We start from the raw sequence: 57671 nt of genomic DNA, 5'->3' as shown, positions 1-57671 counted from the left end.
CCAACGGGGTCGCTGCCCGGGCTTTCTACAAGCGGCTGGGCTTTTGTGAGGGCAGACTGACGGAGGAGTTTGGCTGTCCGGTCCAGGAATTCATCCTGAACCACTGACCGGCCGGACAAAAATGGACACGGAAAATCGGGCAGAGGCCGCCTGGTTCCGATATGCTGGAGGACAGAAGGACGGTGTGACCAATGGATTGGGTGACAAGCATTCATCAGGCGATCCAGTATATCGAACAGCATCTCCGGGAGGCGCTGACCATCCGGGACATCGCGCAGCAGGCGTCTTTATCCCCCTTTTACTTTCAGAAGGGCTTCGCCATGCTGTGCGGCATGACGGTGGGCGACTACATCCGCCAGCGCCGGCTCTCCGCCGCCGGGCTGGAGGTCCTCACGACGGACCGGAAAATCATCGACATCGCGCTGGAGTTCGGCTACGACTCGCCGGACAGTTTCACCAAGGCTTTTGCCCGCTTCCACGGCCTCACACCTGCCGCACTGCGAAAAAGCGGAGGCGCGGTCCGTTCCTTTGCTCCGCTTCGGATCAAAGTGACATTGGAAGGTGGTCAAAACATGGATTGCAAGATTATGAAAAAAGAAGCGTTCACGGTGCTCTGTCGGGCAAAGACCTTCAAGTATGAGGATGCGGTGGCCCAGGTCCCCCAGTTCTGGGCGGAGCACTTCGGTACAGGCGGCGGCAAGGTGGTGTGCGGCATATACGGCATCAACCTGGACGAGAGCATGGGCGGAAATGAGTTTGAATATCTCATCGCCGACAACTACGATCCCGCCAGGGAGATCCCGGAGGGCTTCACCACCCGCACCATCCCGGCCCACACCTGGGCGGTGTTCCCCTGCACCGGCCGGATGCCCCATGCGCTCCAGGGACTGAATCAGCAGATCTTTTCCCAGTGGCTGCCCACGAACCCTGATTACAAGATTGCCGCGGGCATCAACGTGGAGCTTTACAGCGACGCCAGCAGGTTTGAAAATGGGACCCAGGATCAGGATTACTACTGCGAGATCTGGATCCCGGTGGAAAAGAAGTAAATCGAGGAGGCGGCTGTTGTGCCTGAGATCGTGCCAAGCGCGGAGCAGATGACAAGGTTAGTGGGGAAACCCTTATATGAGATCTGGACGCAGCTATGTGCCCTGATTGACGAAAAATATGACATGGATCGCCTGTGGGGCAGCGGCGGGAAGGCATGGACCTATGAATATAAATATCGCCGGGGCGGCAAGACCCTGTGCGCGCTGTATGCCAGAGAAAACTGTATCGGGTTTATGGTCATCTTAGGCAAGGATGAGCGCTTGAAATTCGAGGACGACAAAGAGCATTATTCTCCGGAAGTACAAAACATTTATGACGGAACGCCAACCTACCACGATGGGAAATGGCTGATGTTTGAGCCGGTGGATACCTCATTGTTTGAGAATTTCCTTCGGCTGCTGGCCATCAAACGGAAACCGAATCGGAAATAGAAGCAGGCCCCCGGTGAATCGCCAGGGGCCTGCTTCATTCTTATTTTACCCAGTGGACGACCGCATCCCGCAGGAAGCGGGCGCAGCCGGGTACTTGTTTGTCGTAGTAGGCGGTGAACCGCTCATCCATCACATAGAGTTCCGCGATCCCCCGGTGCTTGGCCGGGTCGTACTGCTTCCCGGTAATGGTGAGCCACCGGCGGTGGAGGGCGGTGATCTCCTTGCCCTCTTGATCCTCCGGGGGTAGCCCGGCCCGGACGGCGGCCTCCAGCCGCTCCTGGATCTCCCGGCCCAGATCCGTCCATTCCTGATACTGCGCCTGGGTCAGACCCATCACTGCGGCGTTGGCCTCGTCCACCTCCTGGTCGCCATACTTGGCCCGGATCTCCGCTCCGTAGACTTCCTCATTATGGGCTACCGTGCGCTGCTTGAACGCCTCAAATTTCTGTTCGTCGCTCATAATCTCGTTCCTTTCTTCCGCTCCGATGGTGTCTTTCACCGACCGGATCAACTTTTCCAGCCGCTCCCGCTCCGCCTCCAACGCGGTCAGGTGGTTTCGCAAAGCGGCCAGACGGTCAAAGGAGGGATCGTCCAGACATTCCTTGATCTGGGCCAGCTCCACCCCGAGGGCCCGGTAATAGAGAATGTCCTGCAATCGGTCCACCTCCGCCCCGCCGTAGTAGCGGTAACCGCTCTCCGCCACCCGGCTGGGCTTGAGCAGGCCGATCTGGTCGTACCAGCGCAGGGTGCGGGTGGTCACCCCGGACAGGCGCGACAGCTCCTGAATGGAATACTCCATGAAACATCCCTCCTTACGGATACTATACCAGTTGACGGAGCGTCAAAGTCAAGGGAAGCTTTCTAATTTGACGACTCTTTTTCTTTCGGCAACCGAACAATACCACAGAAAGAGAGAAATGGCCACTGAAAAACTGATTTTCTTTTAATCGCAGCGCGAACGGAAGCCGCTCGGTTGCTTTCAAATCAAACATGACACACAGTTGTCCTGTTTCTATGGTATAATGCAGATAAAAGCAGGAAAGGCGGTGGTCTCCTTGAAGATGGAGCAGCTCATTGGCATCCTGTCCATCCTGCTCCAGCGGGAGAGGGTCACCGCCCCGGAGCTGGCGGAGCAGTTCGAGGTGTCCCGGCGAACCATCCAGCGGGACATCGAATCCCTGTGCCGGGCGGGCATCCCTATCGCCACCGCTCAGGGTGCGGGCGGCGGCATCTCCATCATGGAGGGCTACCGGGTGGACCGGACGGTGCTCACCGCCCCGGAGATGCAGGCCATCCTGGCGGGGCTGCGGAGCCTGGACAGCGTCAGCGGCACCCGGCGCTATGCCCAGCTGATGGAGAAGCTGTCCGCCGGGACGGGCGCTTTGGTGTCCGGCGGGGCCCACATGCTCATCGACCTCTCCTCCTGGTACAAGACCAGCCTGCCGCCCAAGATCGAGCTCATCCAGAGTGCCATCGAGCAGCACCGCACCATCCGCTTCACCTACTTCTCCCCCAAAGGGGAGTCGGTGCGCACGGTGGAGCCCTGCTATCTGGTGTTCCACTGGTCGGCCTGGTATGTGTGGGGCTGGTGCCGGAGCCGGGAGGATTTCCGGCTGTTCAAACTAAACCGCATGACGGATCTTACCACCGGGGAGGACTTTCCGCCCCGGGCTGCGTCCCTGCCGGAGCTGGAGCCAGAGCGGCTCTTTCCGGCAAAGTATCAGATCACCGTGCTCTTTGATCCCAGCTGCCGCTGGCGGCTGGTGGAGGAATACGGGGCGGACCGCTTCACTACGGAGCCGGACGGTCGGCTGTGCTTTACCGGAGGCTTTCCCGACGCGGACAGCGTCCTCAGCTGGGTGCTCACCTTTGGGGATAAGGCGGAACTGGTGGAGCCGGAGGAGCTGCGGGAGCAGCTGGGACAGCTGGCCGAAACACTGGCCCATCGTTACAGGAGGGATTGAAATGGCCTCTCATCAGGACTTTGTGGACTATGTGGCCGAACAGCTGCGGGAGGCCGGGACCATCCGCAGCCGGAAGATGTTCGGGGAGTATGGTCTCTACTGCGACGGCGTGTTCTTCGCCGTCATCTGCGGCGACCAGTTCTTTGTCAAAATTACCCCGGCGGGCGAGGCGGCCTTTCCCAATCTGCCCAAGGCTCCGCCCTATGAGGGGGCCAGAGACTATATCTGGGTGGAGGATGTGGATGACCGGGACACCATGACCACCCTCACCCGTCTGACCTGTCTGGCCCTTCAGGAGCAGCCGAAAAAACGGAGGAAATAACCATGGCCTTTGATTACAAGAAAGAGTACAAGGAGTTCTATCTACCGCCCAGAACGCCGGGCATCGTCACAGTGCCTGCCATGAACTTTCTGGCGGTGCGTGGGCAGGGCGATCCCAACGAGGAACAGGGCGCCTACAAGCAGGCCCTGGAACAGCTCTACGCGGTTGCTTACACCATCAAGATGAACAAGCGGAACCCGCCGGAGGGTTATTTCGAGTATGTGGTGCCGCCGCTGGAGGGCCTTTGGTGGCAGGAGGGCGTCCACGGGGTGGACTATTCCCGCAAGGCGGATTTTCGGTGGATCTCCCTCATCCGCCTGCCGGAGTTTGCGACCAAGGCGGTCTTTGACCGGGCCGTCCGGGAGGCCACGGAGAAAAAACAGCGGGACTTCTCCCAGGTGGAGTTTTCCTCCTGGGCGGAGGGGCTGTGTGTCCAGTGTATGCACATCGGCCCCTATGACGATGAGCCCGCCACCGTGGCGGCCATGGAGGAATATGCCAGGGCGCAGGGCTATGAGCTGGATTTCAGCCAGGGCCGGTTCCACCATGAGATCTACCTGAGCGATGTGCGGCGGTGCCAGCCGGAAAAGCTGAAAACTGTCATCCGACAGCCCATCAAACGGACGGAGTGATGGAAGAGATGAACACGATCATTCGCGAAATACGCCCGGAGGAATATACCCTTTTGCGGGAATTTCTCTATCAGGCCATCTATCTCCCGAAAGGCGTGGAGCCGCCGCCCCGGTCCGTGGTGGATCGGCCGGAGCTGCAGGTCTATATTGAGGGCTTCGGCACACGTCCCGGCGACTATTGTCTGGTTGCTGAGGTTGGAGGAAAAGTGGTAGGGGCGGCGTGGTGCCGCATCATGGAGGACTACGGCCACATCGACAACGACACCCCCTCCCTGGCCATCTCATTGCTGCCGGAGTATCGCGGAAAAGGCATCGGGACACGGCTGTTGAACGATCTTTTGCTCCTTCTCCAGGAGAATGGATACCGGCGGGCATCCCTCTCCGTCCAGAAGGAAAACCCGGCCCTGTGCCTCTACCAGCGAGCGGGCTTCCGAATCGCGGCAGAAAAGGGTACGGAATATCTGATGCTTTGGGATGCTGCCCAGGCGATGGAGCAGGAGAATATGGATATGGACGCAGAAAAACAGCGGGAAAGTAAGATCCAGCAGTGGTTTTCCCTGTGGCTGGACAAGCAGAATACGGGCATTGAGGAGCTCTTTGCCCCCAATGCCGTCTACATCGAGAGCTGGGGACCGGAGTACCACGGCAGGGTGAAGATCAAGCTGTGGTTTGACGAGTGGAACACCCGTGGCACCGTGGAGTGGTGGGACATCCGGCAGTATTTCCACAAAGGCGACCAGACTGTGGTGGAGTGGGCTTTCCGGTGTGCCATGACGGACGGCACTGTCCAGAGCTTTGACGGGCTCTCCCTCATCCGCTGGAACGAAGCGGGGCAAATCTGCTTTTTGCAGGAATTCGGGTGCAACGAAAACCGCTACGACCCCTACGCCCAGGGGGACACCCCGGTGTTCCGGGAGGAACCAGCACTGTGGTTTTAACGGAGGGAGTGACTGAAGGGCTTTACCAGAGAAGAGACCCGCTTCTCCCTGTGCGGTCTCAACTGCGCTCTCTGCTCCATGTGTCTGGGCGGGTACTGTCCCGGCTGCGGCAGCGGGGCAGGCAACCAGAGCTGCGCCATCGCCAAGTGCTCCCTGGCCCACGGCGGGGTATCGTTTTGCTGGGAGTGTTCGGAGTACCCCTGCTCCCGCTATGATGGCTTTGACGATGGGGACTCCTTCGTCCCCCATCGGAACCGGCAGCAGGATATCGCCCGGGCCCAGGAACTGGGGCTGGATGCCTACCTCACGCAGTTAGCGGAAAAGCGCGCCATATTGGACGCACTTCTGGTGGGCTACAACGACGGTCGCCGCAAGACGCTCTTCCACACGGCGGTCTATCTTCTGCCGCTGGGGGAATTACAGTCCGTGATGGCTGACTTGGACAGCCGGCCGGAACTGGCCGGACAACCCATCAAGGAGCGGGCCTTTGCCACCGTGGAACTGCTTCAACAGGCAGCGGACCGCCGGAGCATCAGCCTGAAGCTGAATAAGAAAGCGAAGAAGGGGTGAGTTTATGCCAACTTCCAAGGTGACCGTCCACTTTTCCTGCCCGGTGGAGCGGGTGTGGCAGGTGGTAACTGACCTTTCCAACACCGCCTGGCGCAGCGACCTCAAACGGGTAGAGGTGCTGGACCGAGGCCCACTTCGTAGAACACACCAAGAGCGGCTACGCCACGAACTTCACCGTCACGGCCTGTGAGCCGCTCCGCCGCTGGGCCTTCACCATGGAGAACGGCAATATGTCCGGCTCCTGGGAGGGGATCTTTGAGATAGCAGAGGACGGTATCCGGCTCCATTGCACCGAAACCGTCAGCGCCAAACGCTGGTGGATGCGCCCCTTTGTACCCGGTTATCTGAGGCGGCAGCAGAGGCTGTACCTGGACGATCTGCGGCGGGAACTGCAAAAATAGGGGCTGTTAGTTTGCGTTGCTTGCGGCAACGGGCCGCTTTGCCTACAATGGGGGCGAAAGGAGTTGAATCCCGATGCTCAATGAAAACATCAAAGCCATCCGGAGATCCAAGGGGCTCTCCCAACAGGAGCTGGCCGTCAAGCTGAACGTGGTGCGGCAGACCGTTTCCAAATGGGAGCAAGGCTTATCTGTTCCAGATTCCGATCTGCTCATCGCCTTGTCGGAGGCGTTGGAGACGCCTGTCAGCACGTTGCTGGGTGAAACAGTTGCAGAGTCGGAGGCGGATGAGGTGAAGGCTCTCGCGGAAAAGCTGGAGGTCATCAATCTGCAGTTTGCCCGGAGAAAGGCCCTGCGGCGCTCGGCCCTCCACTGGGGGCTCATTGCGGTGTGCGTGGGTATCCTGGCCGTGGCCGTCATTCTGGCGATGGCGGGCAGCCCTTACCTGGGCTGGGATTACAGCGCCCCAGAGACCGCTGTCATGGGGGTAGCCATCCACGCATTTGAATGGGGCTTTGTCCGCCTGGCCCCCTTCATCCTTATCGCGGCGGCGGCAGGCGTTTTCCTGACGCGGAAAAGAGGATAGAGGCTACGAAGGCCCCTGGCAGAAAGCCAGGGGCCTTCGTAGGAACGACAGTATGGGAGTCACCCTTTTGTCATTCTCCGAGAAACAGTTCGTTCTTCTTGGGTGCGCCGCAGATCTTCTTCATCTTACCCGCGGCAACCGTTGTTAGGATAGGATTGATGCTTCGTGCATGAGCCGGACAGATGCTGACGCAGCGCATACAGATGATGCACGTTTTATGATCGGTTTTGGAGGGCTCTGCCGCTGGAATCGCCTGAACGGGACATTGCTTAGCGCACAGCCCGCAGTTCGTACAGTTCTTCTTGGCGGAAGGCTTGATGGGAATCCCGGAATACTCCCTGAATGGATCATTGCCGGGAACGGCCAGGTCATCCGGGATTCGCCCCTCCTCCAGACACCGGCGGATCTCTTTGGCAAATCGAGACAGTTCCGCCAGATCACCGGGATCGGGGCGGCCCGTGGCAAACTGGCGCATGATGGAATGTTCCGCCACGGCTGCCACCGCCGCGGCGCAGCGGAAACCAGCACGCTTCAGGCAGGTTTTCAGTTCCAACAGCGTGTCATCATAGGCCCGGTTTCCATAGACCACCACCAGAATGGCCATTGCGCCGTTGGCGCGGATGCGCTCCAGCCGTTCCGCCGCGATGGCCGGGACCCGGCCGCCAAAGGAGGGGACGGCCACGACACAGATGTCCTCTTTGTCCAGAGAGATCCGGGAAAAATCCATGCTGGCATCAGTCAGGTCAATGGTGCTGACCTCCCGCCCGAATACCTCCGCAAAGGGAGCGGCAGCCTTTTTTGTGCCTCCCGTGGGGCTGAATAGGATTTGATAGACCCTCATTTGTGTTCTCCTTCGTTCTCCTGATAGGTCGGGCAGTGTTTCATCTGCCGGACGGCATCCTGCAGCAGCTCCGATACAGCCAGCAGGCTGCTGCTTGCAGAATCCAGATAATAGTAATTTTTCGTTCCTTCCCGCCGGAATGTGATGATCCCCGCATCCTTCAAAACTTTCAGATGGTGGGACACCGCCGCGCGGGAGAGATTCGTGCTTGCTTGGAGTTCTCCCACCCGCAGGCCCCCTGTTCCGCAATTCTCAATGAACACCCGGAGAATAAGCTGGCGGGTCTCGTCTCCAATCGCGCAGAACGCTGGGCGGCAGGCCTGGAATTGCAGCGCCAGCTGATTGCCGCTCGTTGGTTCAGCCATTTGGTCACCTCCGTCCTCCTTGATCGACGCGCATGAACCATTATAGCATAAACTACAGCGCGCGGATGATTGGTCAAGAAAATCGAGTTCATTGGGACACTGACCGCTCAACCATCAAGCCAGGGGGCAACAGCCAGTTGCTTTGCTTTTTGTTCCCCGTGTGGTATGCTTCGGGTAAGGTGGTGATCAATATGGAACCCAAAGAAATCCTCCTGGAGCTGCGCGCCAGGCGCGGCTTTTCCCAGGAGCAGCTGGCAGAAAAGGTCCACGTGACCCGGCAGGCGGTTTCCCGCTGGGAGACCGGCGAAACGGTGCCCAATACGGAGACGCTAAAGCTGCTCTCCAAACTGTTTGACGTCTCCATCAACACCCTGCTGGGCTCGCCCCGGCAGCTGATCTGCCAGTGCTGCGGCATGCCCCTGGAGGACGCCAATATCAGCCGGGAGCCGGACGGCGCTTTCAACGAGGCGTACTGCAAGTGGTGCTATACCGACGGGAAATTTGTCTACACCAGCCTGGAGGAGCTGCTGGACTTTCTGGAGGGCCACATGGCCAATGAAACCTGGCCCCCGGAACAGGTCAGAGCCTACTTTGCAGCCCAGCTACCGAAACTGGAGCACTGGAAGCAGAGATAAGCAAGGCTCCCGCCCTCGGAATTTCAGAGGGTGGGAGCCTTGCTTTTATGCGGCCCGGATGTCTCTCTGCTCGGGTATGGAATTTTGCATAGACTTGCAGTATAATGACCCAGGCATCCTGTTTTACCCATTCGGGAGGAGATCCAATATGACCTTTCATGAATTCGGAGATGATACGCGCCCCCACATCATGCTGATCCACGGCGGTGGAAACGCTTGGTGGAACTACCTGCGGCAGGCCCGCGTCCTGGCCCAGCACTACCATGTGATCCTGCCCACGCTGGATGGCCATGGCGAGGCATATCAAACGCCCTATGTCTCCACCGAGCGGACCGCAGACCAGCTCATGGACTATATCCAGCGGCATTGCGGTGGACACCTCTTCGCCCTGTGCGGAGTTTCCTTGGGCGGCCAGATCGTGATAGAGCTTTTGGCGCGGAAGCCGGATCTTACCGAAAAAGCCATCGTTGACGGCAGTCTTTGTTACCCGCAGCCCATGATGGCCCGGTTCTGCATCGCCTCGGTATGGCTGTTTGGGTGGATGCTGTTCAGCGAATGGGCGTGCCGCCTTCAGCTGAAGCTTATGCCCAAGCTGTTGCCTAAAGAGATGACCTATCCCCAGGAGATCCAGGAATACTATCTGCAGGATATGCCCAGAACGCCGCGGAAAACCTTATACACCATGTACCGGACCTATATGGCGCAATACCGCGTGAAAGAAAGCGTGAGAAACAGCCATGCCCAGGTCATGTACTGGTACGGGGAGAAGGAGATGAAGTGCGTCAAGAACTCCGCCCGTATGTTCCAGCAGCTGCTTCCCACCTGCCGGATCTACGAGGCAAAAGGATACGGGCACGGCTATCTGTCCGTCTATCTGCCGGAGGAATGGCTGCGCATCGCACTTCCTTTCTTTGAAGGCAAAGATCCCAATACCCCCGGCGAATAGCCGCATATAGGCAACAGGCATTTTATGTTTTGGTGTACCGGGTATACAATAGAAACAAATGTATAAGGAGGAATCGCTATGCGCAAGAATTTTGGAGCCAAGCCCTGGACCTATCCCCAGCCGGTCTTTATTCTGGCCACCTACAATGAGGACGGCACCCCCGACGCCATGAACGCGGCCTGGGGCGGCATCAGCGAGGACAAGGAGCTGAGCATGTGCATCAGCGCCGAGCATAAGACCACCGCCAACATCCTGGCCCACAAGGCCTTCACCGTGAGCATGGCCACGGCGGAGCAGACGGTGGCCTGTGACTATGTGGGCATTGAGTCCGGCAACCAGGTGGCGGACAAGGTGGCAAAGGCTGGCTGGCACACCACCAAGTCGGAGTTTGTGGACGCGCCCCTCATCGACGAGTTGCCCATGGCGGTGGAGTGCCGCCTGGTGAGCTACGACCCGGAGAGCTGCCGTCTGGTGGGCGAGATCGTCAACGTGAGTGCCGACGAGTCCGTTTTGGGCGCTGACGGGAAGATCGACCCGGACAAGCTGCGGCCCATCACCTTTGACCCCATCCACAACGCATACCGGGTGCTGGGCGAGAAGGTGGGCAACGCCTTCCGGGACGGTGCCAAGCTGAAATGACCGGCTGATTTGCTCTAAGACAGGAATGAGGGACGGAGGCGTGGCCTCCGTCCCTCATTTATTTTGACCGACGATCACCGCCGCCCCTTCTTCTGCCGCCTGCGGAAGTCCGCCTCGATGATATCCTTCCAGTGCTCGTCCAGGGGCGCGCTACACCGGACGGCGGCAACGGCCTGACCCACCACCTCGTAGTTGAGGCGGGTGCCCTCGCTGTCGCAGTGGTAGTTCACCGCCCGGTCGGGGGCAATGCCCAGGTGGCCCGCCGTTTCCACCGCGTCGATGTTGGCCCCCAGGAAGAGAAATTCCCAGCCGTACTTCTCCTTCTGGCGCTGGATCATCTCTTTGACCCGCTGGGCGGAGTAACGGCGGCTGGCGTTCTCCATGCCGTCGGTGGTGATGACGAACAGGGTGTGCTCCGGCACATCCTCGGGGCGGGCGTACTTGTGGATGTTGCCGATGTGGTGGATGGCCCCGCCGACAGCGTCCAGCAGGGCGGTGCAGCCCCGGACATAGTACGCCTTGTCGGTGATGGGCCGGACCTCGCTCACCTTCACCCGGTCGTGGAGCACCTCGGTCTGATCGTCGAAGAGGACGGTGGAGACAAACGCCTCGCCCGGCTCCTTTTTCTGCTTTTCGATCATGGCGTTGAAGCCGCCGATGGTGTCCCCCTCCAGCCCCTGCATGGAGCCGCTGCGATCCAGGATGAACACCAGTTCCGTCAAGTTCTTCTTCATAACAAATCCCCCTATGCTGTGTTGTTTGGTTTACAAGCACAGTATAGGGGGATTTTGCTTTCGATGGGTCGCCTGGCAGGCGACAACTATTTTCGCAGGATCTTCTCCATGGGTTTGCCCTTAGCCAGTTCGTCCACCAGCTCATCAAGATACCGGATATCCCGCATGAGCGGGTCCTCGATCTCCTCTACCCGGATACCGCAGATCTTGCCGGTGATCAGCGCCCGGTCCGGGTTCATGGCGGGAGCGTTTCGGAAAAAGTCCCCGTAGCTGGTGTCGGACTGCGCCAGTCCGGCCAGCTCCTCCGGCGTGTAGCCGGTGAGCCAGGCGGTGACCTGATCCACCTCGTCCCGGGTGCGGCCCTTTTTCTCCGCCTTGGCTACCAGCAGGGGGTACACCCTGGCAAAAGCCATTTCTGTTATATCCATCCGCGGCATGGCGTTATCCTCCCAGCAGGCTCTGGTCAAAGGCGAACAGAGCCTCGTTGATCTCAAAGATGTTGTAGTTCTGGTGGGCGATGAAATACTCCACGATGATGTCAAACTTACTGGCGTGGGAGAAGGCAAAGCCCGCTTTCTCCAGCATCTCACGAGCCTCGGCCAGCGGCAGCTCCAGCGCTACGGCGAAGGCCATGGCGGTGGGCTTGGAGGGCTTGTAGTGGACATCCGAGCGGATCTTGGAAAACAGCTTGCGGTCGATGTTGGCCTTTTTGTAGCACTGGGCATCGGTCATGCCCCGCTCGTCGATCTTGCGCAGCAGCATCTGGGAAAAGCTCTCGTCCAGCTTGCTGAGGGCCTCGTCCAGGCCGGGAGCCCCCATGGTACAGGGAGCAGGCATCCACTGTGGTTCCTCCACGGGCATGACATCCAGAGCCATCCGGCGGCACTGATTCTCATAGCTGTCGGTGTGGGCCTCCACATAGCGGTCGTCGATGTAGGCGGCGATGTCGGCAAAGAGCTTGCCGCCGATTGTGTAGGCGGCCCGATCGAAGATGACCAGGTACACCGTCATGTCGTGGGAGAGCAGGAATTCCCCGATGGTGTCCACCGCCACCTTCAGCGCCTGGTCTTTGGGGTAGCCGTACACCCCGGAGGAGATCAGCGGGAACGCCACGGTCTCGCACCCATTGGCCAGGGCCAGTTCCAGAGAGGAGCGGTAGGCGGAGACCAGCAGCTCCCGTTCCCCGTGGCCGCCACCCCGCCAAATGGGGCCAACGGTATGGATGACAAACTTCGCCGGCAGGCGGTGACCCTTGGTGATCTTGGCCTGTCCCGTTTTGCAGCCGTTCAGGGTGCGGCACTCGGCCAGCAGCTCCGGCCCGGCGGCCCGGTGGATGGCACCGTCCACACCTCCGCCGCCCAGCAGACTCTCGTTGGCGGCGTTGACGATGGCGTCCACCTTCATGGTGGTGATATCGTTTCGTACAATTTGCAGGGGCATGACGGCACCTCCTCGCGTTCTGGTGTTATAGTACCACAGATGGGCCTGCCTGGCAATCCGGCGGAGTATGAGGCATCCCGATAAAACAGCGTTATAGTCTCAAGGCATTTTGGGGGCATTTTTCTACGCATTTCATGCACAGAATACATTCGGTTGCGTGTTTCTTTCTCCGGGAATTATGGGGCACTTCCACGTTCATCGGACATACTTTCTCACACTTCCCACAGCCAATGCACTTCTCTTTCTCTACACGGATGCGGAAAAGTGAAAAATAGCTTGCCGGCTTCAGGAAAACGGTAATGGGACAGATGTATTTGCAAAACGCCCGGTTGTCTTTGCAGCGGTATGCAAGGACGATCCCGACGGCATAGTAGAAGATATTACCAACGATAAAACTCCACCACATGATATCCTCTTTATGCGGGATCTGGAGTACAAACAGCAGCATGACAAATACGAGCGAAGCGGCAAAAACAAGGTAGCGGATCATGCCCCAGCGCCGGCGGGGGGCAGCAGGTTCCTTGAACGGAAGCAGATCCAGAACCATCGCAGTCCAGCAGGCATAGCCGCACCACCCACGCCCAAAGATCAGCGGGCCAAAAATTTTTGCAACGGCATAATGAATGGTCGCCGCTTCAAACACACCGAGGAAAAGATAGTACCAAAATCCCTCGATCTGCATATTTTCCCGGCAAAGAATCCCCAGATAGACGAGCATATACATGCCGACTGCAAACTGCACCACATTCCGGGCGTATTTTTTCTTCTGCTGATACAAGACCAGGCCAACAGCGATTGCAGTACCGATATAAGAGAAATTGAAAAGATAGAATAGATTGTCCAGTACAAGCCACAATGTCACCGCGATCGTTTCAAAAATGATCCACATAATAAGCGGCGGCAAATATCTCTTAAGCTTCATATTCTCGCCCTGCCTGTTTCATCATTCTTCTGGCTGACCATGGAAATCATCCGGCGGCTTTTCTCGTTCTGGTCTCATCATACCATAGGCGGGCGGCTCTGTCGATTGGAGGCCGCAGGCGAAAGCGGCTATTCTTTGTTTATGCGGCGCATTTTCTGCGCCCTCTATGCGATGGCCTGGCCCTCTATCGCCGCCAGCCCGGACGGCACTTCTTTTAATATACAGAATCCAATCCCACACCCATCCCAAAAGGAGAAAGTTTTGCTTGAAACACGCAGGGCAAAAGAGTGTCAAAGAGGAATTGCCGGAGCGGCGGAAAGGGCCAAAGAGGGCGGCAGAGTGCCGTTTGAAAGTTCCGACACACGTTTGGGAGCAGGATGCCGCAGGTTCGAATCCTGTCACTCGGACCATGCGGAGTGTCCTTATAGGATCTGAGTATCCTACAAAGGACACTCCGCATTTTTTATTGTCAAAATTGGGGCAGCGCCGTTTTCATCGAACAGCAGCCGATCCTGGATGCACAGGAGCTTTACCTTGTGCCGGGTAAGCAGGTCAATGTAGCTTTGGGTCATGCCCCACTCCCGGCCTATCCGGGTCAGGTTATGGACTAACACCACATCCACCTTGCCAGCGACAACGGCCTCGGTCACTTTCTGGAGCGCCGGGCGGTCTAATGTGAGCCCGCTGTCATATTCGTCCGTAGCGCCGATGATGGTATATCCCGCCTGCTTTGCGTAGAGCTGGAGCAGAAACCGCTGGTGTTCCAATGCGAAAGAATCTTCATGGGCGACACGGCAATAGAGAAATGCTCTCATATCCCACACCACCTTTACACCGCCGGGGCGTAGCTTAATGCTACGCCTTTTCTCGTTTCCAGCAGAATATCCCGCTCGGGGATTTTCCGGCGATCCGGCACCTCAAAGGCTCCGATGCAGCTGTAGTGGATCGTCACCCGCTGATTGGTAACACCGTCCTCCTTGACCGCAGGATAAACCTCGATATACTGAATAAGCTCGGCAACCATGCGCTTGGTGATGGCGGTAGCATCGGTGTAGCGCCGCACCGTTTCCAAGAAGGTGTCCACATCCATCCGCTTATCTTCCAGCTTTTTCAGTTCCAGACGAAGCGCCTTGATTTTCTTGGCGTTTTCGCCCTGCTCCTGCTCATACCGCTTGGACATTTTGGCAAACCGGGCATCGTCGATCTTGCCGGACACATTGTCCTCATAGAGCCGCTCAAAGAACATATCCAGTTCCTTGTCCCGAGCCAGCAGCCCGTCCAACTCCCGCTTCTTGCGTACCCGGTCATTTTCCGCCACCTTTGCCGAGCGCCCTACCATCGCCTTGATAAAGTCGTTTTCATACTCATTGGCAAAGCAGGCCAGCCGGTGTATCTCGTAGAGCACCACCTGCTCCAAGAAGTCCAGCCTGATATAATGGGTAGACGAGCATTTGCGGAGCCCGGAATTGTGGTTCTGGCAGCTAAAGAATTTAATATCGTGGTTGCCCTGGTTAAAATGGAAATTCAGATTGCCGCCGCACTCCAGGCATTTCAGATAGCCGGAAAAGACGCTGGGCTCTTGGGTAACGGTGGGGCGCTTGCGCCGTGTCCCGGCTTTTAACGCCTGCACCTTTTCCCAAGTTGGTCGGTCAATGATAGGCTCATGGACATTGAGGAAGATGGCCCGGTTCTCCTCCGGGTTCTCAATCCGACGCTTCATTTTATAGGATTTGGAATAGCTTTTGAAGTTGATCACATCACCGCAGTATTCCTGCGTGGTCAAAATTTTCTTGATTGTGGTGTGTCCCCATTTTGTGGGCTCCACGGTGCTTTTGGAGCCGCCTCTGCTTGTACCCCTGCTGCGCCAGTAGTAGGTCGGGTTGACGATCCCATCTTCACCGAGGGCAGCGGCGGTTTCAGCCAGCCCGTACCCGTCCAGCGCCATGCGGTAGATACGGCGTACCACCTCGGCGGCCCCCGGGTCAACGACCCAAAACCGGGGATCGTCCGGGTTCTTTATGTATCCGTAGGGCGGCGGCGAAAACGGAATCCCAGCGTTACCTTTCATCTTATTGACGATCCGGCGCTTCTTGGAAATGTCCTTGGCGTAGTACTCATTCATAATGTTCTTGAACGGGGTGAAATCGTCCTCACCCTCGTCACTGTCCACGCCATCGGAAACGGCCACCAGCCGCACATCATGGAGCGGGAAAAACTCCTCGGTGAGCTTGCCCACCTCAATATAGTTCCGACCCAGCCGGGAGAGGTCTTTCACGAACACCGCCGAGATGTATCAGGCCTCGATTGCGGCGATCATTTTCTGAAAGCCGGGGCGTTTCATGGTGGTGCCGGTGATACCGTCATCCACAAAAAAGATGGTGTCCGTATAACCTTTGTCCTTGTAGACGGGCGCGACAATGAATTGGATTTTGCCGACTTGATAGGTGTATTCCTCCTTGACGGGTACGGGATCTTCCATGTGGGGCCTCCTTCCAGAGCGATACGAAAACAATGACCGACAGTCCCCCTTTGGGCAAGCAGGGTCGCCAGTTCGGGATCATACTTCATGTCGGTTTCCTCCTTGATAAAAGTTTCGGGAGCGCCACGCTCATTTCCTTGGCCCGTCATAAGACAGCAATACTCAACATGATGCTCCCGATGGGGCGACGACCCGGAGGGGCAAACGGCCAGCTTGTCCAACAGCTCCCCGCTCTATGGCTCGGGGCCACCGCTATTCAGTTGTTGATCGGATGTAACTCCTCTCATATACCAAGGCCAAAAAACATCCCAATGCGGGGGCAACTTACAAAACTTTTTTCAAATATTTTTTCATGCTCTCCAAACCGAGCTTCACGGACTCCCGCACCGAGCTTTCATTGACACCTTCGGCCATAGCCCCCTCCTGATGACTCTTGCCGCGGATCACACAGGCGTCCACTCGGCGGCCCTGCGTTTCGGGCCAGGAATTGAAGATGGCAAAACAGCTCCATGCGTTCCAGCAGCTACTGTGGGGTGGGTTCAGAAACGCAGGCAGAGTATTCAACCCCGTCCTCACACTCGAGAGAATACTGCGCTTTGTTGCGGACGATCCGCCGCTGATAGGCAGCCTCATACAATTTGTTTGCCCGGAGCTCGTCGGCCACTTCTTTGGAAACCTCTATGTATTCGTCGTGGGTGTACCACGGATAAAAGTCTTTCAGATTGATAGTCGTCATTTGTAATTCCTCCGTTCAGATAGTTGGGGTGAATGGCGATCTGAACGAATTGCGGCGGGGATCGGCAGCACGGGCCGTCTTTGTCTACTTCGGGCCAAGTTGTCCCAAAGTGGACAAAACAAAATACGCCTGCATGCCGCAACGACACACAAGTGCACGATGTTTTATTGCTTTTTATAGACTGCTGTATTTCATGTTCAATGCCGAGCCGATCCTGTTGTGATGGCAGGCTTTTTTTGACAGGTTAGGGGGATGGAAAATGAAAAAGGACACGGCGATACCTCCCGGGCACCGCCGTATCCTTAAAGAAGGGCGACTTTAACACTCCCCCGTAACCTCATTTTTCAAAAAGAAAACGGCGGCCTTGATTTCTCAAAACCGCCGCTGTTCTTGCGTGAATATATGCTGCTGTACGACGGTTTTTTTCTTTTGCCGTCGTACTGCAGTGATGTTTTTATTCTTTTGTGCTCCAGTCTCAGGTCAAGTCCTTCTCCTCTGCTTGGAAGATAGACAAAAATGCAAAGATCAAAGAAATAACGGTAAGCACGGCTGAAACAACCACATTATTTGCCATTGTTAAGTCCCCAATATTGGCCTGTGTCAAAAGGATGAGCAGGAAAGATGCTACGATTGTGGCTTTGGCCGATTTCATTTTCATCCCAATAAACAAGGAAATGAAGCTCATGGTAACAATGGTAATAGACTTTACAAGCAGCTGAATGTAGAAGCTCACACTAGTCATATCATAGTCCAACGGGAACGAAGATACCCTAAATTGCGATCCCAGCAGTACGACTCCATAGAGCAATAGCTTGGTCAAAACCAGTGCTGCAAAGTTAAAAATCCAGACAGCCAGCATCTGAGACACCAGAATTTTTTGGCGCTTGATGGGATAAGAGAACATCAAATCCATAGTTTTATTCTGGTATGCGCTCACGATGAAGGTGGACAGCATAACTCCTGTAAATACCAGAGACGACATACTGCTGAACAATTCAATGGGAGCCGATATGGTACTATTACCCGGTGCTGCATCCGGTACACCCGTCTCCGGATCATTTGCAATTCCCAGGTAGCACAGCGCAAACATAAAGATGGAAAGCAGTACGGCGAGAATCACCGCATTTCGGATATACTTTCCAATGTTATTTTTCTGCCATTCCAGACGAATCAATTTCAACATGAGCGATCCACCTCCCCGGTCAGCTTCAAAAAGTAATCTTCCAAAGTCTCGGTATTTCTGCCGATGAACAACACTTCCACATCGTTTAGTGACAGAGCCTTGGAAAGCTGACTTGTGGATGCCTCTGGATCGTAAATGCGGATTGTTCCTCCCTCCACGAGCTTGAAATTGGACAGACCCAGTTTTTCACTCAAAACATAGACAGCTCTTTTTTCATCCAAAACAGTTACTTCGATATAGTTGAGATTGCTCTCCTCAATATCACGCATACTGATTTCTTTCCGCATCCGTCCGTGGTGGATAATCCCAACCGTATCCGCAATACTTTCAATCTCCGAAAGAATGTGGCTGGAAACCATAATGGTTATCCCGTATTCCGTACAGAGTGTTTTCAGCAAATCGCGGATCTGCTTCATTCCTGCCGGATCGAGGCCGTTGGTTGGTTCATCCAAAATGAGAAGCTCTGGCTTGCACATGATGGCCCGTGCAATCCCAAGACGCTCTTTCATGCCCAACGAATAGCGTTTGACTGGTTGGTCGGCGGCGGATGTCAAATCCAGAATCCGCAGCGCCTCCTCCACACTGTTGACATTGTAATAGCCCATGTACTCCCCGTGGAGCCGCAAATTTTCCCGCCCGGTCATGTGGTCGTAAAAGGTGGGAAATTCGATCATGCTACCCATTCGTTTCAGCACCTCATAGGATTTTGGCGTTAAGATCTCTCCAAACAATTCGATCGTGCCGCTGGTGGGTTTCCAAAGGTTGGTCAGCATTTTCATCACAGTAGTTTTACCTGCCCCGTTTGGGCCGAGAAAACCGTATATCTCACCCTTTCGGATGTGAAGGTCAACATCCACAACCAGCTCTTTTTCGTCGATCCGTTTTGTGAGCTGGTTGGTTTGTAGGATATATTGCATTGGGGTGCCTCCTTTCATACTGTGTATTATAGGAAGTCCGTTTTTCAAAACTCTTGAATAATCCTTACAAATTCCTTTCGTAAAAAATGACCTATATTCAATAGGTCATTTTCTTTAATGTGACGGTAAACACCGTTTTTACATTGGGCTGGCTGGTCAAGGTAATGTCACCGCCCAACTGTACCGCCAGATTTTTTGCAATCGTCAGCCCAAGTCCATTTCCCTGCATCCGTGGATTACGGGAATCTTCCATTGTAAAGAGGCGGTCAAAAATCGTGTCGGCAAACTCCTTTGGGATGCCCCGTCCTCTATCAATAATATCAATATATGCGTTTTCCTCGTCAGAACGCAGAACCATTCCCAGATATTTTCCGTCCGCTCCATATCGGATGGCATTGGAAATCAGATTGAACAGGATACGCTGCAAGGCATCCGAATTGCTCATAACAAAAACGGGAGCGTTTGGAATGTTAACTTCAATCTGAAAATCCTGAGTAGTGAGCAATTCATAAAAACTGAGGATGTTTTCGCTGCATATCTCATTCAAATTCAGTTTGGAGCGTTCCAGCTCTGTATCTCCGGCCTCCAGCTTTGCCAAGGTAAAAAATTGAGTAATCAACTCCATAACGCGGTGGGCAGTAGACTCTACCTTCCCCAGCATTTCCTGGCGCGGATCACCGCTTACCCGCATGATCTCCAGATAGCCCAGGATCACGGTCATGGGCGTTTTGATATCATGAGAGATATTGGATAGCATCCGCTTTGAGGCCAGCTCCGAACGCCTATAATCTGCCCTCACCTTTTGACGATCCACCAAAAGCCGGTTGATTTGCGTTGCCAGGGAAATCAAGCTGGGATTATCGGTGAAAACCATCACTTTCTCGTCGCTGTCTGTGTCCAGAATTTCCTCCAGCTTTTGGCTGATCCCATTCAGCTTGGCCTGGGTGCCTGTCCGAAATGCAAACTGCTGATAGACAATCACACAGACTAAGATGGCCACACAGATGGATAGAAAGAAAATAATCGTTGCCTCACTCATGTGGGTTCTCCTAACTTATATCCAATTCCCCAAACTGTAAGTACACACTCCGGGGAACGGGGATTATCTTCGATTTTATTTCGCAGTCGGCTGATATGAACATTTACCGCATTTTCGTCCCCAACATACACATCATTCCAAATGAGAGAATAGATCTGCGCCTTGGTATAGACCCGTTTAGGATTTTGCAGAAGCAGCTTTAGAATATCAAATTCCTTGGCTGTCAGTTCCAGTAAGACGCCGTTTTTCGTCACGGTATGGTTGGATAAGTCCATTTTGAGGGAACGAAAGATAAGCTCCTCCGGCGCCTGAATCGGGGCTGCATATTCTGTTGTCCGGCGGATATTCGCCTTCACCCTCGCCAGAACCTCAACCACGGAAAACGGCTTTGTAATGTAATCATCCGCGCCCAGACCAAGTCCCAAGGTCTTATCCACTTCCGTATCCTTGGCGGAGATAATAATGATCGGAACGGTGCTGCTTTTGCGGATATGCTTCATCACATCCATACCGCTGATTTTGGGTATCATAAGATCCAGCAATACGATGTGGTATGTGTTGGAATCAAACTTTTGACAAGCCTGCTCCCCGTCGTATGCACAGTCCACTTCAAAATTCTCGGCCGTGAGGTAGCCTCCCAGCATCTCACATATCTCCAAGTTGTCCTCAACAAATAGTACTTTCATAACGCCCTCCAAGCAGGGTTTTTCTTTGTATGATCGCTAAGTTGGTGATATTCCTATGGGCTTATTATAGTGACGAAAAAGAGCCAACGCAAGGATGGCACGAAGAAACTGACAATTACATGGTAGCTTTCATTGGAACAGCGTACTACCAGCAAGCAGGGCAAGTGTGGCCACACCTGCTATTTTTTGCAGTCCGAGGGGACCGCAAAAACGCTTGTTGGGGAGCCTCCCCAAACCCGGCGATAAAGCTGTCGAGGGAGGTCTATTCTGTGATAGAGTCCTAGGCGTCGATGATCCGTAGCACCAACTTGTGCTCCGGCTTTGCCAGTGCCTCGATCGACGCTTTATGGTACGCCGTCACTTCTTCCTCCTGCTCGGAAAGTTCCGCTGGGGTATAGAAACAATCATACAGCCCCTTGAGCAGTTCATTTTCCATTATCATCGCCTCCTTGTGACACAAACATATACCACACCTTCCGCAGAATATCCATCAGAATTTCAGGAGGTTATCCAGAATGTCTGCCGCTTGCCGCAATTTCTCCTGAGACGCTTCCGTGGGTTTGTTCTCGTACTTGGCGGCTGGGCATACCAGATAGGGGACATAGTTCTGCCGTATCATTGCGGTCCTGAAGTGGCCCAGCATCTGGGAAGCCTCTTCCGTGTCCATTCCATTTTGCAGAGACAGGACGGCGCAGGTGTGCCGGAGATCTGTGACCCAAATGTGGTCCAGTCCGGCCTCTTTGATGATTTCATTGTGAAGAAATGTTGCCTGACCAAAGGCCACACCACCTGCATAGATTGCGAGGAATATAGCCGCTACGAGATTTTTAAATTGTTTTTCGACCATCCCGGCTACAAATATCCCAAATACAAGCAGGCACTGAAGTTCATCCGCGCCCATGATGACGCTGCCTTCCCGAAAGCGGCAGAACACTGGAAAAATGCATATAGCCAGTACCTTGAGCAAGATCGCTGAAATAGGCAGTAGTGCCCGCTGAACATCCATGGATGTCAGCGGGCGATATTCTTTGTCTCTCCCAGTCCAACCAATAGTTGCCGCAACTTTGCCCACTAAATCTCTTTGAAAATATCCAAATATCCCGCAAACAGTAGTATTTTCGTCCTACATTCAGACTGCAGGCTCATCCTGTGCGCCGCTTGACCACGTGTTTGCCCACAGACAGCGAAAACCGGCCCACCAGGGATAGCATCCCCTGATGGGCCGGTAATTTTGACTCAACTGGCCTCTCGACTCCAGCGTTTTCTGGCCTGGAAGGTGGTCATGGTGCGCTCTGGCTGGGTAATAGTTGTATCCTCCTGCACCTCTGCCTTTGCGATGCCCTGGTCGATCTTCACCGCTGCCCTTTGGCGCATCTCGTCGGTGACATGGGAGTAGGTGTTTAGGGTGGTTGCGCTGGATACATGGCCCAGGATGGTGGACAGCGTCTTGATATCCATCTCGCGGGCCAGGGCGTTGGTTGCGAAAGTGTGGCGCAGATCGTGAAAGCGAACTTGCTCACATCCCGCATGTTTCAGCAGTGTGTGAAGCCGCCGGCTGACTGCCGAGGGGATAATCGGCAGATCGTCCTTCTTGGGCGAGGGGAATAACCATCGGGAGTTCATTCTGGTCTTGTATTCTGCCAGTACCTTCCTGACAGATGGGGGCAGGATCAGAGTGCGGACAGCCGCCTTGGTTTTCGGCTCACTGATTACCAATTTCGAACCAACGAGGTTTACCTGTTTGTTAATCCTCAATTCCCCGGAGACCAGATCCACATCATCCCACTGGAGAGCCATCAGTTCTCCCAGTCGCAGACCAGTGGCAAATTCCAGAAGGAAAAGTTCGTAGTAATTCTCTTCCTTGGCCTGAATCAGCACCTTCTGCATATCCTCTCGGGAGAGGACTTTCATTTCCTTTGGCCTGCTTGGAGGCAGTTTGCAGCCCTTTGCTGGGTTGCGGACAATCAACTTTTCTGCCACCGCTTTTTTCAATACCCGATCACATAGGCTGTAACAGTTTATCACCTGACTGTCCGAGAGTCCGCTATCTCCGTTTTTCTGATCCAGACGGGCCTCTGTCATCATCCAGGTACACATCTGTTGGATATCACTGGTGGTCACTTTGTTCAGGGGAATGCTGCCCAACCTGGGGTGAAGGTATAAACGGATATACCCTTCGTAGGTCCTCTGAGTAGCGGGCCGGGCATTGGGTTTGCAATAGGTTTCATACCAATAATCCAGCCACTCTCCAAATGCCATATCTGCCTTGAGTTTTACAGGTGTGTTCGGGGTGATGGTACTCTTCAGCGCCTTTAATTTCTCTATGCACTCGCCTTTGGTCTTGGCCAACACATTCTTCGTCTTGGGGAGGCCATTCTCATCATACCCAATGACGATCCGTCCCTCCCAGCGGCCATCCTTTCTCAGCCGGACGGTGCCTTCGCCGTTTTTCCGCTTTCTTCCCATGGCTTCAACTCCTCTCCGAAGATGTCAATGAGAAATTCTTCTACGATCTCAGCTGCCCGTTTTTGCATATCTCCTGTGGTGTGAGTGTATGTGTCCAGTGTGAACGCGGCCCGTGTGTGTCCCAGGATGCCGGACAGAGTTTTGACATCCACTCCTGATGTCAGGGCATGAGTAGCGAAAGTATGCCTGAGATCATGAAAGCGAAGATCAGGAAGCCCTGCCTCTTTCAGAAGGATCTTCATCCGTTCATAGGCGGCACTCGGGCGGGTTGGCTGCTCCGGCTTCCATGGATGGGGGAAGATCCATTCTGTCAGAGCAGTCTTTTTCCTTTCTCGGAGTAGATCTGCGGTACTGGGTGACAGATGGATGGTACGGGTTCCCGCAGCAGTCTTGGTATCCCAGGCGGTCAGCTTGCCGCCCTTTTCCTCATGGATTGTGCGGCGGACTTTCAGTGTACTGTGGGCCTCGTCAAAGTCTTCCCATTTTAGCCCGCAGATTTCACCACGGCGCAGGCCTGTAGTCAGTTCCGCGTAGAAGAAATCACACCAGACACTGTCCCTCTGAATGGTTTCCATGAATTTTTCCAGTTGTTCATCTGTCAGCACCTTTTTGCTTTTGTAGTTGAATTTGGGTGCGTCAATATCCTCTGTAGGATTTCGTGGAATGAGGCTGGCCTGCTGTGCGGCATCCATTGCCTCATGGAACATTGCGTGAATCCCACGGACAGTACCGCTGGCCAGCCCCTCTCCCGTGTTTCGGTTTCCCTGTCGAACCAGCGTATCATACAATTTTTGAATATCTTTTCCGGTTATCTGAGAGATTGGTTTGTCTCCCATATAGGGGACAATGTGATTACGCACTGTGCCTTCATATCGACTCAAGGTTGAGGGACGGATAGTAGGAGCTATATTCTTTAACCATTGTTCCAGCCACTGTCCCAGTGTCATCCGGCTCTCCTCAGTCAACTCGACACCTTGATACGCCTCGATGCTCTGCCGAAGCTTTGCCGTCAGTTCCTTTTGGGTATCAGCGTAGATGTAGCGGAAGATGGGATCACCGTTTTCCTTGTGACCCACCACGATGCGCCCTTCCCAGCGTCCATCTTTCCGCTTGCGGACCATGCCATCACCTGACGGTCGTCTTTTTGCCATGCCATTTCACCCCCAAGGCCTTATTTTTGTTTTGCGGCGCAACTTTTGCGTTCTTACCCCACAGGTGGAAACTTGTGAGGCTCAGCCACCCGCTGGTAGAGCACGGCGCCGCAGCGTCGGCAGATCAGATACCGTAGCCGGTTGTCAAGCAGGCCATGCCTTTTGAAAGTGACCAGCGTCTCGCCATGCTGCCAGCTAAGGCCAATGTCCTCGCAACCACAGTACTGGCACCGCTGGACCGGAAGTCGATTCATCATCTTATTCAATCCTCCTGTTCTATCCCGTGGCATACACGCTTTGTTTCCTCCTCATCGAAGGAGTACAGGCCGTCTGCCTCCAGTTCCTTGCTCAGTCCCCAGGCCAGTTTGAACCCGGCTGTGAAGCTGGCCAGTGAGGTCTCCTCCCGCAGCAGGTTTTGGGTGTCCACCAGATGCATGAGCCTGCGCCGCTGAAGCTTGTCCAGGCAGTCCCGCACCTCCTGCCGAGTGTTCTCAATATCTTCTTCTAACTCACTGAAGTCCGGCTCCCGGTAGAACCGCTGGTGCAGGGCTCTCATGTAGTCGTTCATGGTGCGTCGCCTCCTTTTCAGCAACACACAATACCGAAATACAGAGAGAATAGCCAGGGCTTTTGACCACAATTATCAGATTGTTATCAATTTTTCCGGACTATTTCTACGCGGCCCTTATCATTGTTAACACTGTGCTATTTTTGCTTACCATCCGCCCATGGTCATGCCGTCTATAGTCTGCTCTTCCTCATAGTCATCTAGCTTGTGGCCCATAGCAATCTTCTTTTCCTGGATCTTTCACTCAGCGTCTTCCTCCCAGGCCTCGCGCACATGCTGCTCCAACGAGATACAGCCATTGGTTTTCCGCACATTTCGAACGCTCTCCGCCCGCCGCTGGCGCAGATCCTCGCCGTTGAACTGGCATTCGTTGACGAGGACATAGGCCACCATTTTCTGCTCTACCGCCTGCCAAAAGGCGGTGATGCTCCGGCTCCCATCCTCCTGTTACCGGCGCTCCAGAATGGCCTTTTTCTCCGGCGACAGGTAGAGGGGGAATTTCTTTTTTTGCTCATAACGGCTCCTTTCCAAGGTTTGACCCCTGTTTTTTTCTTGTGGGAGTAAGCATTGGGGAATAACGACCGCAGGATTTCATTTTCTCTCTGATTTTGACCCCATTTCCAACGCCCACGGAAGCTCTTGAAACTGCCCGCACTGCGGGCAGTTGTGACCGGCAAAAGGCGTCGCGGACGACGCCTTGCCTTTATCCTGCTTTTTCTTTCGTCCCCGCTTTTTCTTTCGTCCCCGGGAGCACCTCTGAAAGCGGGCCAAATCCGCTCTAAAAGCCCCTGGTGGAGCAGGGACTATGCCCTGCCCCAAAGGAGGGCACACAGCCCCTCACAGTGGGACACACGGGGCGTTCTCCGCGTTCCATCCCAAGCGTTTCTGCGTCTGATCCCGTTTCTGCTGTTCCTCCAGTCGAAGCATCTGCTGCTGGTAGCAATGATCCATCGCCATTTGAATAGGCAGAATGGTGTACTGGTTGTTGCCGTTCCACTTCATGCCGTGGTCATCAATATAGTTGGTGTTCTCAACAGCGATAAGCCGCTGATCCTCCAGCTTTGTGATGTGCTTCATTACCGTGGCCGCTGAGAGATGTACTGCCGCGGCAATCGTGCGGCAGCTGGGATGGCACTGATGAGTTCTGCGATTTTCGCAATAGAGCAGGTAGGCGTAGACCGTCATCGCTCCGTGACCGATGTTCAAGAAAAACAACTCATTGGGCAGAGAGAAAAAGTTCTTGCCGTTGCTTTTAAGTATCGGAACCATGTGCTGATCCAGTAGACCGCGACGGTTGAGTTCGGCAATCTGCTTCACAGCCATGTCTTTGCTCATGTGCAGTTGGGATGCGATTTCATCCGCACTGGGTGAGGCATTTTTGTTGCAGTGGACATGTAGATAGCAGAGATAGGCGAGGATGGCAAATCCCTGCGGCTTTAGTTCACACTTCCAGATATCATTTGGAAGTGTGAAGCGACTTCGCTTCGGATTACGCTGATTGGAAAGCAAATTCATTTGTGCACACCTCCCTCTGTATGATTCACCACCCATTGGATGAACTGCTCCTTGGGTACCACCATGCGGTTGCCGACACGCAGCACCGGAAAGTCCGGTTCGTGCATGAGCTCGTAAGCGCTGGATGGTGACACACCCAGTACCTTTGCCACCAGTTCCGAATTAAGAAACAGCGGCAGTTCGTTGTAGCTTTTGTAATTGGATTCTTTCATGTTGACCATCTCCTTCTCGAAACTCTCTCTACTTCTTTAGCCGAGAACATTTGCATGTGACATAGATTTGGCATAATGTTTGGATGGTGTCCGAGTTACCTCTCTACTTGTATTGGGGGAATCATATCCTATTGACATACATTTGACAGAAAAACGGAGCATCTGCTTTGCCGCAGGCGCTCCGTTTGAGGTTCCGGTAATTCACTTTTATCTTGGCCTTGGCAGTTGGCATGTTCTTTCTGCCTTATTTCGCTTCGCCAGATGCTGGGCAAAGGCAGAGAAGAACTCCTTTGTACACACAGGCTCCCATTAATCCCACCAGAAGTACCAAACAGTGGACTGCCGCAACACATCGGCCAGAGCGCCCGCGGTGGCTTCCTCCGGACCCTGGTCGATCACATCGGGGCAGAAGCCGTACTGCTCCACTGCTGCATCCATGGCCTTCTCCTGGGAAACAGGAGTCGGGAGCAGGAACTCCAGTTCATCGTGGGTCATAACTGCGGGCACCGCGCCATATTGCTCAAACCAGTATTTCGCCACTGCCATCAGCGACTGCGTGTCAGGACATTCATTCCAGTCGCCAAAGGGCAGATAGGCAAAGATCTCCCAAGGATTCTTCACTGGGATTTTAGCCAGAATGAGAGGATAAGTCATTTTGCTATCGGAATTCCAGTAGCTTGAAAAACGACGGTTATCATATCCGCCCACCATCTCGCCCAGGATATCCTCATCCCAGTCCATATCGTCATCCTCGGCTTCTTCTTTGCGCTGCCCTATCATTTCCTCCAGAACCATCTTTCCATCCTTGAGAAAAGTGGCAAGCATCTTTTCGCGATATTCTGCTACCTTGTCCGGATCAAAGGCATAATCGTCCTCGCCATCGCTGTCCGGGTCGGAATTCATAATCAGGCATTCCCACAAGATTTCGTCATCCGCCTTAATCAGAACCGGCACAAAGCCCTCTTTGACACTTTCTCGTTTGGCATAGTTATATGCCGACATGATGGGATCATCGTCCGCCATCGCGGGGAAATAGGTACATTCACAGTTCAGATATTTCATCATGGCCTTCGCAAGCTCCGAAGGCTCCAGAGTATCGTGATCGAAATCCTGTCCCTGCCAGTTGGCAAAGCGTTTATCAATCACTTTTGCCATAGCCTGATAATACTCCTCATCAAAGGGAATGAACAGATAGGCTTCCTCCTGGAACTTGTCGGAGTAATATTGCTCCGAGCCGAAATATGCCAAGGCATAGTTGTCAATGTCGCTGGGGAAGTAAGGGCTGTCCGCCTCCCCATAGTAGTAGGAAGCAAAGGCCGCGCCCTCCTTGTTGAACAGTGCCCCAAAAAGCTGCCCGTTCAGCTGGTCCCGGATAAAGCCACGCAGATCGGCGCGGCTCAAATCCGCCATAAACGGCTGCACCTGCTCCCAGTAGCGCTCCATAAATTCCACGCTCATCAGGTCATGCTCCATGCACCAGCGCAGATAGATTGCCATGTGGTTGTAGGCATTGATCTCATCCACCGGCAGGCCCTTTTCCCGAATGGATTCCAGGTGCCAGACGGCATCGTCCATATCGCCGGTGAAATCCTCCTCCGCAAGCGTTCCTCTGGTAATGGCATTCCGGCGAGTGGGATTGACCACAAAGCTGATACCTGCCATCTTTTCCAGCAGAGCGTCCGCATCATGCTCCAGTTTATACTTCAATTCGTTCCGATAGAGAGGAATTATCTGATAGAAGTTGACCTCCTCGCCGCTGGGCAAAGTGCAGACCTCGCCTCCGTTCCAGACAACATCCTGCGGGCCCACCAGAAGTGCGCCGCAGAGCGTCGTGTTCTCCGCAAACGGCGACTGCTTGTCCATCGTGTGACCAAAGCCCAGCCAGGTATCACCGGAAATCGGCAGGCGGGCCAACACCTTCAAGAGGCCAATAGGCCAGTACCACCGCTCATCCTTCAGGGATTCCTCATCCAGTTTCCAGTCCGGCGGCAGAGCGATGGCCAGCTCCGCCTGCTCCAGCTTGTATTCCGCCAGCTCCTCCGGTACATTCATCCGGTGGGCGCCCATGCCCATGGTCACCAGCGTGTAGTAGTCCCGCGCCTCAGAGGGTGGAACAACGCAGATGTCCACATGAATGTCGGGGGAAACCAGCTCATGGAACACATTCTCAAACTCGCCAAAGGTGTTTTTGATGTGCTGCTCGATTGCGGACATCTCATCTTCTGTATAAACCTCCGGGCCCCTGCTATCCGTCGAGGACCAGATGGCATCTGCCTTTGTGCCGTCTGGATTCAGGAAAATCTGAAAATATTGATCCTCTCCAGGCTGTTGATAGACAAGACCAATGTGGCGGGTCTGGTCCACAAACACACCTGTTAGAATGCCCTCTGGTTCTCCTTCAGGGTTGTGGGTCAGCCATTCCCCGCTGTCCAGCCGTTCCTTGAGCTGCCGTAGCCATTCCGTTCCCATCTTGGAGAGTCCGGCTTCGTTCATACGGAAGGAAAGCTCCACGAGGTGTTCCTTCACCGGGTATCGGAATTCACAGCAGGGGGCATTTTTCTCATAGCCATACCGCTCCGGGCAGAACAGCTCATAAAATTCGGCAAGTCCCGCTTCGTCTACTCGAATACAGGCCAGGGCGCGCTGTTTATCATCCACATCCTCACCCAGCCCCTGCTGGAGCAGTTGGTCGGCATTGGGGTTGATCCAATGGTACTCCATCTGTTCCAGGGTTGCTCCGGCTTTAATCTCCTCCTGCAAGGTCAAGAACTCATAATCGCCCGGCTCCAGTTTTAATCCCTGCTCGACGGCAACCAGCGCGCCGGCTTGATCGCCAAAATGCGCCCGCAGCTTGCCCACCTGCAACCAGATCCAGGGGTAGTCCGGTTCCTCCTGAGCGCCCTTTTCCGCGTAGCTGCGCGCTTCTTCCAGTCTGCCGCAGTACATCAGCGCCACGGAATAGCGGTAGTACCAGGTAGCGCAGCCTGCGGCGTTTTTCTCGGAATCCTTCATCCACTCCGCTGCCCGGTAATAATGGATATAGTCATCCAGATTGTTGCAGGCAAAGGAATACCAGAGGGCGATCTGCAAATCCTGATGGGCCTGCTTTTCGCTGAATCTTCCTTCTTCTACGCCGCTTTTGATAAAATCCTCCAGCCAGCGGAGCATTTTCCCAAAGTAGCCGGAAACGCCTTCATCAAAGGATTCCAGCGTTTTGATATCCTCTGCCGAGAGCAGGGAGCCGGTTTCCTCATGAATATCAGGCTCCGGTTCGTTCTCATCCAGCAGCGGCACACCGCCCACATCCCGCCGGAATGCGTGGAAGTGGGCATAGGGCAAGCCGCTTCCTTCAAAAAACGCCTGTGCCGCAGTCAGTACAGCGGGCAAATCCCAGGCAATGAAATCCAGGTACCCGCAATACAAGCCAGTGGCCCCGCCCAGGAAGGTCACCGCTTCCGCTCCCGCATCCCGCAGGATGGCATCCCGCAGGTCATCCCGGAAGTCCAGAATGGCGTTGCTCCGCTCCTCGCCGGTAAAGCCTTCTAATGGGTAGCAGAGGAACCCCACCGCAATGCCGTCCTTGTGGTATTCGTCCACCGCATCACTGCGGGCAGACATGTAGTCGTTGATGATTACCGGGAGACGGCAGGTGCCGGTATAGACATCCAGTCGCCAGTCGGCCTCCGGGTCTTCTACCGGTTCCAGTTCATAGGCAAGGTAGCTGTTTTCCAGGTAGTCACTGCCGTCCCGCCAGAGGGAGAGTCCCATGCTTTGCAGCAGTTCCGGCAGCTGGGAGAGGAGCATAGCCGGTTCCTCTTTCGGCTGAGCATAAACATCAAACCCGGCAACAAAAGCGATAGCGGAAACTTCTCCAATGGTTTGGTCCACCAGCATAGAGAGCGCCCACCAGACCTTGTCTGTGTCCTCTTTTAAGATTGGCGTCAGCTTTTCACAGCAAAGGATCAGGCTCAATCGCTGATCCTCTGTTTTCTCCGCCCACACTTGCACATCCTCGGCCCGAATTTCCATGTCTCCGGCCCGAAGCATAAAGTCCTTGGAAGGCTGGCGTCCCACCCAGATATTCCAATGCTCAAGTACCGATTCCGGGGCCTGCTTCTGGAAGTACACGAGCGGAAACAGGCGGGAGCGAAGACCCTCTGGACTGAGGATCAATTCATACTTTTCGCCATTGAAGCCCAGCTCAAAGGAAGTATCACGCAGGGCCGTTTTGAGTGCATTCCCGCATTTTTCAATCAGTTCTTCGCCGCGCTGGTGCGTTTCGTCCGTATCCATGATTTGACGCAGCGACCCCTCGATCTGAGTAAAGGCTGCCCACGCTTCCCGCGTCCTTTCCCGAAAGTTCTTTTCAAACCGGGGCAGGGACAAACGACGGCGGCAATCGTCTATGTACTCCTGGGTATCTTTATCTCCAGGGCGGGCTTCCAGTGCCCTTTCAAAGTGACGCAGGGCAGGGCCTTCCTCATCCAGAAAATAATAAGCGGAAGCAATCCGATAATTCCAGCAGTGATCGTCCGCAAAATACTCCTCGTGGGGAGCCAGAAGTTCCAACGCCTTTTCAAAAGGCTCCCGTTCTCCTATATCTGCAACAGCAATATATGCCTTAGCTAATTCGCTGTCCAGTTCCGGGGTGCGCTCCTCGGCAGGGATGGCTTCCAGGGTGTCGATTACCTTCTGCGCTTCATCCTGTTCAAACCATTGCTGGCATTGTTTCAATAAATCCATATCATGATCTCCTTTTCCATCTTCGGTATGGATAGGTTTCTCTAATAAGCAGAGCTTGTAATTTCAAAGCTAAAATTCATATCTGAATTTATGGTGGCTTCTTCATTTGTGGCTGGTTGTATCACAAACTCAAATGTAGGTTCATAGTCCCCGTCCTGCAAGGTTTCTCCACCCAAAATCTCGATATGATACCAGCCATTTGCAAGCTCAATCATCGGCTTCTTATGCACTCTATAGTAAGAAATCAGATCATTCACCTTTTCAGGCGTAAACTGTTCCAATATTGGCCATGTAAAAAGCATCAGCATATTATGATCTACTTTGAGGGAATAGCCACTTTTTCTAAGCTGCAATCGGTTTCTTTCTTTACGCAGCTCCGGTCTATCACCAGAGAGATTGAACAATATGGTATAGGGATAGTTTTCAATACCGGTCATTGGGATTACAATTCCTTCGGAAAATACCCTGTCGCCGCTTTCGTTTGTGGTAAACTCCATCGCTAAATCATCTGAAAGATGATTTGCCTGCTTCCAGTTCTCCAGCAACAAAATGTCACCAAGGAGAAAATAATTAACAAGATCGTTTAATACTTCCGTAAACCTATATATCATCCATTATGCCTCCCTTACAATCCTATCCGCTGCCAGCCGTTCAGCCGCTCCTGCACCGCGTCAATCGTCTGGTAATATCACCTCTCATCTCCGGGCGATACCATTCTCCACCCGGATGTCTGCACCCGGATAACAGGACGGAAAAAGTCATAGTCATTGTGAATCTCGTTATCTTCCCGAACCTCCGGTTTACAGTGAGGTGAACAGGGTAAATATCCAAGCAAAGGACCCATGCCACCGCAGATATTACAGCCGCCGTCGCCGCCGCAGGTGGTCAATGTTTTCCCATCTACCAGCTCCCGCTTATAGGGGTCGTAGGCAATAGACAGGCCAAAGAAGTTGGGCTGTTCCATGTCGTATGGCTTGCCCCGATCTTCCTCGCTTTCAAAGTGGTGCAGATGCATGGAGTAGTCCAGTCCATCCCCCCATGGAAACAGGGTACGGCATCCGCCTCCGCACAGATAGGCCCACTCATCCGGCGTGGGAAGGCTGGCTACCAGCTCCCACAACAGGGACCGCTGAAACTCCGGGTAGGTCATTGGATGGCACAGCGACGCCTGCCAGCTATCCCCATTGCGTTCAAAGCGGACAGTTTCGTGTATCTCAAAACTCTGGCTGTTCTGGCCCGCCCACTTCTGCAAGTTTTCCAGCCAGTCGGGGGGGGCGATGATGCGTGGATCGTTCATGGGTACGCTTTCCCAGCCGATCTCCTCCAGTTTTCTGCCTACGAACATGGGGCCGGTGGTCACCCGGCGTACTGGGGTCATGCCCTGCCGGAGAAATTCCTCCACAGAGCCCTCATATTCGATTTCCGCAAACATATCCGTCAGTTCCTCTTGGTTGGCCTTGTCCATCCCGTGGACAAAGCCCTCCCAGCCAAGCGTTACGGTATCGCCCGGGACAAAGACAAACTCCCGTCCGCCTTTTTCAAACAGGCCGGTGGTGCAGCTTTGTCCCCAGCGGGAAAAGGCGTATAGTTCCTTAAATGTCAAATGATAACGAGCGGCCAGCCCCTGCATCAGCCAGAGCTTATCGGACAGTTTCAAGGTGTCAAATTGTGGGCGAAATAGTTTTTCGTTCATAGCCATTCCCTCTTTCTGATTCAGAGCGATCCTGTCTCAAGTTAAAAAAGCAGTTCACCGAAAAACAGCCTGAGAGTCACGGCAGATAATGATTCAAGCTGTGGCTTGCTGAGAGGGGTGTAGTGAAGGACGATTTCTCCATACAACTCCGTGTTGATGCGGTGTTCTTCCAGATACCGCAGAACCTTTCGGTTGTTCCGCACGATATTTAGACGAAACCTGGTATTATCAAGGGCATATTCAAAACAGTCCGGGTCAATCAACTGACCATTGGCTGGATCATTCATTTCCAAGCGGAGTGCTTCCGTGCCGGTCTTGCGGGAGAGTGTAAAGTAACCATCCTCCAGTTCAAAGAACAGGCAGGACAGCCCGTCATCATTGTCCAGCTCCCAAGCTATTCTTTTTACAAATAATTCCATTAGTTTACCTCATAACTACTCCAAGGTCATTTCACAAAGAACCAGCTTGTTTTTCTCATCGCTGAGAAATGCCCGGTTTCCCCATACATCCAGCACATGGAAGGAAGCGTATCCACGGGGCATGGCAAGGTCGATCAGCACCAAATCTGAAAGGCGCAGCACCTTTTGTTTACCCTTCCAGTCATCATTCTTAAAAATGGGAGACAGGATCAGGCAAGTCCTGTCACCGGAGAATTTTCCGCGCATCCCGTGTTTTCCGGGCAGGCGGCTTAAATTATCTTTGCCCCACAGTTTCTTTTTGAATAGTCCGTTTTCCTCCAGTTCCAGATACCAATAGTAGCCCATGAGAGAAAGACCTGCCGGATTGATAGTGCTGCTTTCCAAAAAGGCATAAAACTGTCCATTCTGTTCCAGTATGGAGCCAATCATAGGATAGTTGTAGTGAAAGTCTGCCTGGGCAAAATTGCCGCCAGCTCGCTCTACCGCCGCCAAATGGGTCTGTCGGGTTCCTGCTTTGCTGTATACGCAAGAGCCGCTTTCTGCCCAGTGTGCAGTCATGGTTTCAAAGTCTACCGTCAGGCTGGTAAAACTGTTGGTCGCATCAGCGGAGTTGTCCACTCGGCACACAATAGGGAAAACGCCCTGGCTTCCGGTGACTGCCACCGGCTTGGGAATACCCTGGGCACACCAGTTATCCATGGAGATCGGAATCCACTCTCCATCCATCTGCGGCATCCACCAAAGGGATTTACTGGCCGGGCAAACCAATAGTATTCCTCTGTCGCATGAGAGCAAGACAGGAACTTCCCAAACATCTTGCTGCTCTTTCCGCTCTGGGCTGGGAATCCACCTGGAAACTTCGCCTTTGACCCACAAAACGCCGCTGCACTTTTGCGAGAGATGATAGGTCCAAAACACAATTTCATCCTCACCGCGGGCTACCATACCCTTGCATCCAGTCGGGCTGTATTTGAAGGAAGTTCCCGTCAGTTCAAATTCCTCGAACTCCCAGTTCTTTATCACGTTTAGTTTCGCTTTCATACTTTTACCTCACAGCAAGTCTACCTTGATACTGCACCGTTCCAGAACCGGCAGCACCTGTTCCGGCTTGGAGGACATGAGAGTAATATGTTTGAGATTGGGGAACTGGCGCAGTTCCGCCTCAGTAATAGTATTAAGATCAAAGGCTCCATCCTCGCCATCCCAGAACGGACAGAGTTGGGTATAAATCTCGCTGCCGCCATCCATCTCAATTTCTGTGACCGACCGGGCCAGCCGCTCCGGGACAGGGTATTTCTCCAGCCACTTCCGAATCTCTGGGATGGGTTCATACCCTTCCGCGTCAATGTCGATCTTGCGTCGGCTATACTCTCTGGCAAACTCATGGGCATCCAGTTTAGGAGCCAGTAAGCCTTTCTCGTACATCAGGACTTCCATGACCGCCAACTTGAAGTTGAAGGTATCAAAGTGCAGCACTGGTTCAGTCGGCTTGGATAACTTGTATTTCTGCGCTTTCGCCGCCTTTTTCTCTGGCTCTTTCCAGCTGATCTGCACCATGGCGGAGAGGGCCTCCAGCTTTGCTTTCTGCGCTGACTGCTCCTCGGGAACAGGACCCGGCAAGCGGGTATAAACGGTAAAGCCGCCTAATTTGAGGGTATGGGCAACGCCACCAAAGTCCTTCCATTTGGCCTCCCGGTAGTCCTTGGACCCGATCCAAACCGCTCCGTCAAATGTCTGCCGGACCGCATACTCTCCCTGTGCCGCTACCCGGACACCAAGGGTTTTGATGGTCTGCTCATCTTCATCCAACCAGCCCTGGAGTCCAAGCTCGTCCCACAAAGCAAGTGCCTGGGTATAGGAACTCTCTCGGCCAGTCATGGGGCTTTTCCGTGTTCCATTTTGCAGGACAATGCGGGCGGGCCCCAGCTTTTCCGCCAGCTGCGAAAGGGTAAACGGCGGCGTAAATACCGACCCCAGAATGGTCAGGCTGTCTTTTTTGAGAATGATTTTTCGCTCCGTGGTCTTGGGCGGCAGAAAGATGGGCAGATTCGGGTACACTTCTTTGTACTCCCGCCATTCCAGCTTTTTGGGCTTGTTTGCCGTCCGAAGAAAGCCCCAGAAGTCGATGGGATAACGAAACACCGGCCCAACCCTATCCCGCCGGGTGACGATGACCACCGTGCCATCGGTGAGTATTCCAATGTGCTGCATGTTCTCCCCGCCGAACATTCCCGGACGGATACGCAGCACTTCACGGGTGTTCCTATTGATGAGCTGGGCAAAGTCATCGGAGAGGATCTCGCCGTTTCCCTGCACCAGCAGCCAGTCCCCGGTAAACCAGCGAAGTTTCAGCCCCTCGCCCATTCCGGGCAGGGGGGCGATGCGGCACCGCCCGGTGTCCATATCCAGTTCCAGCAGGCATTCTTCCATCCGCCCCTTGCCGCTGACGGCATGGATCATGGTAATGCGGCCTGTGCCGGGAACGGGAACCGCTTCGGAGAGATGGTCGTATCCATCCAGAGAGAAGGCATGTTTTGTTACCTTGCCGTTTTCCCAGCGGTAAATCTGCCCCTTGTACCACTCGTTGGAAAAGTAGACCCGGCCCAGCCCGTCTGTCGTAATGCCGCAATGGTATTTGGTGCTCCATCCATCTTCTGGCAGAGTCCAGTTTTTCACATCCTGGCAGGTGCCACGGTCTGTCAGTTCAATCCGTGTAGCGTTGGTGGGATCACCCACCCAGAGGGAATGGTCCGCCCAGCACAGGGTCTGGGGTGGACCGTCATATCCAATGGGGGACGGTTCGGCCCAGTTGAGTGTGGCTGGATTCTTGCTCAGCAATGCCCGGCCAATCGTCCCGCTGCCAGCGGCTCTGGACGCGGCATAGAGTTCATGTTCCGCGGAATAGGTAAGGCACCCAAGGTGCGGCAAGCTGTGGGAGCGGATTATTTGCGGCGGACGGTGGCGCAGATCGGCCACACAGCCATTTTTCCATTCCTCTGCATCCAGGTTTTTCCATTTTCCCGCCGCAAAATCACCCGCCAGCGAATGGAAGAAATAATCGTACTCATCCTGAAGTATGTATTCCTCGCAGGGCATCAGCTTCCCAGGGTCTTGCTCCTTGGCATGTTCACACCATTTTCGTCCTTGCTGTTTCATCAGGTGGCAATATTGCCCCTGCTTTTTGCAGTAGCGTTCCCATTCGCTGCGTTTTTCCTCTGGAATCAAGGCAAACAAATACTCGTCCTCATCGTCCAGGTTATACAGCGCCCAGCCGAAGGCAGAAAGTTCCTGTCCCAACGCTGCCGCCCCTTTTTCATGGGATAATTTCATATACTGGACGCCAACGGCATCAAAGCGTTCATTCAGCAGCGCCGGGACCTGTGCGCCCCATTTTTCTCGAAATTCCGCCAGAGTGTCCTGTACAGCTCCGTCAAATTTCAGAATGTCCAGAGCATCCTCTATGATCTGTTTGAACTCTGCCATAGGTAGTTTCTCCTTTTCCCAATTCCTGCATCATAGCGACAGCCATGTGGTCATAGCACTGAAAAATTACCAGTCCCTTTCCCGGATGGCCTCCTCCATATCAATGGGAATGCCAAACCACTTCAAAATGTAGTCTACAGTGACGCCGATACAGTCCCGGGCTACCGTTTCAATCTCACTGTCGTTCTCGTAAAATTCGTCCTGGAGGTCATTGATGCCGCAAACTGCTTCGTCCAGCTTTTCCTGCACTACTTCGGTGTCGGTTTCGCCGCCCTCCAGCAGGTCGATGACCTTCTGGAGCTCATCCTTGACCTTATCTACCAGAAAAGCAGGATAATAATCATCCTGATACATCTCGTCCAGTAATTTATAATTGGGATCAAAGGTTTTCATTTTGTTTCCTCCTATCGAAAAATTTCCTGATACCGCTCTCTCAGTTCCTTCGGTGCCGTCTTGATAGCCTTGCTGCCGCCGTTTTCGGAGGCCGGGCCCCAGATGGCCCAGAGCAGGCTCTGCCAAGCGATGGCCCGGAATTTCGGGTCCTTGTCCTCTTCCGGCAGGAGATAAGCGGAAAAGCGGCGTTTGACTGTCAGCAGCGCATCCAGGCTTTCCACATTGGCAATCAAGCTGCGGAATTCCTTGGCAGGCTTCAGCCACTGCATAGACAATGCGCCCCGTACCAATACGCCCAGTGTCCATGTTTGGAAACCAAACTTCCGGATCAAGGCATGAAGGAATTTCTCTTGCAGGGAGGAGTGCTCGTCGTCGCAGAGATCCAAATACTCTGCCACCAGCAGCGCCCACGGTTCTCCCTCCAGCCCCAGAGCGAACACAGCAAAAGAGCCGGGTATCGCGCAGGCTTCATCCGCGAGGTTTTGGTACCACTCATACTCCCGCATAGCCAGACGAGCGTATCGCTCCATAGCCGGATGAAGATTGGGGTGCTGCACAGCACAGGCAAAGAGCTGATTGACTCCCTTCTTGGGCAGGCCGGGAATGGGCAGATAGCGTTTTTCCTTCCCACGGAACTCCACCGAGTAACTGCGGGGAAATCCCTCCTGCTCCAACACCGCACACAGGTAGTCCAGGATTTCAGTATAGCACTCCTCCGTGGAGTCCCTGGCGGTGATGCGGATGGCAGCAAACACATCATTGGCCGATGCGGTGAAATGCTCCGTCTTACGCCGCTGGATGTCCTTTGGCAATTTGCCGCTGCCAGCTGTTTTCAGCTGCTTCACCATATCCGGGCGAAGCTGGGAAACCAGATTAAGGTAGTGTTCGGTTATAATCGTATTATCGCTGGCCCCATACACCGTATAACAGACCGCCACATAGCAAGTAAAGCGCAGCAGGTTCTCGTCCACATCCTCCGGACGCAGCTCCGGCCATGCGGTACAGAGCGGGAAAGGCGAAAAGTAGTCCTCATTCTCTCCAATCTCAAAAAACCTCTCCTGCACCTGGTGTTTGACGTATTTTCCCAAGGTGTGGCCAATCTCCCTCCAGCCCACCAACCGCCGCAGGGCATCGCAGAATGTAACAGCTTCCTCATAGGGGAATCCCTTCAAAGGCAGTTTGGACAGATACCGCTCCAGGAGCTGGCTGGGAAGAAAGGGCGTTCCGCTTTGGTTCCGAACGACCACCGGATAGCCGGAATGGTTTTCTTTTGCAGTTCCATCAAACACATCCTGGATGCACTGATCGGCGTGTTCCAGCACTTCGGGGTTCGTATCTGGTTTCTGGATCAAGTAGTAACGGCCATGTACGCCGTCGCGTTTCGGCAAACTCATAGCAGGTCACCACTTCCTTCCAGGTTCTTCGTTATCGGAATAAAAATCTGTCGGTAAAGTTTCTTCAGTTCCTCCGAAGCTGCTTCCACCACTTTCTGACCACCCTTGGCGCTGGCTTTGCCCCAGATCACATAGCAGACCGTTTCCCATGCGTATTGCAGCACTTCCTCCGGGCTGGCTTCTGTTTCTTCTGCGGGTTCCTCGTCCTCGTCATCATCGTCATCCTCGTCGGAGGAAAAACCGCTTGGAACGGTCTCGGACAGGTGGATTTTTGCCTCCAGCAGAGCGTCCAGGCTTTCTGCGTTTGCCATCCACGCGGCATAGTCCTTGGAATACTTCATGTTCTGCATGGACAGCACCCCACGGACAAATACAGGGACGGTATCGGCGGTAAATCCGAACTGTTTCACATACTCCCGGAGGAATTTTTCCTGTAAGTGGGAGTGCTCATCATCACAGAGATCGAGATAATCCCAGAGGAGCTGCCGCCACTCTTGCCCCAGCATTCCCAGGGCGAACACGGCAAAACTTCCGGGGAGAGCACACTGTTCATCGCTGAGATTGGTGTACTGCTCGTATTGCCGCATGGCAAGCCGGGCGTACCGCTCCATCAGGGAGTGGAGGCCGGGGTACTGCACGGCACAGGCAAAGAGCTGGTTTATTCCCTTTTTGGGCAGTCCTGTGATGGGAAGATAACTCTTTTCCGGCCCTTTGAACTCCACCGCATAGCTGCGGGGAAAATCCTCCTGCTCCAGAATCTCACACAGGTAGTCCAGCACTTCATAGCAGCATTCCTCTGTGTTGTCCCTGGCAGTAATACGGATCACAGCAAAGGCATCGTTGGCCGATGCAGTGAAGTGCTCTGTTTTCCTCTTTTGCAGAGAGAGCGGCAGCCTGCCGGTCCCGTGTTCCCGGAGCTTTTTCACCATATCCGGACGGACTTTCTCCACCAATCCAAAGAGGTAATTGGTGTCCAGATACTCAAAGTCCAAACCATACACTTTATAGCTCACCGCCACATAGCAGGCAAAACGCAGCAGCGGCTCCGGGACCTCCTCTGCACGGATACCTGGTTTCAGGGAATATTCCCGATTCCAGAAGCGATCATCTTCATCGCCTGTTGCAACAAAATACTTCTCTTGTAGCTCCCGTTTCAGCATATCAAGTAGATGGTGGTCAATTTCACCCCAGCGGCTCTGGCGGCGCAGGTTTTCGCTGAAGGCAATGGCCTTTTCCGCATCCATGGTTTCCGCTCGCTGGGTTTCAATCCATTTTCTCACCAGATCGTGCACCGCAAAGGGCGCACCTTGACTGCTAACCACTACCGGCGGCCAGAGGGAATCAAGCCGCGTGATTCTCCCGTCAATGGCATCCTGGATACACTGGTCAAAGAGCGGTTGCAGTTCTTCCTGTACCTCGGGCTTCATCCAGTAACAGCGCCCGTCTGCACTATTTCGTTTTGGTAAACTCATATCAGGCCACCTCTTTCCGAACAATAAAAAACGCCCCGCGACACCCTGTCATTTGGACAGGCTGACGTAGGGCGCGAAAAGGCCGTACAGAACCAAGACCTGTATCCCAAGGCTCTGTGTCTGACGATATTCTGCTGTCTTTCCCGTCCGCTTGGACATGGGTACTCATCTCTATCCATTTTCTTTCACCTACCGAACATCCTCTTTTACCCGCTCCATCTCATCCACCAGAGCCCTGACCTGGAAGTCCACCATGTCCTCCGCCACCTCTGGGAATAGAAATGGCATGGTGTCTGGAATGGCTTTGTGTACCATCATCATGCTGAGGGCCAGATTGCCAAACAGCCGGGGATCAATACTGTCCACAGGGAGGCCAAAGACGGAAAGCAGCTTTCCATAAAAAATAATCTGATCCCGCCGGAACGCCTGAAAATTCTCCTCGGAAAGGCAGTGGTGTACTTGCTGCTCCTCCTCAATGGACAAAACGGCAACTCCGCTTTTGGCCCCGTAGCAACAGTTTTTCAGGAAGGTCTCCACTCCCGCCCGCCAACTGAGTCCGGGGTCTTCCATCAAGGACCGGGCATACTGTAGTAACTTGGGTTGCTGGTACCGCAAGGCATGGAGTACCAACTCCTCCTTGGATGAGAAGAAACTGTAGAAGAAGGTCTTGGAGATCCCCACTTTTCTGCACAGAACATCAATACTGCTGTGAATCAATCCCCGGTCGGCGATACACCGGATCATGGTGACCATCAGGGCTTCCTTTACCTGTGCCCTCTCCTCATCAGAATACGCCTTTCTTGCCACAAGCCGTCACCTCCCCATATAAAGTATAAAATTAAAAAATAGTCTTTATTTGTATTATAGCGAAACTTGATTGAAATGCAAGACTGTTCCAAAAAATAAGTCCCCCGGTGCAATACACCGGGGGGCATAGTAGGATGCGTTTGAGATGCCGGAGTAATCTTTGTTAGCAGTGTACTAAAACCATCCTGTGAGGTAGAGATACAGAACCCCTCAATCATTGCGCTGACCACATTTTCAGCCACAGTGCGGCTCGGAACACACGGAAACAGTCCATCCGAAGAGTGCTAAAGAGTAAGCGGAATGGAGCAAAAACGACTATAAAGTATTAGAAATAATACAAAAAAGAGAATTCTACCTCTTTGTTTATAGCTTGTTAAATACTGATATGCCTGGTGTGAAAGTAAAGTAAAATTAGGGCAACAGCCAGTTGCTTTGCTTTTTGCTCCCGCTGTGGTACAATTCGAGCAAGGTGGTGATCGGCATGCAAACCAAAGAAATCCTTTTGGAACTGCGCACCAGGCACGGACTCTCCCAGGAGCAGCTGGCGGAACAAGTGCATGTGACCCGTCAGGCGGTTTCCCGCTGGGAGACCGGTGAAACGGTGCCCAACACAGAAACTCTGAAGTTGCTCTCCAGGCTGTTTGATGTCTCCATCAACACCCTGCTGGGTTCGCCCAGGCAGCTGATCTGCCAGTGCTGTGGTATGCCCTTGGAGGATGCTAATATCAGCCGGGAGCTGGACGGCACCTTCAACGAGGAGTACTGCAAATGGTGTTATGCCGACGGGAAATTCGTCTACACAAGCCTTGAGGAACTGCTGAACTTCCTGGAGAGTCATATGTCCAATGAAGCCTGGCCCCTGGAGCAAGTTAGAGCCTATTTTGAAGCCCAGCTGCCAAAACTAAACCACTGGAAACAGCCTGAGACATGAATACCTCCCTCTGAAATCTGTGGTTTCAGAGGGAGGTATTTTTGCTCTGTGTCATTCAAGATGGGGACAGCACAGGGCGTGATCCCCAGCAACAGGCGGCTATGCACTATCTTTACGATAGGCCGCTTCCCTTTCGTCCCGTTCCTCTCAGCTTTGAGCCAGTGGCGCCGGGGCAGTGTTCGTCGGTTTTGTACTCCGCCAGCATTCTGGACATGATTGGTTACTCTCTACGCAGTTGTGTTGAGAGAGGCATTACGGTGCGGCGCTGCAAGAACTGTGGCCGCTACTTCCCGCAGACCGGACGGGTCAGCGCGGAGTACCGTGAGCGTTCAGTGACAGAAGGACAGAAGACCTGCCGTGAGACCGGAGACCTCCTCCAGCAGCGGGCAAAGAAATGGTCTGACAATCTAGTATTCAAGGCATACTGCAAGGAGTATAAGAAACGCTTTGCGCGGATCAAGGCTAGACGTATCTCTGACACGGATTTCTACACCCGGAGTGAGCAGACCAGAGAAATGAAACAGAAATATCACTCTGGAGGAATATGAGAACTGGTGGAAGAACTCCGGAACCGCTCTTGCTGCACTTTCCACTCTCGCAAATACTTAAACGGGAAAGGAATGACCGTCCATCCATTTGCACGTATGAAATCAACCTCAAGCAGAGGAAGGTATGCCTGGAATTCCAATGTCTGACCGGTTGAGCAAACCTTTCGGATTTTACAGGCATGAGGGAACGACCGATTTAAGGATTTCCCAAGATATCCGGAGTAGTAGTACTGGGCACCATCTTTACAAAAATGGCGAATTCCTAACACCCCGCCGAAAAGTGCTTCTTTATTTCGGGCGCTTTTGAGGGCATTTCCGATTAAAACGCCGGTTTCCTCAAAAATGAATCGGTTGATCTGCTTGCCCAGGTTACTCCTCAAATTGAGAATATGCCGCAATTCTTTTCTGCTAACTTGCATACCACACTGGTTGATTTCATCCAGAATCATTTCGCACCGCGCTCTCTCGTTGCCGGATAAGCTATCAGCGTATTTCTGTATTGTTTCTACAAGCGGCTTGGCCGAGATTTGTTCATCATCTCGCGTCGCGCTAAGAACCCGTTCGAGATCTTGCATATTGGGAAGAGTATAACGGTCCGTGTCGTAAATGATATGGATGTTGTTTTCCTCTTCATAGACAAGACCTTTGATGGTAGTATCGAACTTTCCATAGGGTGTTTCAAACGCTGCGGAGATTTTCTCTCGTTCTGAATTATCATCACAGAAAGATTGCTGCCACGATTCAAAATATAGTTCTCCGCCCGGCTGTATGCGGAACATATCATAACAGATCGGTTTGCTTTGGTCCTTAGAATCCGAATATGCCATAACAAATGTAACTGGTCTATTGATTCCAAGCTTGGCCCAATCATAGCAGCTCATCTGCCGCCGGCTTATATCGATCTTAATGGCAAGTTCCTGGATCACTTTTAGCAGTTTGTGGTCTTCTTTTTCTTTTGTTCTGCGCGCATTCATGCCTGTTAGCTGAAAATCTTCGACCGTTATATGCTGTACAATGCAATGCTTGGGCGCTTTAAAATATGCATCATCTTCCGGATGATCTTCGTAAAACAGAGGATAGTGTATGATCCGAAGCAGTGCATCGTCTTTTCCTGGAGTTCCCTCCATAAAGGTAACCCCACTATATTGCGCCAGTTCATAACGCAGCATGGAGATTAATGTGCGGGATTGCTCGTTTTGTACCGTATCCTCCAGATATAGGGGTGTCTCTCTCAAACGATTTCTGATTCCTGTCATACTATCAACTGAGCCACATACTCCCAGATGGGTACTTTCATCGAGAGAAACCATTTTCAAAGATAAATACGGAGATAATGATGTCCGCACATCTCGCAAAAACTGATGTAAAATTCCGACTTTGCAATTTTGATAATCGGGTAATGAGCCAAATTCCAAAAATGACACGGTGTTCTTCCGTCTTTGATTAAGCGCTCCAATTACGAAGTGATCTGTACTTTTACCTGGATCATCTCGCAATGCCCGCCGCAGTATATAGCATTCCGGATCAAATAGATACTGAGGTTTATTTTTACAGTCTTGTTTGATTCGGGTATTGCTAAAGGTTTTTACATCCAGCTTAACACAACCGTCTTTTGTAAATGAAATCTGGAGTGTCCAAAAACTGGCCAATACTTCTTTCCGGTAGTAAAACCAGCCGGGGTTCATGTAATACAGCTTCCCCGTCACATTATGATATAGTTCCCCGTTTGTTTGGATACTGGGAAGCGCATTACAGAGTAATTGGACTAAAAGGTGTTTTTTCGTTTTAGCCAACTCCTGCGCTGAGATTTCCTGTACCCGTACATTATCTTCACAGCATTCCAGCGCCTGTTTAAGCGAGTATTGTTCAGCGGAAGCCCGATGATATAAGATATAGCAACTTGTCCCCCATTCATACACGACGGCCAATGCCCTGCACTCCTGTAAGGCGACATCTGGAACCCTACTCTTCCAATAATTACCCTGATCTCGCCTTGCTTCAAAAATTGAAAAATCCCTTGCAATTGCTTCAAAATCAAAAGCAATCTCCATTTGATTGGTCTGAATCACAAGAGAAACCTCCTTATATAGTCCACTGCGGACGGATCAAGTTGGCCGGTCGGAAGAAGGATTCCCGGTACTTCAACAAGACGCTCGTCCTTGCTACATGACGGTCTCGACACGCCATCTGAGAATAGATTTACAATGAACGCTCTTTTGCCGCCTACCGCATCCAATTTTTCCAGAACTTTTTCCCGCATTGGCCTTTCCTCTACCTGCATATTCCATTTCCAGTGCTTAAAATCAAAGAATACATCTCCATCAGCGACAAAATCAAATGATTCAAATTTCGCCGGATCTTCTATTTCCTGTAGTGGGACTCCCAGTTCCTTCTCCAAAATAAACTTACCGGCCACTTCTCCCAAAGCTCCTTTATAAATATTTTGGAACAGAACCGGGCTCATAATATATGGACCAGTTCCAAACTCGGTAGCCCATCCATGATGGATAAAATACTCCTTCAATCCCGGATACAACAGGATTTGCGCGAGACGCGCTTCTTCTTCACTTACGGTCGAGGGAGACAGTCCCTCTGGGAGACTTGCCGCAAACTGCATTTTGTCTTGGTTAAAAGAGAGGATAACTTCCGAGAAGTCTCCTTTTTGCGCATAGAAATAGCAGTGTCTGTCCTGCGCCAGCGGGATATAGTAGGTTCGTATCATAGGATTGCCATTCAAGACATCAAGTCCGGCTCTGGGGTATTGAAGGACTGTTTGACGCAGGGCTTTCCAAAGCGCCATCGTCTCCTCGGTCCAGTCGACATTTAACATCCGCAATATATATGTATTGCCTCTGGTCGCTTTGCGTTCTGCTTCATTGTGGGCATGATCCATACAGGTTTCTCTACCGCCCAACTCAGTTCGTGCCTTCCGCAGTACCTCCATCTCCGGACTTAAAATACGTCCATTCAAGCAGGCGAGATCTAAGTCATACAATGTTTTCTCTGTGGTAAATAGATACACAGACGGATTTTTTAAGAAAGTCCGCCCCATACGCCCCACTGCCTGGATGACATCTCGCGTAATCTGTCCGTGAACACTGTCACTTTGTCGTAAGATGCTCTGAGCAAAAGCATTTAGGACGCGTCTCCCCGAAAAACGGCCGATACCATCTTTGAGAAGACGACTCAATGTGCGGTAGGAGATCTCATCATTTTCATAGAGACACTCTGCCTGAAAGCAGAATTTCATCAATTCCCGCCCGCTCAAAGGTCCATCCTCATTTAGATTCACAACGGTATGCGTGACATCTCCCAAATATAGAGCATCAAAATCTTTTTTCTGAAATCGGGGATCTTTTTCGTCATATTCCGCATTTAGTGTAACCAGATTACTACTATCTTGAATTGGATACTGCAAATTCTGCCCCGCCCCAAGGGTCTGGTAGCTGGATAACACAAATCGTTTGGCACCGGTTTGCAAAGCTTGCAGCAAACAGTCTTTGTTTGCCTCAAACTGCTCCCCGCTGCGCAAGATAACCATTTCTCCAATGGCCTGTGGGGCATATGCTTTCCGCAGGTCTTCTAATGCATCCCGCAGTAGATTTTCATCCATCGCTCGTTTCTCTGGCGTCGGCAATACTTGATTCAGGCAGAGAAACGCACGAATGTCTGGGTGTGTCCAAAATGCTTTCATCGCTGTCAATATATTGCAATACCGCTTCTGGACGTATTCTTCGCTACCCAAAGCGGTAAAACGATGTGTATATTTTTGCGCCAGCGCTTTTTGAGAGAAAATATCTTTCAGTCGTTCCGAGAGCAACAAGTGATCCTTGCCACGGTCTACCACCTGTAAATTGACTTGAATTCTGCCCTCTTTGTATGGCTTCCACAGTGTTTCCAGCCCGCTCTGAATAGAGGCCTTTGTTTCATCGGAAAGTTCATGGTAATGTTCTTTCAGTTGTTCCTTTATATACTTCAAATCATAATTTCCAAGGACGGTGGGCAGTGCTGCCGTTGCGGAGAGACCAACCACTTTCGCTTGGCAACACAGGTATAGCAGAACATTTTCCGGTGTATTTCTCATCTGCAGATACTGCAAATAGGTTTGGGCTCGATGATGGTCATCGTCAATAAATTCAAAAAGACGAAATCCAGTTTCATAAAAGGACAGATCGGGAGAAATCACATCTTGTAGGGATCGCCCGCCCTTGCTGTCTGCAAGTTCTTCTGACATGAGGCGTGTTTGCTCTGATGTCAAATCGAACTGCCGAAAAATGCTTTCTGTCGCAGCAGCTATGGTATAGGAGTCTTCCTCTTGTGGCCTGCGTGTGTTGACCAGTTTGGCATAGGATTTGGCCCATCCGTATACATACCTTTGAAAACGCAGCAAGAATACATGGATTCTCCGCAACAGATTTTGAAGCACAATGCGCGGTTCATCCTGATGCGCATCATACTCATCTTTTGCCTCGAAGTGAATCTGCACTTGCGCATCGGATTGATTGCACACCGCGCGTATGTGTGTGCGATTCCCGTCCAAAACAGTGTGGTAGGAGGTGTCGTGAAATAGAAAGTTTCTTCCTTTATCGATTGCCATGTCTACGGTTTTCATGCTGTAATAGAGGGCACCTTCCTGATAAATATCCTGCGCTTCTTTTAAGAGTTTTTCCCATGTCAGGGTCTGCCCCGCCTCATAAGCTTTTCGGACTGTCTGCAGTTCATTGCATACTTGATGGGTAGTCGCACCCCGATAAACCTGCAAGAATAATTGTAGATAATCTGCTCGCAGATCAAGTGCCCGATCGATCAAGCTGTCTAAGATAACCGACCGTGAAGCATCGAACTCATCCATACATACAATTCTGTTTTTCAGCATCCGCTCAGATAGACAAGCAAAGCTAGGCTCTACCAAGGAAATATTGCGTGCCATGAGCTTCTTCACAGATAACAGAAGCACCTTATATTCCGACCAGAACACAGAGGGATAAAATTTGGCCATCCATTTGTATTTTTCCTTATTTCGGATTGCCTCCAGCCGGGGCCCTGATCCCTCCGGAAAAGCCTTTCGAAGGCGGTCTTCCAGTTCATGCCGAAATTGAGGTTCCAGTGTTTTACAGATCTGATCTCCAAGGTATTTCGTTATATCTTTGCCTGCCTCACCAAATTGTTGATATTGTTTTTTCTTCCGGCAGGCAGATAAAAGTTCCTGGTATGCGTCTGTCTGGAACTCCAATGGAATTTTTTCTGTTAAAATAGCCTTCTCCACACTTGACTCAGCAGAGGGCAGAACCAATACTTCTTTTTCAAACAGCACACCCCGGCCATTCTTTTCATAGAGATTCCGCAATTCATCTACGGGCAAATTTTTAAGAAGGGTTGTAATAAATAGAACCTGAGAGGATCCGCCTTTTTCGATATACTGATAAATTGCCTGGATTGTTTCGTATGTCTTTCCATATCCGGTAGGTGCTTCTGCAATTAACAGCCCACTGGATTCACATGGATTTGAGAAGTATTTTTCAAGTTCATATCTCATGGGTGACCTCCGAATTTATAATGACTTTATCATAAGAATAGCAAATCAGTTTTTTGAAATCTGAAAAACTAATGCAAAATAATAAATTAGTTTTTGAAATATAAAAAAGCTACCGCTTTATTTGCGGTAGCTTTTGATAATGTTTTCTAGCAATTCATGGATACGATTGCGTACCGAGGGAGGCGCTAATACTTCTATTTTATCTGTTTGCCGAAGCACCCATCGGTCAAAGCCGGCAGATAACTCTACTTCAGCAGAGAATACAATCCAATCCTGTCGTTTATCATCCGGATGACATATAATATTTGTCCCAAATGTTTCAAATACCATATCAAGAAGATATGGATGCACTCGAAATGTTACAATCCGTTTTTCTTTGGCGGAGAACATATCAAATTGACCATAGCTGAAGCCGAATTCCTTAACTTTCCTCCACTCCCCAGTATCAAAGGCCACATTTCTCATTCGGTCAATGCGGTAATTTCTTTGCCGGTCATCTTCGTCGTGTTCTGGATTTATGGCCACCAAATAATAATGTTCTTGCTCCCATACAACTTGAATTGGGCGAATGTGGCGATAAGTTTTTCTGATCTGTTGTCTCCCTGCTATATCGAATCTCGAATAATCAAAGCGCAAGCACTTCTGTTCATCAATTGCTCGGTAAGTTACTTGAAGTGTCTGCGGAAGCTGCTCATTTTGCATTAAACAAGGTCTTACTCGGACACGCTGTTTTAACTGCCGCACTTCACGCTGGGAGAGAAACCCTTCCAGTTGAGAAATTAGTGAGTTCTTCTGCGTCGGGCTTAAAAATTGGCTGATAGAGATCGAATCAAATACCATTCGCGCCTCATTTAACCCAAAAGCAGGACGATAAAGTTTATATTTTCGTTGATTGTGAGGCCCTGACTCATACTTTAGCTCAAATGGCACAAGTTTCTCTGCACTAAGCACCTGCAGAACAGAGATATCCTTGCGCACCCGCTGTTCAGAGCACCTTTCTTCCGGGTACTTTTCAAACAGTATCCGGCAAATTTCTTGTAATGTTAGCCCACAGGATATATTGGTTTCCGTTTCTAAAATTGAAAGGATATGTAGCAGTCTGGCGCGACTCATATGATCCCTCCACAGTTTACACGTTGGGCAGCCTGAGCTTCTAACTGACTCTTTCTTTGTTTGTCACAATATAGATTTTACGTCCAAGGGCCGTTTATCTTACGGCTCCGTCTCATAGGGCCATGTGTTGATGCCGCCGAATTCATAGATGTTGGTATAGCCTAGTTCGGCTAGTATGGAGGAAGCTGTCTTACTGCGGTTTCCGCTGCGGCAGTAGACCAGAACCGTGGAGTCCTTTTCTGGGATCACCTCAGCGGCAGTATCTTCGTCAATCGTGCCTGCCGGCAGAAGAACGGCACCTGGAATGTGCCCGCTGTCATATTCGTCCTGTTCCCGCACATCCAGGACGATGACCTCTTGGTTGTCCATCCTCTCTTTGGCTTCTTCCTGTGTGATCTGCTGGTAGGAGCCATCTGCAGTATTCCCGCCGCATCCGGTCAGTAGTAAAAGGGCAAACAGAAAAGGGATCATTCGTTTCATTTCAGTTCCTCCAGAAGTCCGGCAGCAAACGTTTTGTGCCCCTGCTCGGTAAAATGTACGCCGTCGTAGGCCAGGGAGATATTCCACTTTCCAGCGTCTATAAAGCGGATCGTCAACTGTTCCGCCAGGTCCTGACAAAGTCGTGCAAAGATGCAGGAGTCGTCAATGAGCTGTTGGCTGGGCACCCACGCTCCAGTGGTCACCGGCGGCGGTGCAATCAGCAGGATCTTGTTTCGATCCATGGAGACGCTCGAGAGGAACCGCTCCAGCTTCTCAGCCGCCTGCTCCGGGCTTCGCCCCTGGAGCAGATCGTTGGTCCCCAGCATGACGATCAGCAGGTCCGTGTCAGCGGGCAGGATGGGAACGGCAGATGGAATCTCCCGGCCGTTCTGCCCCATGTTGGAGATTCTCCACCCGGTCTCCGCAGACAGGATGTCCACCCACCGGCTGTCTGTGTCATAGCGCCCGCCGAAATAGCCCCGTGGGTCATAGCCGTAGGTATTGGAATCGCCGAAGCAAATGACATTCATTTTATAGTTCCTCTTCTCTTGGTAATCTCGGGGGGTCAACTGTTAGAAACTGCTGACCGAAGCGCCTGTTCCATGCGCTCCTCCTCCCCGCTCCCATCTGTCCGAAGTCGAAGCAGCGGAATATTACACTGTTCAAAAATCCGGTTTTTCTTTTCATCTCTGTCCGCCTGGACGCTTCCTGCGGCATGGAAGGCGGCACCATCCACCTCTACCGCCAGCAAAGGAGATTTGTCCATACGACGGAACAAAAGAAAATCTACATGGCTCAGGGGATTACGGGCATATGCTGTTTCTTCCTCCGTCAACATGGAGTAGTCCTTCACCAAGTTGACCAAGGACACATGGGCCGCACAATCCACAAAAGAAAACTCTGCTTTTTGGAGCATATTTTGAATCACAGCATAGACGAGATTTTCCGAGTCGTATTCTGAAACCCGCCCATGCTTTTTCAGAAAGGCCCTCCGCTGCTCGGCATACCCCTGGTAGAGCAGATCAAAAACAGAGTACACCGTGCTCTCAATTACCGCACAGTTGTTGTATTCGATATAGCGCGCCAGATCGCCGTAGTTGGTTCGGTCGTTCTGCGGGTCCTGTGAGGTAATGACGGTCAAGGACTTGACCGCCCTGGATACCGCCACATTCAGCATCCGTGGATCATCCACAAAGTCCGTAATAACATTGTCCACGGAGGTCAGAACGATGGCGTCCTTTTCCCGGCCCTGGAATTTATGGACGGTAGCCACTTCCAATTCCTTGCCCAGCTGTGTTTGGATTGCCGCCACCTGGTCCCGGTACGGCGTAATGATGCCAATGCTTCCATACCCCTGTCTCTCCAGGCTGGGAAGCACCTCTTGCCGAATCACATCAATTTGTCTCTGGTTCAGATGGCCACGGGCGTGGTTGCCGGGTGCTGTCCGGTACATCGTCAGGACATCCGGCTCTTCATGGTCCTCCGTCATGACGATGAGCTTCCCGCCATAGAATTTCTGATTGCAGAAATTGATAATCTTGGGATGGCAGCGGTAGTGTTCCCGCAGAAGAACGGTAGGAGCCTTCGGCCATGTGGCAATGGCGGAGGAGAGCAGACTGTGGGCGGTGAAATGATACGTCTCCGGGAGAGAATACCGGCCCCAAATCTCCTCACTTTTCTGAATGTTCTGGTTGTCCAGCACATTGGGAAGCTGCTGGAGATCTCCAACAATGACGATATTCTTGGCGCTGGCGAAGGCCAGTACACCAGTGGCCAAATCCACCTGGGATGCCTCATCCACGATGAGATAATCGTAGGTATGTTCAAAGTTTAGAGTACCCTTGATGGAGTAAGTCGTACTCAGGATCACTGGATACTCTCGATTGAATTCCCTGGACTTACCTCGGAAATCCCGCATCTCAAAGCACCGACGGGGCTCTTCCCAAGGAAACTTTTCGCTTAACTCTGCTCGGAACAACCGCAGAGACTTTTCCGTCAGCTCTGCCATCTTCTCGTCAAAGGCATACCGCTCCAGTTTCTTTTCCAACTGAACCCGCTCTTCTGTCAACTCCTGTTGGCGCACCATATAAAATTGCCTCTGGAGATACGGAATGACTAGTTCCGGAGCTTTGAAAAATACTCTCAGAGCACTGCGATTGAAGCGAAACAGAATAGCGATCTTTTGGAGTAGGCTTGCCCACATACTCTCCTGCTGGGCATGTTGCTCATACTCCAACCAGAGAGACAAAATCTCTTGAGAAGAGAGCCCTTTTACCTCATCCCTCAGACCTTTCGCATAGGTGCTGTAGTACTCACCGAAATAGTGCTGCTCTGGCGTCAGCTGTAGGAGTTCCTGTTCGATGGCGGCAATGCGGTTCTTCGCGTTGAGCATCTCACTGAGCTCTTTGGAGAGAACCGTTATCTCCTGGTTCAGTTGTGCCTCCTCTTCCGCCTCCAGAGCCCAAGCCGACATATCGGGATATTGACCAGTCTGTGCTTCCAGAAAATGCTCCTTATTCGCTCGGCTCCCCAGAAAAGCGGCCAGGAACGAAAGTCCTTTCTTCTCCAGCTTTTCCGCCACATTCAGGGTGGCAGAGTTGTTATTGGAGACAACAGCTACTGTTTGACCATTCCGAACTGCATTGGCGATGATATTCAAAATGGTCTGTGTCTTTCCGGTACCGGGAGGCCCCTGGATAATGCTGATCTGGGAAGAAAGCGCATTCTCCACCGCTGTTTTCTGACTCTGATTCAGACCAAAGGGGTAGATGACTGCCTCAGGGAGCGCCCGCACCGCAGGCTCCTTGGAAGAATCCAGATAGCAGGACAGCACCGTTGCGTCGCTGACACTCTGGATTCGCTCGTACTGGGCATTCAGAATATTGAGACCGTCTTCAGCCACCAGACTGACCGCTGCTGCTGTTTCTTTGAAATACTCAAAAACGCCCGCTTGTCTCTGGCTCGTAAGGCAGTTTTTCTGAAGTTCCACTTGGCCTTTTGGATATGTAAGGGCTCTTTTCCCTGTCCGGATGAAACGGTAAAAGGAGCCAAAATCCAGAATCTCATCGATCTGAGAAAAAGGGTTTCCATCCACGGTAATGATAAACTGTGAGGGATCGATCCGGCTCTGTACTTTCAGGAGCTGCACTTTTTCGGCACGGTAGTGGTAGGGCTTTGGGGCGCTGCTGTAAACCACCTCGCACATACCGTCCTGAAAACGGAAACTGGCAACGGAGTCCGTCTTGTCCTGCCCATTGATCAGGAACATGTATTTTTTGCTGTCCATCACAAACCTCCCTTCTTCGTTTTGCTGATATCTCTCCGTGATTGGGCGTGCATTGCTATTTTGAAGGCTGGGATGCTACATCCAGCAACTCTTTCACTGCTTCTGCCATCGCAATCAGAGAATCTAAATGCAATGTCTCCACTATGACCAGACTTCCGCTGGGAGAAGAATAGCAAAGAGGGCTTTTCTGTCCTGCCATTGCTTCACAATCCGGATAAAGCAACACCACCTGTTTTGCCGCATATTCTTTCTGATATGCGTACATCTGGTACATATCCGCCTGTGAGATTCCATAATTGTGCCACTGAGGAGACAGAAGCTTCCACTTGGTATCCAATATAGTCCGCTCGCCGCTATTCAAATGCCTTCCCGGATGGTTGCATGAAACAGCGTCAGATGAACGGTCAGATCGGGGTATTCGTGGACCACATCCATGAATACTTCCCCCACATTCAGGGTAATACCCAGCTCCTCCTGACATTCCCGAATGAGTGCCTGTTCTTTGGTTTCGCCTGGCTCTACCTTGCCGCCGACGAACTCCCATAATAGCCCTCTGGCCTTATGGGCCGGGCGCTGGCAAATCATAAACTTATCCTGATCCCAGATCAGGGCTGCAACTACCTCTGTCATTTATCCCACCACCAATTTATTTGTCTTCTTCAAAAACTTTGCCGGAATCGTACTGTCCAGCTTCCAGGTAATATTCATGGGCTTGCTTCCATTATGCTTTACATAGTTCGCCGTTCCCAGGAAGGTATAGGCCGCTGCACCACCTGTAATCCGATCTGCCTTGAACTCCCGAACAAATAGCAGCACCTTACTCCCGCGCTCCCGGTGATGAATATACCGCTGCCCAGTGGGAGAGTCTGCCGCTGTGGTGCTCTGGCTCTGCCAGTGAAACAGGTTTTCGTTGATGGAGTAATCGTGATACATGGTGGTGGGCGAGTAGTCCTTATCCGCCTTGTTCAGCGTCACAAAGAACACGTCCAACTGCTTCTCCGGTAGCCACTTGACACCCTCGCGTACGGTCACCGGTTTCAGGAAATCCAGTGCCACCAGCAGCTGATCCCGAGTATAGGTGCAGTGGAGGTCCAGCGGGCAGTCAAAGCCCAAATCCACCGGCTCGTCAATGAAATCGATCTGTTCATACCGATAGCGGAGCAGATCCAGAAGCTCTCCCAACAGCACTGGGCTGTCCGAAAGGGCATACAGGTTATCCAGCACCTCATCGGCTTCCCAACTCTCTGCCGCTTTGCCCCAGACGGTCACATAGAACATCTGAAGCATCCGCCAATCCAGCTCACTCAGCGCCGTAAAGTCCATATCGTCCAGACAGGGCAGTAGATCCAGCAAAAAGCGGATCCAGCGCCGGGAGTCCACAACGGCCAACCGGCCGAGGGCTTTTGTAAGGACCTCCTCTAGCGGGTCTCTGAAGTCCGCGATTCTATCCGCCCGGGCACAGATGCGGGAGAAGGAAGAAAACTTGTAAATTGCCCTGGGGTCCAAGTGGTAATAGTCCAGAAAATTTGCCAGGGTCAGCTCCAAGCCCGTATCCTCTGTAAAGCTGGCCACCCTGGATACCAACCCAGCGGTATTGCCGCAGGAAGCTCGGATGTTGTCCAGAATGTACTTGGCAGCCTTCTTCTCCAGCTGTATATAGCAGCCCTTGGGCGCTGAGACAAATCCATCTTTAATCTCTCGGGTCACACTGCGAGTGGTGTTGGACAACAGGGCGGCAAATTTATCCTCGAAGTTGTACCGCTTGTTGGCCTGGCCGATAAAGTCCAGCACCGTCAGGCATTCCTTATCCTCCGCCAACCGCAGGCCACGGCCCAGCTGCTGGAGGAAGATGGTCAGGGACTCAGTGGGCCGCAGGAACAGTACGGTGTTGACCTCCGGGATGTCCACACCCTCGTTGTAGATGTCTACCACGAAGATAAAGCGAACCTCACCGCCTACCAGCCGCCCTTTAGCGTTTTTTCTCTCCTCATCGGAGGATTTTCCAGTCAGGAAAATGGAGGGAATTCCGCGGTCGTTGAAATAGCGACACATAAACTCCGCATGCTCAATGGACACGCAGAAGCCCAACCCCTTCACCTCGTCGATGTCGGTCACATACTTGAGAAGGGAGGACACCACCAGGTCGGCGCGGCGGTTTGCCACGGCGCCGCTGAAGGTGTAGAGGTTGGAAAGTTCACCTTTATCGTAGCCGCCGGTACTCCATTTCAGGGTGTTCAGATCCACCGTGTCGGTGACGCCAAAATACTGGAAGGGACACAGCAACTTGCGGTCGATGGCCTCCGGCAGTCGGATTTCTGCGGCAATCTGGTTGTTGAAATAGGGCAGCACACTCTTGCCGTCCATACGCTCCGGGGTAGCGGTCAGGCCCAGGAGAATTTGAGGCTGATAGTAGGACAGCAGTTTCTGATAGGTAGGCGCTGCCGCGTGGTGGAACTCATCCACAACGATGTAGTCGTAAAAATCCGAAACAGTCTTGGCGGCAAAATCCTGAGAGTTGAAGGTCTGAATGGACAAAAACAGCTGGTCAATGCTCTCAGGTTTGCAGTTACCCACAAATAGCTCCCCGAAGTTAGCGTCCTTCAAAACGGCCCGGAAGGTGTACAGGCTCTGCCGCAGAATCTCCTCCCGGTGTGCCACAAAGAGCAGCCTGCAAGGCTTTCCGGGGTGCTGCTTGCAAAAACGCTTGTAGTCCAGAGCGGAGATCACCGTCTTTCCGGTGCCGGTAGCGGCCACTACCAGGTTGCGGGTATAGCCTCGGACGGTGCGCTCGGCCTCCAGCTTATCCAGAATCTCCTGCTGGTAGGAGTAGGGTGCAATATCCATGGTGTACACTTCGGCGTTGTTGGCATCGAAGTATTTTTCCGCTTTCAGCGCCCGTGCCAGCCGCTCTTTCTGATCCTCGGAGTAGTACTCAAACTCACTGGAATTCCAGTAGCTCTCGAAGGTGGCGGCGATCTTGTCGATGGTCTCCGGCAGTTCCCGGCGAGTGACCTTCACATTCCATTCCAGGCCGCTGGAAATGGCGGCGTTGGACAGGTTGGAGGAACCCACATAGGCGGTAGTAAAGCCGGTATCCCGGTAAAAGACATAGGCCTTGGCGTGAAGCCGGGTACGTTTGGTGCCGTAGCTGACCTTGATTTTCGTGTTGGGAAGGGTCCGCAGCTCCTCAATGGCCTTCACATCGGTGGCTCCCATGTAGGAGGTGGTGATGATCCGCAGCTCCCCTCCGTTTTGGGTGAACTCCAACAGCTCGTCCATCAGGAGCCGCAGGCCGCTCCACTTGATGAAGGACACCAGCATGTCAATGCGGTTGGCGGAGACGATCTCCTTTTTGAGCTCTGTGTACATCTGGGGCTCATGAATGGCCCCGGTGAACAGACTGCTCTGGGCGATGGAGGTCTCCGGCCGGCTCAGGTCAGCAGCCGTTTTGCCCACTGCCAGGCGGGGGTCTTGCTCCCGTAAAAGCGCAAGAAGCTGCTCTGCCCGCTGGTCGATACTCAACGCAGCAAAGTCGGCCTCCCCAGTTGTGTTTTGGATGAGGGTTACAATCTGGTTTGCCAGGCCAATCTGCATAGAGATGTCACCACCGTTGTCCGCCACATTCTCCAGACCCTTTTGCACCACATCCGCCAGGTACCGCGCCAGCACCTTGGAAGCCTCTGCCTTGTCAATAGGTGCAACCGATTTGCGGGCATCGGAAATTTCCGAAAGCTCGCGGTTCAGGGCAGTATTGATGACTTGTTCGTAGAGACCAGGAGGCAACACTATATTTCACTCTTCCTATCTTCTCTTTATGGATGTATATTGTACCTAGTATAACTGGAATTCCAAAATCCGACAAGGACTTATTGGCAAATATCAACAAAGCGGTCTCCCTTTGCTCTGTCCCATTTTCCCATCATGGAGAACTCAGTTTAGCCTCATATTTGTCCAATAAGCAGGACTATTCCGTGTATAGCCCCCTGTCAAAACAGAAAGTGGATGATAAAAGTTATGTATACCTTCTCAGTTCAAAGCAAAACCATATCCCTTTTTCCAAGTCTTAAAACAAATACGCCTATCATCTATCTCAACACCTTCTCTGCCGAAGGCCAGAAGCTATATGAGGCCGCACAGGCTATCGGCTGCCCGCCATTCACACTGGTAGCCATCAGCAATCTGGACTGGAGCCACGACATGGCGCCCTGGGACAGCCCACCCGCCTTCCGAAATGCCGAGCCCTGTACCGGCGGTGCAGATGACTATTTGCGGCTCCTGACCGAGGAGATTATTCCGACGGTAGAGAAAGAGATTAGCGGAGTTCCTTGTTGGCGCGGGATCGCCGGGTACTCTCTGGCGGGGCTGTTTGCACTGTATGCCATCTACCAGACGGATCTCTTTTCACGGGTTGGCAGCATATCCGGCTCTCTTTGGTTTCCCGGCATGAAAGAGTATATCGTCTCCCATGAACCAAAGTGCCGGCCGGAGTGTATGTATTTTTCCCTGGGGGACAAGGAGAGCAAAACCCGCAATCCTGTTCTGAGAAGTGTCCGACAGAACACGGAGGAGATCCAGTCCTTCTATCAGAGCAAGGGGATCGACACAGTATTTCAGCTGAATCCAGGCAACCACTACGACCATGCGGTACAGCGCACCGCATCCAGCATTGCCTGGCTGCTTGGGTGAACAGGAGCTGCAGCAGAAATTGCTGGAGTTCCTGAACTCCCCCCCTTCCCCATGACACAATTGGATATTAACAAGTCTTTTCGGAAGTTCCATCGTATTTTATATTAGAAAAGCCGCAAATCAGCGAAACAGTGATTTGCGGCTTTCATACTTGCAAATTGTCTAAAATGGTTTTCAACGCATAGGGCTTGGCCTAGGTAGTGTCAAGAGTTTTGCGCAAATTGGTTTACAGCCCCTGGCATGAATGAAGTTAGCCAGCAATGGAGGCATCCTCAAAGGCTGCTTCCAGGTGCTTCATATTCATGTATTTCTTGTTGCCCCA

At 52.6% G+C, this 57671-nt stretch carries 58 protein-coding genes and 2 pseudogenes (1 of these 60 running past the window's edge); 17 read left to right on the top strand and 43 right to left on the bottom strand.

The genetic code is table 11. The features are described from left to right. The 3 genes from INF37_RS14290 to INF37_RS14280 form a co-directional block, all read left to right on the top strand. A protein-coding gene (locus tag INF37_RS14290) for a GNAT family N-acetyltransferase (RefSeq protein WP_193539040.1) crosses the window boundary here: on the top strand, positions 1 to 107 show its final stretch. Its footprint begins 340 nt before the window's first position; the window shows 107 of its 447 coding nt (coding positions 341–447); its start codon lies off the left edge, out of view; it ends in the stop codon at positions 105 to 107. 84 nt (positions 108 to 191) lie between these two features. Beyond that, positions 192 to 1049 carry an AraC family transcriptional regulator gene (locus INF37_RS14285; RefSeq protein WP_193539038.1) on the top strand — a complete coding sequence of 286 codons (858 nt, stop codon included), beginning with the start codon at positions 192 to 194 and terminating at the stop codon, positions 1047 to 1049. A gap of 18 nt (positions 1050 to 1067) precedes the next feature. Further along, a complete protein-coding gene (locus tag INF37_RS14280; protein WP_193539036.1) occupies positions 1068 to 1481 on the top strand; it encodes a DUF3788 domain-containing protein in 414 nt (137 codons plus the stop codon). A 40-nt stretch (positions 1482 to 1521) separates the two neighbouring features. Here INF37_RS14280 and INF37_RS14275 read toward each other — a convergent pair whose 3' ends face one another. After that, entirely contained in the window at positions 1522 to 2280 is a 759-nt protein-coding gene (locus INF37_RS14275; protein WP_193539033.1) for a MerR family transcriptional regulator, read from the bottom strand. 256 nt (positions 2281 to 2536) lie between these two features. Between INF37_RS14275 and INF37_RS14270 the strand changes: the two genes are divergently transcribed. The 8 genes from INF37_RS14270 (at position 2537) to INF37_RS14235 (ending at position 6891) form a co-directional block, all read left to right on the top strand. Then, positions 2537 to 3445 (top strand): helix-turn-helix transcriptional regulator, encoded by a 909-nt coding sequence (locus INF37_RS14270; RefSeq protein WP_193539031.1) that lies wholly within the window; start codon positions 2537 to 2539, stop codon positions 3443 to 3445. Position 3446: 1 nt separating this feature from the next. Then, the gene (locus INF37_RS14265; protein ID WP_193539029.1) at positions 3447 to 3767 is read left to right on the top strand and encodes a TfoX/Sxy family protein; all 321 of its coding nucleotides are present in this window, start codon (positions 3447 to 3449) and stop codon (positions 3765 to 3767) included. Positions 3768 to 3769: 2 nt separating this feature from the next. After that, positions 3770 to 4399, top strand: coding sequence for a GyrI-like domain-containing protein (locus INF37_RS14260; protein WP_087187556.1), 630 nt, complete (start codon positions 3770 to 3772; stop codon positions 4397 to 4399). 8 nt (positions 4400 to 4407) lie between these two features. Next, on the top strand, positions 4408 to 5337 hold the full coding sequence (locus INF37_RS16045; RefSeq protein ID WP_456239159.1) for a GNAT family N-acetyltransferase: 930 nt from the start codon (positions 4408 to 4410) through the stop codon (positions 5335 to 5337). Between the two features lie 12 nt (positions 5338 to 5349). Next, positions 5350 to 5907, top strand: coding sequence for a DUF3795 domain-containing protein (locus INF37_RS14245; protein WP_087187555.1), 558 nt, complete (start codon positions 5350 to 5352; stop codon positions 5905 to 5907). Positions 5908 to 5911: 4 nt separating this feature from the next. Further along, the gene (locus INF37_RS15950; protein WP_328821090.1) at positions 5912 to 6097 is read left to right on the top strand and encodes an SRPBCC family protein; all 186 of its coding nucleotides are present in this window, start codon (positions 5912 to 5914) and stop codon (positions 6095 to 6097) included. 40 nt (positions 6098 to 6137) lie between these two features. Further along, a complete protein-coding gene (locus INF37_RS15945) occupies positions 6138 to 6308 on the top strand; it encodes a hypothetical protein (RefSeq protein WP_328821089.1) in 171 nt (56 codons plus the stop codon). Between the two features lie 73 nt (positions 6309 to 6381). Continuing rightward, positions 6382 to 6891, top strand: a complete 510-nt coding sequence (locus tag INF37_RS14235) for a helix-turn-helix domain-containing protein (protein ID WP_193539027.1) — start codon at positions 6382 to 6384, stop codon at positions 6889 to 6891. 70 nt (positions 6892 to 6961) lie between these two features. Here INF37_RS14235 and INF37_RS14230 read toward each other — a convergent pair whose 3' ends face one another. Continuing rightward, positions 6962 to 7732 carry a 4Fe-4S binding protein gene (locus tag INF37_RS14230; protein WP_193539025.1) on the bottom strand — a complete coding sequence of 257 codons (771 nt, stop codon included), beginning with the start codon at positions 7730 to 7732 and terminating at the stop codon, positions 6962 to 6964. Next, on the bottom strand, positions 7729 to 8097 hold the full coding sequence (locus INF37_RS14225; RefSeq protein WP_193539024.1) for an ArsR/SmtB family transcription factor: 369 nt from the start codon (positions 8095 to 8097) through the stop codon (positions 7729 to 7731). Before INF37_RS14225 ends, INF37_RS14230 begins: the two co-directional genes overlap by 4 nt. Before the next feature lie 191 nt (positions 8098 to 8288). Between INF37_RS14225 and INF37_RS14220 the strand changes: the two genes are divergently transcribed. The 3 genes from INF37_RS14220 to INF37_RS14210 all read left to right on the top strand — a co-directional run bounded on the left by INF37_RS14220 (position 8289) and on the right by INF37_RS14210 (position 10317). Then, positions 8289 to 8732, top strand: a complete 444-nt coding sequence (locus INF37_RS14220; protein ID WP_193539022.1) for a zinc ribbon domain-containing protein — start codon at positions 8289 to 8291, stop codon at positions 8730 to 8732. 148 nt (positions 8733 to 8880) lie between these two features. Further along, the gene (locus INF37_RS14215; protein ID WP_193539019.1) at positions 8881 to 9678 is read left to right on the top strand and encodes an alpha/beta fold hydrolase; all 798 of its coding nucleotides are present in this window, start codon (positions 8881 to 8883) and stop codon (positions 9676 to 9678) included. A 78-nt stretch (positions 9679 to 9756) separates the two neighbouring features. Then, the gene (locus tag INF37_RS14210; protein WP_193539017.1) at positions 9757 to 10317 is read left to right on the top strand and encodes a flavin reductase family protein; all 561 of its coding nucleotides are present in this window, start codon (positions 9757 to 9759) and stop codon (positions 10315 to 10317) included. A gap of 74 nt (positions 10318 to 10391) precedes the next feature. Here the strand turns inward: INF37_RS14210 and INF37_RS14205 are convergent, their stop codons facing one another. The 31 genes and pseudogenes from INF37_RS14205 to INF37_RS14055 all read right to left on the bottom strand — a co-directional run bounded on the left by INF37_RS14205 (position 10392) and on the right by INF37_RS14055 (position 40769). Next, positions 10392 to 11051 carry a vWA domain-containing protein gene (locus INF37_RS14205; protein WP_193539015.1) on the bottom strand — a complete coding sequence of 220 codons (660 nt, stop codon included), beginning with the start codon at positions 11049 to 11051 and terminating at the stop codon, positions 10392 to 10394. Positions 11052 to 11137: 86 nt separating this feature from the next. Further along, positions 11138 to 11488, bottom strand: a complete 351-nt coding sequence (locus tag INF37_RS14200) for a DUF2200 domain-containing protein (protein ID WP_193539013.1) — start codon at positions 11486 to 11488, stop codon at positions 11138 to 11140. A 4-nt stretch (positions 11489 to 11492) separates the two neighbouring features. Next, entirely contained in the window at positions 11493 to 12491 is a 999-nt protein-coding gene (locus tag INF37_RS14195; RefSeq protein ID WP_193539011.1) for an O-acetyl-ADP-ribose deacetylase, read from the bottom strand. A gap of 91 nt (positions 12492 to 12582) precedes the next feature. After that, positions 12583 to 13413 carry a 4Fe-4S binding protein gene (locus tag INF37_RS14190; RefSeq protein WP_193539010.1) on the bottom strand — a complete coding sequence of 277 codons (831 nt, stop codon included), beginning with the start codon at positions 13411 to 13413 and terminating at the stop codon, positions 12583 to 12585. 440 nt (positions 13414 to 13853) lie between these two features. Next, on the bottom strand, positions 13854 to 14228 hold the full coding sequence (locus tag INF37_RS14185; RefSeq protein ID WP_193539008.1) for a recombinase family protein: 375 nt from the start codon (positions 14226 to 14228) through the stop codon (positions 13854 to 13856). Between the two features lie 14 nt (positions 14229 to 14242). Then, a complete protein-coding gene (locus tag INF37_RS14180) occupies positions 14243 to 15688 on the bottom strand; it encodes a recombinase family protein (RefSeq protein WP_328821088.1) in 1446 nt (481 codons plus the stop codon). Between the two features lie 18 nt (positions 15689 to 15706). After that, a complete protein-coding gene (locus tag INF37_RS15805; protein WP_235964362.1) occupies positions 15707 to 15892 on the bottom strand; it encodes a recombinase family protein in 186 nt (61 codons plus the stop codon). Positions 15893 to 16216: 324 nt separating this feature from the next. Beyond that, positions 16217 to 16628: pseudogene (locus tag INF37_RS14170) on the bottom strand (sigma-70 family RNA polymerase sigma factor). 475 nt (positions 16629 to 17103) lie between these two features. Then, entirely contained in the window at positions 17104 to 17811 is a 708-nt protein-coding gene (locus INF37_RS14165) for an ABC transporter permease (RefSeq protein WP_193539006.1), read from the bottom strand. After that, positions 17805 to 18728: an ABC transporter ATP-binding protein gene (locus INF37_RS14160; RefSeq protein WP_193539004.1), complete on the bottom strand. Its 924-nt coding sequence runs from the start codon at positions 18726 to 18728 to the stop codon at positions 17805 to 17807. The genes INF37_RS14165 and INF37_RS14160 overlap by 7 nt, the downstream gene beginning before the upstream one ends. 97 nt (positions 18729 to 18825) lie before the next feature. Continuing rightward, positions 18826 to 19767, bottom strand: a complete 942-nt coding sequence (locus tag INF37_RS14155; protein WP_193539002.1) for a sensor histidine kinase — start codon at positions 19765 to 19767, stop codon at positions 18826 to 18828. Continuing rightward, positions 19764 to 20453, bottom strand: coding sequence for a response regulator transcription factor (locus INF37_RS14150; protein WP_193539001.1), 690 nt, complete (start codon positions 20451 to 20453; stop codon positions 19764 to 19766). The genes INF37_RS14155 and INF37_RS14150 overlap by 4 nt, the downstream gene beginning before the upstream one ends. Before the next feature lie 280 nt (positions 20454 to 20733). Continuing rightward, the gene (locus INF37_RS14145) at positions 20734 to 20889 is read right to left on the bottom strand and encodes a hypothetical protein (protein WP_193539070.1); all 156 of its coding nucleotides are present in this window, start codon (positions 20887 to 20889) and stop codon (positions 20734 to 20736) included. 54 nt (positions 20890 to 20943) lie between these two features. Then, the gene (locus INF37_RS15800; protein ID WP_235964361.1) at positions 20944 to 21525 is read right to left on the bottom strand and encodes a site-specific integrase; all 582 of its coding nucleotides are present in this window, start codon (positions 21523 to 21525) and stop codon (positions 20944 to 20946) included. A 164-nt stretch (positions 21526 to 21689) separates the two neighbouring features. Continuing rightward, entirely contained in the window at positions 21690 to 22919 is a 1230-nt protein-coding gene (locus tag INF37_RS14135; RefSeq protein ID WP_193538999.1) for a tyrosine-type recombinase/integrase, read from the bottom strand. Further along, positions 22877 to 24070, bottom strand: coding sequence for a tyrosine-type recombinase/integrase (locus INF37_RS14130; RefSeq protein WP_193538997.1), 1194 nt, complete (start codon positions 24068 to 24070; stop codon positions 22877 to 22879). Before INF37_RS14130 ends, INF37_RS14135 begins: the two co-directional genes overlap by 43 nt. 53 nt (positions 24071 to 24123) lie before the next feature. After that, positions 24124 to 24327 (bottom strand): hypothetical protein, encoded by a 204-nt coding sequence (locus INF37_RS14125; protein ID WP_193538995.1) that lies wholly within the window; start codon positions 24325 to 24327, stop codon positions 24124 to 24126. A 5-nt stretch (positions 24328 to 24332) separates the two neighbouring features. Beyond that, the gene (locus tag INF37_RS14120) at positions 24333 to 24638 is read right to left on the bottom strand and encodes a hypothetical protein (RefSeq protein ID WP_193538994.1); all 306 of its coding nucleotides are present in this window, start codon (positions 24636 to 24638) and stop codon (positions 24333 to 24335) included. A 240-nt stretch (positions 24639 to 24878) separates the two neighbouring features. After that, positions 24879 to 25031, bottom strand: a complete 153-nt coding sequence (locus INF37_RS15795; protein ID WP_235964360.1) for a hypothetical protein — start codon at positions 25029 to 25031, stop codon at positions 24879 to 24881. Positions 25032 to 25475: 444 nt separating this feature from the next. Beyond that, complete coding sequence (locus INF37_RS14110) at positions 25476 to 26153, bottom strand: helix-turn-helix domain-containing protein (protein WP_193538992.1); 678 nt, start codon at positions 26151 to 26153, stop codon at positions 25476 to 25478. Then, positions 26150 to 26365 carry a helix-turn-helix transcriptional regulator gene (locus INF37_RS14105; protein WP_193538990.1) on the bottom strand — a complete coding sequence of 72 codons (216 nt, stop codon included), beginning with the start codon at positions 26363 to 26365 and terminating at the stop codon, positions 26150 to 26152. Before INF37_RS14105 ends, INF37_RS14110 begins: the two co-directional genes overlap by 4 nt. 309 nt (positions 26366 to 26674) lie before the next feature. Next, positions 26675 to 31108: a suppressor of fused domain protein gene (locus tag INF37_RS14100; RefSeq protein WP_193538988.1), complete on the bottom strand. Its 4434-nt coding sequence runs from the start codon at positions 31106 to 31108 to the stop codon at positions 26675 to 26677. Between the two features lie 41 nt (positions 31109 to 31149). Beyond that, complete coding sequence (locus tag INF37_RS14095) at positions 31150 to 31719, bottom strand: hypothetical protein (RefSeq protein WP_193538986.1); 570 nt, start codon at positions 31717 to 31719, stop codon at positions 31150 to 31152. 77 nt (positions 31720 to 31796) lie between these two features. Beyond that, complete coding sequence (locus INF37_RS14090; RefSeq protein WP_193538985.1) at positions 31797 to 32801, bottom strand: hypothetical protein; 1005 nt, start codon at positions 32799 to 32801, stop codon at positions 31797 to 31799. Between the two features lie 41 nt (positions 32802 to 32842). Further along, positions 32843 to 33220, bottom strand: a complete 378-nt coding sequence (locus tag INF37_RS14085) for a hypothetical protein (protein WP_193538983.1) — start codon at positions 33218 to 33220, stop codon at positions 32843 to 32845. Positions 33221 to 33235: 15 nt separating this feature from the next. Then, positions 33236 to 34261, bottom strand: a complete 1026-nt coding sequence (locus INF37_RS14080; protein WP_193538982.1) for a hypothetical protein — start codon at positions 34259 to 34261, stop codon at positions 33236 to 33238. Between the two features lie 9 nt (positions 34262 to 34270). Beyond that, on the bottom strand, positions 34271 to 36703 hold the full coding sequence (locus INF37_RS14075) for a DUF6892 domain-containing protein (protein WP_193538980.1): 2433 nt from the start codon (positions 36701 to 36703) through the stop codon (positions 34271 to 34273). A gap of 66 nt (positions 36704 to 36769) precedes the next feature. Next, on the bottom strand, positions 36770 to 37096 hold the full coding sequence (locus INF37_RS14070) for a DUF5713 family protein (protein ID WP_193538978.1): 327 nt from the start codon (positions 37094 to 37096) through the stop codon (positions 36770 to 36772). Between the two features lie 11 nt (positions 37097 to 37107). Continuing rightward, positions 37108 to 38490 (bottom strand): DUF6138 family protein, encoded by a 1383-nt coding sequence (locus INF37_RS14065; RefSeq protein ID WP_193538976.1) that lies wholly within the window; start codon positions 38488 to 38490, stop codon positions 37108 to 37110. Beyond that, on the bottom strand, positions 38487 to 39962 hold the full coding sequence (locus INF37_RS14060; protein ID WP_235964359.1) for a DUF6138 family protein: 1476 nt from the start codon (positions 39960 to 39962) through the stop codon (positions 38487 to 38489). The genes INF37_RS14065 and INF37_RS14060 overlap by 4 nt, the downstream gene beginning before the upstream one ends. Before the next feature lie 189 nt (positions 39963 to 40151). Next, positions 40152 to 40769 carry a TetR/AcrR family transcriptional regulator gene (locus INF37_RS14055; protein WP_193538974.1) on the bottom strand — a complete coding sequence of 206 codons (618 nt, stop codon included), beginning with the start codon at positions 40767 to 40769 and terminating at the stop codon, positions 40152 to 40154. A 481-nt stretch (positions 40770 to 41250) separates the two neighbouring features. On the opposite strand from INF37_RS14055, the gene INF37_RS14050 reads away from it, so the two are divergent. Further along, a complete protein-coding gene (locus INF37_RS14050) occupies positions 41251 to 41700 on the top strand; it encodes a zinc ribbon domain-containing protein (protein ID WP_193538972.1) in 450 nt (149 codons plus the stop codon). Positions 41701 to 41801: 101 nt separating this feature from the next. Continuing rightward, positions 41802 to 42248 (top strand): DUF6076 domain-containing protein, encoded by a 447-nt coding sequence (locus INF37_RS15790; protein WP_328821091.1) that lies wholly within the window; start codon positions 41802 to 41804, stop codon positions 42246 to 42248. Here the strand turns inward: INF37_RS15790 and INF37_RS14045 are convergent. From INF37_RS14045 to INF37_RS14005, 9 genes and pseudogenes are all read right to left on the bottom strand, one after another. Next, a complete protein-coding gene (locus INF37_RS14045) occupies positions 42230 to 44317 on the bottom strand; it encodes a hypothetical protein (protein ID WP_193538970.1) in 2088 nt (695 codons plus the stop codon). The two genes, INF37_RS15790 and INF37_RS14045, sit on opposite strands and share 19 nt — an antisense overlap. After that, the gene (locus INF37_RS14040) at positions 44314 to 47784 is read right to left on the bottom strand and encodes a DEAD/DEAH box helicase family protein (RefSeq protein WP_193538968.1); all 3471 of its coding nucleotides are present in this window, start codon (positions 47782 to 47784) and stop codon (positions 44314 to 44316) included. Before INF37_RS14040 ends, INF37_RS14045 begins: the two co-directional genes overlap by 4 nt. Positions 47785 to 47901: 117 nt before the next feature. Next, positions 47902 to 48897: a helix-turn-helix transcriptional regulator gene (locus INF37_RS14035; protein WP_193538966.1), complete on the bottom strand. Its 996-nt coding sequence runs from the start codon at positions 48895 to 48897 to the stop codon at positions 47902 to 47904. 99 nt (positions 48898 to 48996) lie between these two features. Next, positions 48997 to 49377: a rhodanese-like domain-containing protein gene (locus INF37_RS14030; RefSeq protein WP_193538964.1), complete on the bottom strand. Its 381-nt coding sequence runs from the start codon at positions 49375 to 49377 to the stop codon at positions 48997 to 48999. Further along, entirely contained in the window at positions 49374 to 49907 is a 534-nt protein-coding gene (locus INF37_RS14025; protein ID WP_186964324.1) for a GDSL-type esterase/lipase family protein, read from the bottom strand. Before INF37_RS14025 ends, INF37_RS14030 begins: the two co-directional genes overlap by 4 nt. A 35-nt stretch (positions 49908 to 49942) precedes the next feature. Continuing rightward, positions 49943 to 52663, bottom strand: a complete 2721-nt coding sequence (locus INF37_RS14020) for an AAA domain-containing protein (protein ID WP_193538962.1) — start codon at positions 52661 to 52663, stop codon at positions 49943 to 49945. A gap of 55 nt (positions 52664 to 52718) precedes the next feature. Next, entirely contained in the window at positions 52719 to 53024 is a 306-nt protein-coding gene (locus tag INF37_RS15890; protein WP_328821087.1) for a 5-methylcytosine restriction system specificity protein McrC, read from the bottom strand. Beyond that, a pseudogene (locus tag INF37_RS14010) lies at positions 53024 to 53293 on the bottom strand ((deoxy)nucleoside triphosphate pyrophosphohydrolase); the annotation flags it as partial. The pseudogene INF37_RS14010 and the gene INF37_RS15890, both read right to left, overlap by 1 nt. Continuing rightward, positions 53294 to 56449 carry a DUF3427 domain-containing protein gene (locus INF37_RS14005; RefSeq protein WP_193538960.1) on the bottom strand — a complete coding sequence of 1052 codons (3156 nt, stop codon included), beginning with the start codon at positions 56447 to 56449 and terminating at the stop codon, positions 53294 to 53296. It abuts the pseudogene before it with no gap. 228 nt (positions 56450 to 56677) lie between these two features. Here INF37_RS14005 and INF37_RS14000 point away from each other — a divergent pair, with 228 nt between their 5' ends. Next, a complete protein-coding gene (locus INF37_RS14000) occupies positions 56678 to 57349 on the top strand; it encodes an alpha/beta hydrolase (protein WP_193538958.1) in 672 nt (223 codons plus the stop codon). Positions 57350 to 57671: the final 322 nt, after the last annotated feature.

The sequence above is a fragment of the Pseudoflavonifractor gallinarum genome (assembly GCF_014982855.1).
GTDB lineage: Bacteria > Bacillota > Clostridia > Oscillospirales > Oscillospiraceae > Pseudoflavonifractor_A > Pseudoflavonifractor_A gallinarum.
This window is presented reverse-complemented; position numbering and strand designations above follow the sequence as displayed.

Bases quoted from the DNA above. Each gene is read 5' to 3' on its own strand.
- INF37_RS14035 (WP_193538966.1), bottom strand. From the start codon at position 48,897: ATGAGTCGCGCCAGACTGCTACATATCCTTTCAATTTTAGAAACGGAA.
- INF37_RS16045 (WP_456239159.1), top strand. From the start codon at position 4,408: ATGAACACGATCATTCGCGAAATACGCCCGGAGGAATATACCCTTTTG.
- INF37_RS14110 (WP_193538992.1), bottom strand. From the start codon at position 26,153: ATGAATTTGCTTTCCAATCAGCGTAATCCGAAGCGAAGTCGCTTCACA.
- INF37_RS14285 (WP_193539038.1), top strand. From the start codon at position 192: ATGGATTGGGTGACAAGCATTCATCAGGCGATCCAGTATATCGAACAG.
- INF37_RS14265 (WP_193539029.1), top strand. From the start codon at position 3,447: ATGGCCTCTCATCAGGACTTTGTGGACTATGTGGCCGAACAGCTGCGG.
- INF37_RS14130 (WP_193538997.1), bottom strand. From the start codon at position 24,070: ATGGCAAAAAGACGACCGTCAGGTGATGGCATGGTCCGCAAGCGGAAA.
- INF37_RS14050 (WP_193538972.1), top strand. From the start codon at position 41,251: ATGCAAACCAAAGAAATCCTTTTGGAACTGCGCACCAGGCACGGACTC.
- INF37_RS15945 (WP_328821089.1), top strand. From the start codon at position 6,138: ATGTCCGGCTCCTGGGAGGGGATCTTTGAGATAGCAGAGGACGGTATC.
- INF37_RS14145 (WP_193539070.1), bottom strand. From the start codon at position 20,889: ATGGAAAATGAACTGCTCAAGGGGCTGTATGATTGTTTCTATACCCCA.
- INF37_RS15950 (WP_328821090.1), top strand. From the start codon at position 5,912: ATGCCAACTTCCAAGGTGACCGTCCACTTTTCCTGCCCGGTGGAGCGG.
- INF37_RS14200 (WP_193539013.1), bottom strand. From the start codon at position 11,488: ATGCCGCGGATGGATATAACAGAAATGGCTTTTGCCAGGGTGTACCCC.
- INF37_RS14060 (WP_235964359.1), bottom strand. From the start codon at position 39,962: ATGAGTTTACCAAAACGAAATAGTGCAGACGGGCGCTGTTACTGGATG.
- INF37_RS14030 (WP_193538964.1), bottom strand. From the start codon at position 49,377: ATGAAACGAATGATCCCTTTTCTGTTTGCCCTTTTACTACTGACCGGA.
- INF37_RS14125 (WP_193538995.1), bottom strand. From the start codon at position 24,327: ATGATGAATCGACTTCCGGTCCAGCGGTGCCAGTACTGTGGTTGCGAG.
- INF37_RS14135 (WP_193538999.1), bottom strand. From the start codon at position 22,919: ATGGGAAGAAAGCGGAAAAACGGCGAAGGCACCGTCCGGCTGAGAAAG.
- INF37_RS14080 (WP_193538982.1), bottom strand. From the start codon at position 34,261: ATGAAAGCGAAACTAAACGTGATAAAGAACTGGGAGTTCGAGGAATTT.
- INF37_RS14100 (WP_193538988.1), bottom strand. From the start codon at position 31,108: ATGGATTTATTGAAACAATGCCAGCAATGGTTTGAACAGGATGAAGCG.
- INF37_RS14105 (WP_193538990.1), bottom strand. From the start codon at position 26,365: ATGAAAGAATCCAATTACAAAAGCTACAACGAACTGCCGCTGTTTCTT.
- INF37_RS14120 (WP_193538994.1), bottom strand. From the start codon at position 24,638: ATGAACGACTACATGAGAGCCCTGCACCAGCGGTTCTACCGGGAGCCG.
- INF37_RS14165 (WP_193539006.1), bottom strand. From the start codon at position 17,811: ATGTTGAAATTGATTCGTCTGGAATGGCAGAAAAATAACATTGGAAAG.
- INF37_RS15795 (WP_235964360.1), bottom strand. From the start codon at position 25,031: ATGGTGGCCTATGTCCTCGTCAACGAATGCCAGTTCAACGGCGAGGAT.
- INF37_RS14210 (WP_193539017.1), top strand. From the start codon at position 9,757: ATGCGCAAGAATTTTGGAGCCAAGCCCTGGACCTATCCCCAGCCGGTC.
- INF37_RS14000 (WP_193538958.1), top strand. From the start codon at position 56,678: ATGTATACCTTCTCAGTTCAAAGCAAAACCATATCCCTTTTTCCAAGT.
- INF37_RS14225 (WP_193539024.1), bottom strand. From the start codon at position 8,097: ATGGCTGAACCAACGAGCGGCAATCAGCTGGCGCTGCAATTCCAGGCC.
- INF37_RS14070 (WP_193538978.1), bottom strand. From the start codon at position 37,096: ATGAAAACCTTTGATCCCAATTATAAATTACTGGACGAGATGTATCAG.
- INF37_RS14205 (WP_193539015.1), bottom strand. From the start codon at position 11,051: ATGAAGAAGAACTTGACGGAACTGGTGTTCATCCTGGATCGCAGCGGC.
- INF37_RS14160 (WP_193539004.1), bottom strand. From the start codon at position 18,728: ATGCAATATATCCTACAAACCAACCAGCTCACAAAACGGATCGACGAA.
- INF37_RS14155 (WP_193539002.1), bottom strand. From the start codon at position 19,767: ATGAGTGAGGCAACGATTATTTTCTTTCTATCCATCTGTGTGGCCATC.
- INF37_RS14230 (WP_193539025.1), bottom strand. From the start codon at position 7,732: ATGAGGGTCTATCAAATCCTATTCAGCCCCACGGGAGGCACAAAAAAG.
- INF37_RS14090 (WP_193538985.1), bottom strand. From the start codon at position 32,801: ATGAACGAAAAACTATTTCGCCCACAATTTGACACCTTGAAACTGTCC.
- INF37_RS14075 (WP_193538980.1), bottom strand. From the start codon at position 36,703: ATGGCAGAGTTCAAACAGATCATAGAGGATGCTCTGGACATTCTGAAA.
- INF37_RS14065 (WP_193538976.1), bottom strand. From the start codon at position 38,490: ATGAGTTTGCCGAAACGCGACGGCGTACATGGCCGTTACTACTTGATC.
- INF37_RS14085 (WP_193538983.1), bottom strand. From the start codon at position 33,220: ATGGAATTATTTGTAAAAAGAATAGCTTGGGAGCTGGACAATGATGAC.
- INF37_RS15790 (WP_328821091.1), top strand. From the start codon at position 41,802: ATGCACTATCTTTACGATAGGCCGCTTCCCTTTCGTCCCGTTCCTCTC.
- INF37_RS14020 (WP_193538962.1), bottom strand. From the start codon at position 52,663: ATGGACAGCAAAAAATACATGTTCCTGATCAATGGGCAGGACAAGACG.
- INF37_RS14235 (WP_193539027.1), top strand. From the start codon at position 6,382: ATGCTCAATGAAAACATCAAAGCCATCCGGAGATCCAAGGGGCTCTCC.
- INF37_RS14025 (WP_186964324.1), bottom strand. From the start codon at position 49,907: ATGAATGTCATTTGCTTCGGCGATTCCAATACCTACGGCTATGACCCA.
- INF37_RS15805 (WP_235964362.1), bottom strand. From the start codon at position 15,892: ATGGAAGATCCCGTACCCGTCAAGGAGGAATACACCTATCAAGTCGGC.
- INF37_RS14215 (WP_193539019.1), top strand. From the start codon at position 8,881: ATGACCTTTCATGAATTCGGAGATGATACGCGCCCCCACATCATGCTG.
- INF37_RS14040 (WP_193538968.1), bottom strand. From the start codon at position 47,784: ATGAGATATGAACTTGAAAAATACTTCTCAAATCCATGTGAATCCAGT.
- INF37_RS14275 (WP_193539033.1), bottom strand. From the start codon at position 2,280: ATGGAGTATTCCATTCAGGAGCTGTCGCGCCTGTCCGGGGTGACCACC.
- INF37_RS14190 (WP_193539010.1), bottom strand. From the start codon at position 13,413: ATGAAGCTTAAGAGATATTTGCCGCCGCTTATTATGTGGATCATTTTT.
- INF37_RS14220 (WP_193539022.1), top strand. From the start codon at position 8,289: ATGGAACCCAAAGAAATCCTCCTGGAGCTGCGCGCCAGGCGCGGCTTT.
- INF37_RS14195 (WP_193539011.1), bottom strand. From the start codon at position 12,491: ATGCCCCTGCAAATTGTACGAAACGATATCACCACCATGAAGGTGGAC.
- INF37_RS14095 (WP_193538986.1), bottom strand. From the start codon at position 31,719: ATGATATATAGGTTTACGGAAGTATTAAACGATCTTGTTAATTATTTT.
- INF37_RS14185 (WP_193539008.1), bottom strand. From the start codon at position 14,228: ATGAGAGCATTTCTCTATTGCCGTGTCGCCCATGAAGATTCTTTCGCA.
- INF37_RS14260 (WP_087187556.1), top strand. From the start codon at position 3,770: ATGGCCTTTGATTACAAGAAAGAGTACAAGGAGTTCTATCTACCGCCC.
- INF37_RS14150 (WP_193539001.1), bottom strand. From the start codon at position 20,453: ATGAAAGTACTATTTGTTGAGGACAACTTGGAGATATGTGAGATGCTG.